At 68.4% G+C, this 56,353-nt stretch carries 52 protein-coding genes; 14 read left to right on the forward strand and 38 right to left on the reverse strand.

All coding sequences use genetic code 11. The annotated features are described in order from the left end of the window. The first annotated feature begins 35 nt into the window (after nt 1–35). Nucleotides 36–344: an H-NS histone family protein gene (locus tag AB1I47_RS18715; RefSeq protein WP_354685299.1), complete on the forward strand. Its 309-nt coding sequence runs from the start codon at nt 36–38 to the stop codon at nt 342–344. A 160-nt stretch (nt 345–504) separates the two neighbouring features. On the opposite strand, the gene galE is transcribed toward AB1I47_RS18715, so the two are convergent. Together galE and AB1I47_RS18725 are read right to left on the reverse strand one after the other, a co-directional pair. Next, nucleotides 505–1,524, reverse strand: coding sequence for a UDP-glucose 4-epimerase GalE (galE, locus tag AB1I47_RS18720; protein WP_354685237.1), 1,020 nt, complete (start codon nt 1,522–1,524; stop codon nt 505–507). A gap of 192 nt (nt 1,525–1,716) precedes the next feature. Beyond that, on the reverse strand, nt 1,717–2,760 hold the full coding sequence (locus AB1I47_RS18725; protein WP_354685238.1) for a tyrosine-type recombinase/integrase: 1,044 nt from the start codon (nt 2,758–2,760) through the stop codon (nt 1,717–1,719). Nucleotides 2,761–2,964: 204 nt separating this feature from the next. Between AB1I47_RS18725 and AB1I47_RS18730 the strand changes: the two genes are divergently transcribed. Both AB1I47_RS18730 and AB1I47_RS18735 read left to right on the forward strand, forming a co-directional pair. Next, on the forward strand, nt 2,965–3,399 hold the full coding sequence (locus tag AB1I47_RS18730; protein ID WP_354685239.1) for a nuclear transport factor 2 family protein: 435 nt from the start codon (nt 2,965–2,967) through the stop codon (nt 3,397–3,399). An 83-nt stretch (nt 3,400–3,482) separates the two neighbouring features. Continuing rightward, a complete protein-coding gene (locus AB1I47_RS18735; protein ID WP_354685240.1) occupies nt 3,483–4,478 on the forward strand; it encodes an NAD(P)H-dependent flavin oxidoreductase in 996 nt (331 codons plus the stop codon). Between the two features lie 46 nt (nt 4,479–4,524). Here the strand turns inward: AB1I47_RS18735 and AB1I47_RS18740 are convergent, their stop codons facing one another. After that, nucleotides 4,525–5,106 (reverse strand): PadR family transcriptional regulator, encoded by a 582-nt coding sequence (locus AB1I47_RS18740; RefSeq protein ID WP_354685241.1) that lies wholly within the window; start codon nt 5,104–5,106, stop codon nt 4,525–4,527. 344 nt (nt 5,107–5,450) lie between these two features. Between AB1I47_RS18740 and AB1I47_RS18745 the strand changes: the two genes are divergently transcribed. After that, nucleotides 5,451–5,681: a hypothetical protein gene (locus AB1I47_RS18745; RefSeq protein ID WP_354685242.1), complete on the forward strand. Its 231-nt coding sequence runs from the start codon at nt 5,451–5,453 to the stop codon at nt 5,679–5,681. A 599-nt stretch (nt 5,682–6,280) separates the two neighbouring features. On the opposite strand, the gene AB1I47_RS18750 is transcribed toward AB1I47_RS18745, so the two are convergent. Continuing rightward, nucleotides 6,281–6,589 (reverse strand): cupin domain-containing protein, encoded by a 309-nt coding sequence (locus AB1I47_RS18750; RefSeq protein WP_354685243.1) that lies wholly within the window; start codon nt 6,587–6,589, stop codon nt 6,281–6,283. 74 nt (nt 6,590–6,663) lie between these two features. Continuing rightward, the gene (locus AB1I47_RS18755) at nt 6,664–7,794 is read right to left on the reverse strand and encodes an alpha/beta fold hydrolase (protein WP_354685244.1); all 1,131 of its coding nucleotides are present in this window, start codon (nt 7,792–7,794) and stop codon (nt 6,664–6,666) included. Between the two features lie 213 nt (nt 7,795–8,007). On the opposite strand from AB1I47_RS18755, the gene AB1I47_RS18760 reads away from it, so the two are divergent. After that, the gene (locus AB1I47_RS18760) at nt 8,008–8,244 is read left to right on the forward strand and encodes a hypothetical protein (protein WP_354685245.1); all 237 of its coding nucleotides are present in this window, start codon (nt 8,008–8,010) and stop codon (nt 8,242–8,244) included. 30 nt (nt 8,245–8,274) lie between these two features. On the opposite strand, the gene AB1I47_RS18765 is transcribed toward AB1I47_RS18760, so the two are convergent. After that, nucleotides 8,275–9,624 carry an MFS transporter gene (locus AB1I47_RS18765; RefSeq protein WP_354685246.1) on the reverse strand — a complete coding sequence of 450 codons (1,350 nt, stop codon included), beginning with the start codon at nt 9,622–9,624 and terminating at the stop codon, nt 8,275–8,277. Nucleotides 9,625–9,701: 77 nt separating this feature from the next. Beyond that, the gene (locus tag AB1I47_RS18770) at nt 9,702–11,456 is read right to left on the reverse strand and encodes an IlvD/Edd family dehydratase (protein ID WP_354685247.1); all 1,755 of its coding nucleotides are present in this window, start codon (nt 11,454–11,456) and stop codon (nt 9,702–9,704) included. A gap of 211 nt (nt 11,457–11,667) precedes the next feature. On the opposite strand from AB1I47_RS18770, the gene AB1I47_RS18775 reads away from it, so the two are divergent. After that, a complete protein-coding gene (locus AB1I47_RS18775) occupies nt 11,668–12,654 on the forward strand; it encodes a LysR family transcriptional regulator (RefSeq protein WP_354685248.1) in 987 nt (328 codons plus the stop codon). 20 nt (nt 12,655–12,674) lie between these two features. On the opposite strand, the gene AB1I47_RS18780 is transcribed toward AB1I47_RS18775, so the two are convergent. The 4 genes from AB1I47_RS18780 to AB1I47_RS18795 form a co-directional block, all read right to left on the reverse strand. Continuing rightward, on the reverse strand, nt 12,675–13,850 hold the full coding sequence (locus AB1I47_RS18780) for an L-rhamnonate dehydratase (protein ID WP_354685249.1): 1,176 nt from the start codon (nt 13,848–13,850) through the stop codon (nt 12,675–12,677). A 117-nt stretch (nt 13,851–13,967) separates the two neighbouring features. Further along, the gene (locus tag AB1I47_RS18785) at nt 13,968–14,990 is read right to left on the reverse strand and encodes a 4-hydroxythreonine-4-phosphate dehydrogenase PdxA (protein ID WP_354685250.1); all 1,023 of its coding nucleotides are present in this window, start codon (nt 14,988–14,990) and stop codon (nt 13,968–13,970) included. Nucleotides 14,991–15,011: 21 nt separating this feature from the next. After that, nucleotides 15,012–15,980 (reverse strand): Bug family tripartite tricarboxylate transporter substrate binding protein, encoded by a 969-nt coding sequence (locus AB1I47_RS18790; RefSeq protein WP_354685251.1) that lies wholly within the window; start codon nt 15,978–15,980, stop codon nt 15,012–15,014. A gap of 111 nt (nt 15,981–16,091) precedes the next feature. Continuing rightward, nucleotides 16,092–17,048 carry a LysR substrate-binding domain-containing protein gene (locus AB1I47_RS18795; RefSeq protein ID WP_354685252.1) on the reverse strand — a complete coding sequence of 319 codons (957 nt, stop codon included), beginning with the start codon at nt 17,046–17,048 and terminating at the stop codon, nt 16,092–16,094. A gap of 135 nt (nt 17,049–17,183) precedes the next feature. On the opposite strand from AB1I47_RS18795, the gene AB1I47_RS18800 reads away from it, so the two are divergent. Beyond that, nucleotides 17,184–18,116 carry a dihydrodipicolinate synthase family protein gene (locus AB1I47_RS18800; RefSeq protein ID WP_354685253.1) on the forward strand — a complete coding sequence of 311 codons (933 nt, stop codon included), beginning with the start codon at nt 17,184–17,186 and terminating at the stop codon, nt 18,114–18,116. Nucleotides 18,117–18,229: 113 nt separating this feature from the next. Beyond that, entirely contained in the window at nt 18,230–19,813 is a 1,584-nt protein-coding gene (locus tag AB1I47_RS18805; RefSeq protein WP_354685254.1) for an aldehyde dehydrogenase (NADP(+)), read from the forward strand. A 3-nt stretch (nt 19,814–19,816) separates the two neighbouring features. Here AB1I47_RS18805 and AB1I47_RS18810 read toward each other — a convergent pair whose 3' ends face one another. Together AB1I47_RS18810 and AB1I47_RS18815 are read right to left on the reverse strand one after the other, a co-directional pair. Next, on the reverse strand, nt 19,817–20,743 hold the full coding sequence (locus tag AB1I47_RS18810; RefSeq protein ID WP_354685255.1) for a LysR family transcriptional regulator: 927 nt from the start codon (nt 20,741–20,743) through the stop codon (nt 19,817–19,819). A gap of 107 nt (nt 20,744–20,850) precedes the next feature. After that, entirely contained in the window at nt 20,851–21,336 is a 486-nt protein-coding gene (locus AB1I47_RS18815; RefSeq protein WP_354685256.1) for a SixA phosphatase family protein, read from the reverse strand. A gap of 159 nt (nt 21,337–21,495) precedes the next feature. Between AB1I47_RS18815 and AB1I47_RS18820 the strand changes: the two genes are divergently transcribed. Together AB1I47_RS18820 and AB1I47_RS18825 are read left to right on the forward strand one after the other, a co-directional pair. Then, a complete protein-coding gene (locus AB1I47_RS18820) occupies nt 21,496–22,152 on the forward strand; it encodes a dienelactone hydrolase family protein (RefSeq protein ID WP_354685300.1) in 657 nt (218 codons plus the stop codon). Nucleotides 22,153–22,262: 110 nt separating this feature from the next. After that, nucleotides 22,263–23,312 (forward strand): phytoene/squalene synthase family protein, encoded by a 1,050-nt coding sequence (locus tag AB1I47_RS18825; protein WP_354685257.1) that lies wholly within the window; start codon nt 22,263–22,265, stop codon nt 23,310–23,312. On the opposite strand, the gene AB1I47_RS18830 is transcribed toward AB1I47_RS18825, so the two are convergent. The 23 genes from AB1I47_RS18830 to AB1I47_RS18940 form a co-directional block, all read right to left on the reverse strand. Then, complete coding sequence (locus tag AB1I47_RS18830; protein WP_354685258.1) at nt 23,302–24,342, reverse strand: ribonuclease Z; 1,041 nt, start codon at nt 24,340–24,342, stop codon at nt 23,302–23,304. The genes AB1I47_RS18825 and AB1I47_RS18830 overlap by 11 nt on opposite strands. Before the next feature lie 6 nt (nt 24,343–24,348). Beyond that, a complete protein-coding gene (locus AB1I47_RS18835) occupies nt 24,349–25,539 on the reverse strand; it encodes an FIST signal transduction protein (RefSeq protein WP_354685259.1) in 1,191 nt (396 codons plus the stop codon). Nucleotides 25,540–25,709: 170 nt separating this feature from the next. Beyond that, the gene (locus AB1I47_RS18840) at nt 25,710–26,717 is read right to left on the reverse strand and encodes a Bug family tripartite tricarboxylate transporter substrate binding protein (RefSeq protein WP_354685260.1); all 1,008 of its coding nucleotides are present in this window, start codon (nt 26,715–26,717) and stop codon (nt 25,710–25,712) included. Nucleotides 26,718–26,931: 214 nt separating this feature from the next. Beyond that, nucleotides 26,932–27,663: an SDR family NAD(P)-dependent oxidoreductase gene (locus tag AB1I47_RS18845; protein ID WP_354685261.1), complete on the reverse strand. Its 732-nt coding sequence runs from the start codon at nt 27,661–27,663 to the stop codon at nt 26,932–26,934. Nucleotides 27,664–27,832: 169 nt separating this feature from the next. Continuing rightward, on the reverse strand, nt 27,833–29,035 hold the full coding sequence (gene pcaF, locus AB1I47_RS18850) for a 3-oxoadipyl-CoA thiolase (RefSeq protein ID WP_114134931.1): 1,203 nt from the start codon (nt 29,033–29,035) through the stop codon (nt 27,833–27,835). 52 nt (nt 29,036–29,087) lie between these two features. After that, nucleotides 29,088–29,729, reverse strand: a complete 642-nt coding sequence (locus AB1I47_RS18855) for a 3-oxoacid CoA-transferase subunit B (protein ID WP_354685262.1) — start codon at nt 29,727–29,729, stop codon at nt 29,088–29,090. Between the two features lie 26 nt (nt 29,730–29,755). Further along, the gene (locus AB1I47_RS18860; RefSeq protein WP_354685263.1) at nt 29,756–30,427 is read right to left on the reverse strand and encodes a 3-oxoacid CoA-transferase subunit A; all 672 of its coding nucleotides are present in this window, start codon (nt 30,425–30,427) and stop codon (nt 29,756–29,758) included. A gap of 401 nt (nt 30,428–30,828) precedes the next feature. Then, nucleotides 30,829–33,906: an SMC family ATPase gene (locus AB1I47_RS18865; protein WP_354685264.1), complete on the reverse strand. Its 3,078-nt coding sequence runs from the start codon at nt 33,904–33,906 to the stop codon at nt 30,829–30,831. Then, a complete protein-coding gene (locus tag AB1I47_RS18870) occupies nt 33,903–35,051 on the reverse strand; it encodes an exonuclease SbcCD subunit D (protein WP_354685265.1) in 1,149 nt (382 codons plus the stop codon). The genes AB1I47_RS18865 and AB1I47_RS18870 overlap by 4 nt, the downstream gene beginning before the upstream one ends. Nucleotides 35,052–35,205: 154 nt before the next feature. Then, nucleotides 35,206–36,570, reverse strand: a complete 1,365-nt coding sequence (locus AB1I47_RS18875; protein WP_354685266.1) for a sigma-54 dependent transcriptional regulator — start codon at nt 36,568–36,570, stop codon at nt 35,206–35,208. Between the two features lie 37 nt (nt 36,571–36,607). Continuing rightward, nucleotides 36,608–38,275: a TadG family pilus assembly protein gene (locus tag AB1I47_RS18880; protein WP_354685267.1), complete on the reverse strand. Its 1,668-nt coding sequence runs from the start codon at nt 38,273–38,275 to the stop codon at nt 36,608–36,610. Continuing rightward, nucleotides 38,272–38,637: a DUF3613 domain-containing protein gene (locus tag AB1I47_RS18885; RefSeq protein WP_354685268.1), complete on the reverse strand. Its 366-nt coding sequence runs from the start codon at nt 38,635–38,637 to the stop codon at nt 38,272–38,274. Before AB1I47_RS18885 ends, AB1I47_RS18880 begins: the two co-directional genes overlap by 4 nt. Next, nucleotides 38,634–39,491: a tetratricopeptide repeat protein gene (locus tag AB1I47_RS18890; protein ID WP_354685269.1), complete on the reverse strand. Its 858-nt coding sequence runs from the start codon at nt 39,489–39,491 to the stop codon at nt 38,634–38,636. Before AB1I47_RS18890 ends, AB1I47_RS18885 begins: the two co-directional genes overlap by 4 nt. Further along, the gene (locus AB1I47_RS18895; RefSeq protein WP_354685270.1) at nt 39,488–40,561 is read right to left on the reverse strand and encodes a type II secretion system F family protein; all 1,074 of its coding nucleotides are present in this window, start codon (nt 40,559–40,561) and stop codon (nt 39,488–39,490) included. Before AB1I47_RS18895 ends, AB1I47_RS18890 begins: the two co-directional genes overlap by 4 nt. A 19-nt stretch (nt 40,562–40,580) precedes the next feature. Continuing rightward, nucleotides 40,581–41,501, reverse strand: coding sequence for a type II secretion system F family protein (locus AB1I47_RS18900; RefSeq protein ID WP_354685271.1), 921 nt, complete (start codon nt 41,499–41,501; stop codon nt 40,581–40,583). Beyond that, nucleotides 41,494–42,810 carry a TadA family conjugal transfer-associated ATPase gene (locus tag AB1I47_RS18905; protein ID WP_354685272.1) on the reverse strand — a complete coding sequence of 439 codons (1,317 nt, stop codon included), beginning with the start codon at nt 42,808–42,810 and terminating at the stop codon, nt 41,494–41,496. Before AB1I47_RS18905 ends, AB1I47_RS18900 begins: the two co-directional genes overlap by 8 nt. Before the next feature lie 3 nt (nt 42,811–42,813). Beyond that, nucleotides 42,814–44,055 carry a CpaE/TadZ family protein gene (locus AB1I47_RS18910; protein ID WP_354685273.1) on the reverse strand — a complete coding sequence of 414 codons (1,242 nt, stop codon included), beginning with the start codon at nt 44,053–44,055 and terminating at the stop codon, nt 42,814–42,816. A gap of 46 nt (nt 44,056–44,101) precedes the next feature. Then, nucleotides 44,102–45,511 (reverse strand): type II and III secretion system protein family protein, encoded by a 1,410-nt coding sequence (locus AB1I47_RS18915; RefSeq protein WP_354685274.1) that lies wholly within the window; start codon nt 45,509–45,511, stop codon nt 44,102–44,104. Between the two features lie 19 nt (nt 45,512–45,530). After that, nucleotides 45,531–46,496: a Flp pilus assembly protein CpaB gene (gene cpaB, locus AB1I47_RS18920; protein ID WP_354685275.1), complete on the reverse strand. Its 966-nt coding sequence runs from the start codon at nt 46,494–46,496 to the stop codon at nt 45,531–45,533. Nucleotides 46,497–46,548: 52 nt separating this feature from the next. Then, entirely contained in the window at nt 46,549–47,025 is a 477-nt protein-coding gene (locus tag AB1I47_RS18925; protein ID WP_354685276.1) for a TadE/TadG family type IV pilus assembly protein, read from the reverse strand. Nucleotides 47,026–47,080: 55 nt separating this feature from the next. After that, complete coding sequence (locus AB1I47_RS18930) at nt 47,081–47,647, reverse strand: A24 family peptidase (protein ID WP_354685277.1); 567 nt, start codon at nt 47,645–47,647, stop codon at nt 47,081–47,083. Between the two features lie 7 nt (nt 47,648–47,654). Then, nucleotides 47,655–47,852, reverse strand: coding sequence for a Flp family type IVb pilin (locus tag AB1I47_RS18935; protein ID WP_354685278.1), 198 nt, complete (start codon nt 47,850–47,852; stop codon nt 47,655–47,657). A 371-nt stretch (nt 47,853–48,223) separates the two neighbouring features. Beyond that, nucleotides 48,224–49,318: a collagen-like triple helix repeat-containing protein gene (locus AB1I47_RS18940; protein WP_354685301.1), complete on the reverse strand. Its 1,095-nt coding sequence runs from the start codon at nt 49,316–49,318 to the stop codon at nt 48,224–48,226. Nucleotides 49,319–50,047: 729 nt separating this feature from the next. On the opposite strand from AB1I47_RS18940, the gene AB1I47_RS18945 reads away from it, so the two are divergent. Both AB1I47_RS18945 and AB1I47_RS18950 read left to right on the forward strand, forming a co-directional pair. Further along, complete coding sequence (locus AB1I47_RS18945; protein WP_354685279.1) at nt 50,048–51,478, forward strand: collagen-like triple helix repeat-containing protein; 1,431 nt, start codon at nt 50,048–50,050, stop codon at nt 51,476–51,478. 201 nt (nt 51,479–51,679) lie between these two features. Further along, the gene (locus AB1I47_RS18950; RefSeq protein ID WP_354685280.1) at nt 51,680–53,347 is read left to right on the forward strand and encodes a ShlB/FhaC/HecB family hemolysin secretion/activation protein; all 1,668 of its coding nucleotides are present in this window, start codon (nt 51,680–51,682) and stop codon (nt 53,345–53,347) included. Between the two features lie 211 nt (nt 53,348–53,558). Here AB1I47_RS18950 and AB1I47_RS18955 read toward each other — a convergent pair whose 3' ends face one another. Further along, nucleotides 53,559–53,765 carry a dodecin gene (locus tag AB1I47_RS18955; RefSeq protein WP_354685281.1) on the reverse strand — a complete coding sequence of 69 codons (207 nt, stop codon included), beginning with the start codon at nt 53,763–53,765 and terminating at the stop codon, nt 53,559–53,561. Nucleotides 53,766–53,986: 221 nt separating this feature from the next. On the opposite strand from AB1I47_RS18955, the gene AB1I47_RS18960 reads away from it, so the two are divergent. Both AB1I47_RS18960 and AB1I47_RS18965 read left to right on the forward strand, forming a co-directional pair. After that, entirely contained in the window at nt 53,987–54,703 is a 717-nt protein-coding gene (locus AB1I47_RS18960) for a phospholipase D family nuclease (RefSeq protein ID WP_354685282.1), read from the forward strand. Nucleotides 54,704–54,818: 115 nt separating this feature from the next. Next, on the forward strand, nt 54,819–55,538 hold the full coding sequence (locus AB1I47_RS18965; RefSeq protein ID WP_354685283.1) for a dienelactone hydrolase family protein: 720 nt from the start codon (nt 54,819–54,821) through the stop codon (nt 55,536–55,538). Between the two features lie 70 nt (nt 55,539–55,608). Here AB1I47_RS18965 and AB1I47_RS18970 read toward each other — a convergent pair whose 3' ends face one another. Continuing rightward, nucleotides 55,609–56,301, reverse strand: coding sequence for a glycine zipper 2TM domain-containing protein (locus AB1I47_RS18970; RefSeq protein WP_354685284.1), 693 nt, complete (start codon nt 56,299–56,301; stop codon nt 55,609–55,611). Nucleotides 56,302–56,353 lie beyond the last annotated feature (52 nt).

Genomic DNA, 56,353 nt, shown 5'->3' on the forward strand with positions numbered 1-56,353 from the left:
CCCGCATTCCACCCCACCCGGAAACCGAGGACGCAATGTCGACTTATCAGGAAATCGTTCAGAAAATCAATGAACTGCAGAAGCAAGCCGAGGAAATCAAGGCGCGCGAACAAGCCGCAGTGATCGCGGATATTCGCGAGAAAATCGAGCAATATGGCCTGACCGCGGACGACCTCGGTTTTGGCGCCAAGGCCCCTGCCGGCAAGAAGGCCGCCAACCGCAAGGTGCCGGTACGCTACCGCGACAGCGCCGGCAATACCTGGACCGGCCGTGGCAAGCGCCCGGGCTGGCTGACCCAGGCCCTGGCCCAGGGCAAATCGGTCGAGGACTTCCTGATCCGCTGATCGCTCGATCCGGCTCACGGCAAAACGCCACGGAAATAATCCGTGGCGTTTTTGTTTTGGGACAGGGGAAACGCCGTCGCCCAGTCCCTGGAACGTAGCGAAACGGCGCCGCAGAAACGGGTACGCGCTGCCTTTTCCCCTTGCCTTCTTCCCTCGCCCGTCAGGCGCCAAACCCCTGGGGGTTCATCGACTGCCAGCGCCATGAGTCCTGGCACATCCGGTCGATGTCGTGGCGTGCACGCCAGCCCAGCAACTGGTTGGCCAGCGCCGGATCGGCATAGCACGAGGCGATATCGCCCGGGCGCCGGGCCACGATTTCGTACGGCACCGGCTTGCCGCTGGCGCGCTGGTAGGCCTCGACCACCTCCAGCACGCTGTAGCCGCGGCCCGTGCCCAGGTTGACCGTCATGCCCTTGCCTTGCTCGCGCAGATAGACCAGCGCGGCCAGGTGGCCGTCGGCCAGGTCGCAGACGTGGATATAGTCGCGCACCCCCGTACCATCCGGGGTGGCGTAGTCGCCGCCGAATACCATCAGTTTCTCGCGGCGCCCGCCGGCCACCTGCGCCACATATGGCATCAGGTTATTCGGAATCCCGCGCGGATCTTCGCCGATCCGCCCGCTTTCATGCGCGCCGACCGGATTGAAATAGCGCAGGTAGGCAATGCGCCATGTCGGATCCGATTTTTCCAGGTCACGCAGGATTTGTTCGCCCATCAGCTTGGTCTGGCCATACGGATTGGTCGCCGACAGCGGGAAATCCTCCAGGATCGGCACCGTATGCGGATTGCCATAAACCGTGGCCGAGGAACTGAACACGAGCTGTTTCACCCCGGCCGCGCGCATCGCCGCGCAAACCGTCAGCAGGCCGTCGAGGTTGTTGCTGTAATACTCCAGCGGCTGGCTCACCGATTCGCCCACCGCCTTGAGTGCGGCAAAATGAATCACCGCGCCGATGCGGTGTTCGGCAAAGAGGCGGTCGAGCAGCGCGCGGTCGCGCACATCGCCCTGCACAAAATGCGGGGCCTGCCCGGTAATGGTGGCAAGCCGCTCCACCACCACCGGGCTGCTGTTGCAAAGATTATCCAGGCCGATCACGTTGTAGCCGGCATTGAGCAGCGCGACCCAGGTATGCGAGGCGATATACCCGGTGGCGCCGGTAAGGAGCAATGTTTCGGACATGGAAATGGGTGTCGGATTCGGTTCTGGGCCGGCAGCAGCTGTCCGGCCGGTTCAGGATATGGCGTAAGCGCCGCTTGGTGCCGCGGCGCCCGGCCACGCGAAGTCACCTATTATCCACGATGTGCCACGGGGGCAGGTCAGCCAAGGGCACCCAGGCCGCGCGCCCGGATCAGGACCGGGATCGGAGAAGGGTCAGGACCCGGACAGGAGTTCGGCAGGATTGGACGGATTTACCACCAGCCCGGCGCGTGCCTGCCAGGCTTCATAGGCAGCGTGCAGACGCCATCCCGACTCCAGGTCGCGCATGCCCAGGCATTGCGCCACCTCAGCCGGCGCGGTGCCGGCATCGAAATGCATTGCCGCGCAGGTATTGCGCAGCGTCTGCGGCGACGCGCGCTCACTGCGGCCGGCCAGCACGCCCGCCTCGTCCAGCAGGATCTCCACGCGCCGGTAGACCGACGCCGCATGCATCGGCCGCCCCGCCGGCATCGCCGGAAACACCAGGCTGCCCAGCGTGCCCGACGCCTCCCGCAGCGCCAGCCACGCCCGCAGCGGCGCATGGGCCAGCGGGAACAGCGGCACGGTATAAGCGCGGCCGTTGTCGGGGCGCACCATGCGCAGCGCCATCCGGCCCGGCGCGCCGTCGTCGCCGAGCGCCTCGACTCGCAGCGCGCGGGCTTCCGCCACCTTCAGTCCACCGCCCAGCAGCACCGCCAGCAGCGCCGCGTCGCGGGCGCGCTTCCATTGCGTGGGCGAGGCCGCGCCACGCTCGTCGCCTGGCGGCGGCAGACCGGCCGGGCCCAGGATGCGCGCGACCAGCAGGTCGCGCTCGCCGGGCAGCAGAAAGGCGGTGGGATCGTTCTCGCCCTCGGCCAGGTGCGCGCGCACCGCCTGGCTGCCGGGGTTGTGCATGCCTTCGCGCAGCCGCGCCAGGTGGTGGAACACCCGTTCGATCAGCCGCGTATAGCGATAGCGGTGCGACTTGTGGAGCTGCTGCGCGTCCAGGAATTCGCCGATCTGCTCAGCGGACCAGCTCAGCGGCGGCAGCCCGCGCTCGGCAGACCAGCGCAGCAGCTTGCCCCACATCGCGCGGTACACCACGCTGGTGCCGTGGCGGAAGCCGTGGCGCGCCAGCCAGCCGTCAAAGGCGCGCTCCGGATGGTCGCGCCACGCGGCCAGGTCGGCATCGAACAAGGCCGCCTGTTCGGGGTGGGCGGCGTTGGGCTTAGTGATCACTGACTCTCCTGCTTGGCTACGGCCGGCGGTAGCTGGGGTGGCGATGGGGATTGCGCTTATTGTAGACAACGCGTCACTGCGCCGCGGTGCTCACTGGGATGGCTTGCACAGTGCCACGGGCCGTGCTACCTTTCGATTCACTATGCAACTGGTTGCATAGCGGCGCATAAAAACAGCAGGCGCCCCTGAGTCCAAGGAGACCCCGTGACCAACACCAACCTGATTCCCGCCGCGCAGGCCTCGCTCGAGGCCTGGCACCAGATGATCGCTTCCAACTCCATGGCCGGGCTGGACGCCATCGTCGCCGACGACGTCGTGTTCCGCTCGCCGGTCGCGCATACACCGTATCCCGGCCGCGCCGCCATCGTGCTGGTGCTGACCACGGTGAACCAGGTGTTCCAGGACTTCCGCTACTACCGCAGCTTTGTCAGCGACGACGGCCACAGCGTCGTGCTCGAATTCAGCGCCACCGTCGACGGCAAGGCGCTCAAGGGCATCGACATGATCCGCTTCGACGACACCGGCCGCATCGCCGAATTCGAAGTCATGGTCCGGCCGCGCTCGGGCCTGGAGGCGCTGGCCGCCGCCATGGGTGCGCGCCTGGCCAGCCAGAAGGACGTGCTGACCGGCGCGGCCTGACACGGCGACACCTGACACGCCGACACCTTTACGCAAACCCAGCCAGATTTCCGCATCACCGTACTACCCAGGAGACTTCACCCATGGCCCTTCCCGCCCTGCTGCAGAACCGGCTGTCGCTGCCGGTGGTCTGCTCGCCGCTGTTCATCATTTCCAACCCCGACCTGGTGATCGCCCAGTGCAAGGCCGGCGTGGTGGGCTCGTTTCCCGCGCTGAACGCGCGCCCCGCGCCCAAGCTGGAAGAATGGCTGGACCGCATCACCACCGAACTGGCCGAACATGACGCGAAGCACCCGGACCGTCCGTCGGCACCGTTCGCGGTCAACCAGATCGTCCACAAGTCGAACGACCGGCTCGAACATGATCTCGAGATGTGCGTGCGCTACAAGGTGCCGATCGTGATCACGTCGCTGGGCGCTCGCACGGAGGTCAACGAAGCGGTGCATTCGTACGGCGGCATCGTGCTGCACGACGTGATCAACAACACGTTCGCGCGCAAGGCCATCGAGAAGGGCGCCGACGGGCTGGTGGCGGTGGCCGCCGGCGCCGGCGGCCATGCCGGCACGCTGTCGCCCTTTGCGCTGCTGCACGAGATCCGCGAATGGTTCGACGGCCCGCTGCTGCTGTCGGGGGCGATCTCCAGCGGCGACGCCATCCTTGCCGCGCAGGCCGCGGGCGCCGACCTGGCCTATATCGGCTCGGCCTTTATCGCCACGCAGGAAGCCAATGCGCAGGACGGCTACAAGCAGATGATCGTCGACAGCAGCGCCAACGACATCGTCTACTCGAACCTGTTCACCGGCGTGCACGGCAACTACCTGCGCGGCAGCATCGAGCGCGCGGGGCTGGACCCGGCCGCGCTGCCGCAGTCCGATCCGTCGAAGATGAATTTCGGCTCGGCCAGCGCCAAGGCGTGGAAGGATATCTGGGGCGCCGGCCAGGGCGTGGGCGCGATCAAGCGCGTGGTGCCGGCGGCTGAGCTGGTGCGCCGCTTTGCCGAGGAATATGCGCTGGCGCGCCGCCGGCTGGGCCTGGGCGAAGCCAGTGCGGCGGGTGCGCGCGCGGTCGATTTGGCCTGAGGCGCTTCGGTTTTCGCTGCGAACGCCGGCTGCAAGGCCGGCGTTTTTATTTTGCCGCGGCGGCCTGCCTGGCGTGCTTCTCCAGCAACGGTAACAGCTCTTCGCCCCAGGACACCCAGTCCTGCTCGAAGCGGATGCCCCGCCGCAGCAAGGCATAGCGCAGCTGCTGCGCGCGATCCATGTCCGGCGCCGAGAAATCGCGCCGCTCGATCGCGAGATAGGTTTCGAGCCGCGCCTGGTGCAGCGCGATCAGCCGCCGCATTTCGTCGCCCAGCCCCAGCGGCCCGATCACCGCATCGGCGCGCAGCTTGACCAGGATCTCCTCGCGCTGGTCCAGCCCGGCACCGGGCGACAGCACCCACCGCACCAGTTCGTCGCGTCCGGCGGGCAACACCCGGTAGACCTTCTTGCGGTTCTTGCGATCGGCGGCAGCGCCCTCGCCTTCCGCTACCTCGGTCTCGTCGGCAACGATCCAGCCGCTGTCCGCCATCCGCCCCAGCTCGCGATAGATCTGCTGGTGCGTGGCATGCCAGAAATATCCGATGGAACGGTCAAAGCGCCGCGCCAGGTCGTAACCGGACGACGGCTTCTCGATCAGGGAAATCAACAACGCGTGCTGGGTCGACATGCGGCTTGGCAATGGCCCGTCGGGGGGACGGTTTCATGATTTTTGGAAGGCGGATGCGGCACCGGGACGCACGCGTCGGCAGCCGCACTCCGCCAGGCTGGACGTTATGGTATCGCAACAGCAGACCCGTCCCGCAATGGCCGTCACTGCACCTGCTGTTATGCGGAAATCACAATTCGATCGAAACATTTTGTCACATTTATCATTTTAGAAATTTATCCGCAAACAGACTTAAAAAACGCTGAATAGCATTTTCCGCGCGACTGCCATACATTCCATACATTGATCTCGTGCGAGCGAAAACCGCCCCCGGCCGCACCATGCACTAATTCAGGAGTATGTCCATGAGCGGAAGACCCATGTTTGCCACTGAGCGCGACGTCGCCCGCGACGCCGACGCCTATGACCGTCGCGCCTTTGGCCTGATGCCCCAACTGGGCGACAAGGCACCCATTTATTACCGACTGCCGGACACGCCCGAAGGCCACCATATCAAGGAATACGCCAGCGGCTTGCGCCAGCTGGTGCGCTTTGTCGGCGTCGAGGAACAGGTCGTCAAAATCAGCCTGAAATAACAGGCACGCAACGCTTTCCTGTGGTTGTTGTCTCCTCCGAGCCCGATCCTGCGGGCAGGGACCTTGGACCCGCGATCTTCGCGGGTTTTTTCTTGGTACCTCGGCGATTTCCGAGGAGCACGCCGTAGAAAACGAGGTCCGTGACGGTTCGCCGCTATCCCCGCCGGGCGCGCATCTGCCCGCGGGGGCAAACTATATCGACCTGGCCGATGGCCGCGATTTCGTCAACGGGATTACGTGCCTCGACCAGGCCGCCCGGGATCGCGGCGTATTTGTGACGAGCGGCGCAAGCTCATTGCCCGCTCTCTCGTCCGCCGTGGTCGACCGCTACCTGCGGCGGTTCGGCCGGCTGGAAGCGATTCGCCATGGCATCGGCTCCGGCGCACGATCGCCCGGCGTCGCCACGATGCGCGGTGTGTTCGGCTACTGTGGCAAGGCATCTTCCCGGCTGGAAGACGGCCGGTGGTGTACAGCCTCTCTGCTTGCATCTGGTCGTTGCTTGACGGCTCGTGGTGTTGGTGTCGATGCTCGGGCGGCTTCGCTGTTGGTGTCGATGCTCGACGGGTATCCGCAGCGAACACGGTACCAAGTGCACGGCATCACCCCCTAGCCCCGCGATACGGCTCCCTGCGATCGTGAGCGCGCCCGCCCCGCTCCATCGGCCGCACCACCACCAGACACAACATCGCCGCCAGCACACATCCGATCCCACCAACCTGCGTGATGATGTCGCCGCACACCGCCTCCACCATGCCGCGGCCGCTGCAGGAGCGGTGGCCGCCGCGCACGATGACCCCGATGCCGTACTGGTCGTGCGTATGCCGCCCGAAGGTACGGCGCGAGCTGGCCTCGACGGCCTGCACGCCGGCGACGGCGCAGCGCTGCACGCGGAAACGTCCTTCTGGCATGGGCACGGCATCGGTTGGTCGGGGAATACCGTGCATCCTAGCGGCACGCGGGCGCCGCGTACAGGCGGCTGGCTTCAGAGCTGCGGCGCCCGGCAGGCCGCACCGTCCTTGCTGGACGCTTCGGCCGGGCCGAACACGGCCTGCGCGCCGCACTGCGAGCCGAACATGCGCGCCTGGTCATGGCCCACGCCCACCACTTCATAGGCCTGATGGCGGATCACCAGCCCCGGGCTGGCAAGGTAGCGCTCATAGCGCAGGTAACCGCGCGCACGCTGCAGCCGCGTGGGGCCTTCGGCCTCGGCACCGCAGGTCTTGTCGAGCACGCGGTGATTGGGGTCGTTGTCTTCCGTACCGGCGAGGTAGGTCACCTGGCGCCCCGCGTAGCGCTGGTACAGCGACAGGCCGTTGGCGCCCTTCGCGTACGGCACGATGTCCTGCATGCCATAGCGGTACTTGTCGTAGTCGGGGCAGACGGCCTTGTCATACGGCGCGAACGACTTGCCGTCCGGCCCCGCAGGGCGCTCCGGCGTGAAATAGAGATAGGACGACGGGTTCGCCACCACGTAGCGCAGGTCAATCCCGCGCGCGCGGATGCGTTCGTCGACATTGTTCAGCACCGCATAGCGATGCACGATCTGCGCGCCGCCGGAGTGGCCCGCCACGGTCACCCTGTTCACCCGCGGCAGCCGCGCTTTGTCAGTGACAAAGGCGACAAGATCGTCCAGCACCTGCAGCGAGCTGACCGAAAACGGCGCGTTGACCGCGTTCTCGCCGCTCAGCCAGCCTTGCACCGACCAGTGCAGCATGCCGTCGAAGCCCTTGCCCTGGTCGGGCGTGCCGGGGAAGTTCGGCGCAATCAGCAGCACCTCGTCGGGATTGCGGGCGCTGGCCTTGAGCAGCGCGGCGCCGGCGGCGTAGTAGTCGTCGCCATTGCGCTGCAGGCCGTGCTGCACGAACACCACCTCACGGATGCGCGACAGGTCGTCGTAGAGCCGGTGGTTGGCATAGACCGGGAAGTCATAGCCTGTGCCAAGATGCACCCGCTGCCAGTGCGGCTTGGCGGCGGCAGCCTCGGCTACTTGGGCGGCCGGGGGCGGGACTTCGGGCGCGCTGGCACAGCCACCCAGCGCGGCCATGACGATGGCGGCACAGGCCAGGCGCCGGCAAGGGCTGCTTTGCAGCATGAGAGCAATGGCTGGATGCATGGGATGGCGTCTCCGGTTTGGCAATCCGCCAATGGTAGGCCAGTAGCCAGGGCGTTGAAAAATATATCGCCCCATGGATCCATGCCATGCAAATCCGCGCAGCGGGACTGGCAGGGATTGCAAACGGCGGCCCCAGCAAGCCGCCGCGCCGGCAGGAACGAAGGTTGCAGCAAAGCTGCAGGTCACTACCCAGCGCAAGCAAGAGGCAGTTCTATGTACATGGTCTACTGGTCCGAAGCCAACGCCGCCGGGCTGACGCCCCACGCGCAGTCATTTCCCAGCGATTCGATGCGCGAAGCGCTGCACTTCACCGAAGCGCTGCGCCAGCGCCAGCATGCGGGCGAGCCGGTGAGCTTTGTCACGCTGTGCTCGGAGAACCCCAACTCGGTAGGACGGGCCGGCGCGGCCGATCCGCCGCCGGATTATGAGTGGAAGAAAAGGCGACCTTGACACCAGCGCCGCCTTTCATGCCACGGGTGGTCAGACGCCTGCCGGAGCCGCCGCTGGCCGCAGCGCCGCGCGCACCACGAACGCCATCAGGACCGCGAACAGCAGCATGGCCGCCAGGAAGTACAGACCGGCCGCCAGGCTGCCCGTGGCGTCCTTGATCACGCCGATGCCGTACGGGCCGAAGTAGCCACCGAGGTTGGCCAGCGAATTGATGGTGGCGATGCCCACCGCCGCGCTGGCGCCGGTCAGGAACTCGCCCGGCAACGCCCACACCACCGCCTGGATCGAATAGATCGAGAACGCAGTCAGGCAGATAAACAGGAACTGCAGCACCGGCGACTGCACCCATGCGCTCAGCGCCATCGTGACCGCGGCCATGCCCGACACCACCACGATATGGCCATACCGTTCGCGCTTGCGGTCCGAGTGGCGCGGCACCAGGTACAGGCCCACTACGGCAAACAGGTACGGCACCGCCGACAGCATCCCCGTCATCGCATCGGTGACGCCGAACTGCTTGATGATGGTCGGCAGCCACAGCGACAGCCCGTAGATGCTCAGCGGAAACGGCAGGAACAGCAGCGACAGCAGCAGCACGCGCTTGTCCTTGAGCGCATGCAGCGGATTGCCGTGCGGCTTGAGCGCATAGGCCGCCTGGTCAGCGGCCAGTTCGCGCTCGATCCACGCGCGGTCGGCCGGGGCCAGCCATGCGGCATGGGACGGCGATTCGGGCAGCAACCTCAGCGTCGGCAGGCACAGCAGCACGGCGGGCAGTCCGCTCAGCACGAACAGCGTCTGCCAGCTCGACATGCCGAACAGCCCCGGCGTGGACAGCACCAGTCCCGCCAGCGGCCCCGTGATGATCAGCGCGATCGGCTGCGCCAGCACCAGCAGACCGATGATCCGTGCGCGATGCCGCATCGGGAACCACTTCGTGAGGAAGTAGAGAATGCCCGGATACAGGCCGGCTTCGGCCGCGCCCAGCAGGAAGCGCAGCACGTAGAAGCTGTGCGCACCGCTGGTCAGCGCCATCGCCATGGTGATCACGCCCCAGGTCAGCAGGATGCGCGCAAACCAGCGGCGCGCGCCGAAGCGCTCCAGCGCCAGGTTGCTCGGCACTTCGCACAGGAAGTAGCCGACGAAGAACAACCCCGCGCCAAGGCCGTACGCGGCATCGCTGATGCCGATCGCCGCGTTCATATGCAGCTTGGCGAAACCGACCACCGAGCGGTCGATATACGCGACCACATAGATCAGCGCGAGGAACGGAATCAGCCGGCGCACCAGCATGCCGATGATGCGGTTTTCTTCGAGTGCTTGCGTACTTGCATCGTGCGTCGGGGCGGCGCGCTCCAGGGGCGCGGTCTGGGTGCCTTGCATGGCGGGTCTCCTGTTCTTGTCGTATGTGAAATCGCGCCGGCTGCGCGTTGGCAGCCGGCGGTGTGGCGCAAAGGCGCTCAGTGCGAATGGCGCGGCACTTCGCGCCCGCGGCAGCCCACCAGGAAATCGAGGTCGCAGCCTTCATCGGCCTGCAGCACGTGATTGACGTAAAGCTTGCGATAACCGCCATCGGCGGGTGCCTCCAGCGGCTGCACATCGGCCATGCGGCGCGCGAACTCGGCTGCGTCGATATCGAGATGCAGGCGCCCGGCCTCGCAATCGAGCTCGATCCAGTCGCCGTCGCGCACGATCGCCAGCGGCCCGCCGGCGGCGGCCTCGGGCGCCACGTGCAGCACCACGGTGCCGTAGGCAGTACCGCTCATGCGCGCGTCGGAGATGCGCACCATGTCCTTGACGCCCTGGCGCAGCAGCTTGGGCGGCAGGCCCATATTGCCGACCTCGGCCATGCCCGGATAGCCGCGCGGGCCGCAGCGCTTGAGCACCAGCACCGAGTTCTCGTCGACATCGAGCGATTCGTCGACGATGCGCTCCTTGTAATGCTCCAGGTTCTCGAACACCACCGCGCGGCCGCGATGGCGCAGCAGTTTGGGCGTCGCCGCCGACGGCTTGAGCACCGCGCCGCGCGGCGACAGGTTGCCGCGCAGGATACGGATGCTGCCGTCGCGGATCAGCGGCTGGTCGAGCGGTCGGATCACTTCGTCGTTGGTGATGGGCGCATCCCTGACGTTGTCCCAGAGCGCCTTGCCGTTGACGGTCAGCGCACCGGGGTGCGGCAGCAAGCCCGCCTCGCCCATGCGGCGCAGCACGGCCGGCAGTCCGCCAGCGTAATAGAACTCTTCCATCAGGAAACGGCCCGACGGCATCAGGTCGACGATGGTTGGCGTGTCGCGCCCCACCTTGCTCCAGTCTTCCAGCTCCAGCGGCACGCCGATACGTCCGGCGATCGCCTTCAGGTGGATCACGGCATTGGTCGAGCCGCCCATCGCGGCATTGGTGCGGATCGCGTTCTCGAACGCCTGGCGCGTCAGGATCTTCGACAGCGTCAGGTCTTCGCGTGCCATCTCGACGATGCGGATGCCGGACATATGCGCCAGCACGTAGCGGCGCGCATCGACCGCGGGAATCGCCGCATTGTGCGGCAGCGAAGTGCCGAGCGCCTCGGCCATGCACGCCATGGTGGAAGCCGTGCCCATGGTATTGCAGGTGCCCGCCGAGCGCGACATGCCCGCCTCTGCCGACAGGAACTGGTGCAGGTTGATCTCGCCCGCCTTCAGCGATTCATGCAGCTGCCACACCGCGGTGCCCGAGCCGATGTCCTTGCCGTCGAGCTTGCCGTTGAGCATCGGCCCGCCCGTGACGACGATGGCCGGCACATCGCAGCTCGCCGCGCCCATCAGCAGCGCCGGCGTGGTCTTGTCGCAGCCGGTCAGCAGCACCACCGCATCGATCGGGTTGCCGCGGATCGCTTCCTCGACATCCATCGCGGCCAGGTTGCGCGTCAGCATCGCGGTCGGGCGCAGGTTGGATTCGCCGTTGGAGAACACCGGGAACTCGACCGGGAAGCCACCGGCCTCGTACACGCCGCGCTTGACGTGCTCGGCCAGCTTGCGGAAGTGCGCATTGCACGGCGTCAGTTCCGACCACGTATTGCAGATGCCGATCACCGGGCGGCCGTCGAAGGCGTGGTCCGGGATGCCCTGGTTCTTCATCCAGCTCCGGTACATGAAGCCGTTCTTGTCCGCGGTGCCGAACCACGCCGTCGAGCGCAGCGGCTTGCGTTGCTTGTCCTGCTTGTCCTTGGGATCCGACATGCTGTTCCTGGTGCGATGGCCGCCATGGCTGGCGGCGGGAATGGCAGGGACGACGGATCCAGCGGCATTGCGTCACGGTGGCGCGGCGCCCCGCTGTCTCCGGTCGTTCTTGTTTGGTCGGACGGAGTGTATGCAGCTTGCCGATATGCTACTAATGAAGAGTTCGCCGTTTGCCATATCGATTCCGGCATTGGTAATAACCCTTACCCCGATGCAAGCCTCCGCCATTTCTTCCGCCCCCGACGCCGCCGTGCCCGCCTGGCATAGCCATACCCGCCTCAAGACCCGCCAGCTATTGCTGCTGCTGGCCGTAGCCGACGAAGGCAGCATTCACCGCGCCGCCGAGCGGCTGGCGCTGACGCAGCCTGCGGCGTCCAAGCTGCTGCGCGAACTGGAAGAGATGCTGTCGGTGCCACTGTTCGAGCGCCTGCCGCGCGGCATGGCGCCGACCGACTACGGCCGCGCGATGATCCGCCATGCGCGCGCGGTGATCGGCAGCCTGAACCAGGCGCGCGACGAAGTGCTGGCGCTGAAGGCGGGGCGGCTCGGCCACGTGGCGATCGGCGCGATCACCTCGCCCGGCGTGCGGCTGCTGCCGCCGGCGATCGCGCGGATCAAGGCGCGCTACCCGGGGCTGCGCGTGTCAGTGGAGATCGACAACAGCAACGTGCTGCTCGACCGCCTCGGGCAGGAAAAGCTGGATATGGTGGTGGCGCGCCTGTTTCCCGAGCATGACAAGGGCAGGCTGCGCTATGAGCCGTTTGCCGAAGAGCCGGTCTGCGCGGTAGTCCGGCCCGGCCATCCGATGCTGTCGGCGCGGGACCTCACGCTGGCCGACGCCACCGACGCCGCATGGCTGATCCCGCCGGCGGGCACGGTGCTGCGCCACCGCTTCGAGCTGATGTTCCAGCGCGCCAGCCTGGCGCCGCCGACCAATGTGGTGGAGACCGCGGCACTGCTGTTCCTGACGCGCATGGTGACGCAATCGGACATGATCGCGGTGCTGACGGCAGACGTGGCGCAGTACTACGCCGCATTCGGCATGGTGGAGATCCTGCCGATGGCAATGCCCTGCCATATGGATGACTTCGGCCTGATCACGCCGACCGACCGGCTGATGTCGCCCGGCGCGCTGCTGGTGGCCGATGCGCTGCGCGAGACGGGGCAGCAGATCTATGGCGGGCAGGCGCCGGCCTGAACCGGCGCGTGCCGCTTTCTTCAGCCGATGATGTCGAACTGGCTGAAGTACTCCTCGTTCAGCTCCAGCCCCAGCCCCGGCAGGTTGTCGTCGAGCTGCAGGTAGCCGTTGTCCGGCGCGGGATCGCCCTTGAAGATGTAGTAGAACAGCTCGTTGCCGACCTCGACGTCGTGCACCGGGAAATACTCCGCCATCGGCGATGCGGTCGACGCCATGGTCAGGTGGTAGTTGTGCATCTGCCCGGCGTGCGGGATCACCGGCACCGACCACGCCTCCGCCAGCGCATTGATCTTCTGCGCCGCGGTGATGCCGCCGACGCGGTTGGTGTCGTACTGGATCACGTCCACCGCGCGGCGCTCCAGCAGGTCCTTGAAGCCGTACGAGGTGAACTCATGCTCGCCGCCGGAGATCGGGAACGGGCTTGCCTTTTTCAGTTCGACATAGCCTTCGATATCGTCGGCGATCACCGGCTCTTCCAGCCAGCGCGGGTTGAATTCGGCCAGTCGCGGCAGCATGCGGCGCGCGTATTCGAGCGTCCAGCCCATGTAGCACTCCAGCATGATGTCGACGCCGTCGCCCACCAGCTCGCGCAGCAGGCGCACCTGCTCGATATTCTTCAGCATGCCGGCGGGGCCGTCCTTGGGGCCGTAGCCGAAGCGCATCTTCACCGCGGTGAAGCCCTGGTCCAGGTAGCGCTGCGCTTCGGCCAGGAAGGCGTCCCGGTCATCGTTGTTGTAGAGCTTGGAGGCGTAGCACCAGATCTTTTCCTTGGTGCGCCCGCCCAGCAGCTTGAACACCGGCTTGCCGACGGCCTTGCCCATCAGGTCCCACAGCGCGATATCCACCGCCGAGATCGCCGCCATGCCGATGCCCTTGCGGCCCCAGGCATGGGTGCGGCGGTACATCTTCTGCCACAGGTATTCGTTGTCGAACGGGTCCTGGCCGATCACCACCGGCGCCAGGTACTGGTCGACGATTTCCTTGGCCACGCGCGGGGCCAGCGCGCAGTTTCCGATGCCGACCAGGCCGGTGTCGGTCTCTACCTCGACCACCATCCAGCCGTGGAAGCGGAACGAGCCCATGGCGTCGCCGCGCTCGAACAGGATGTCGGTGGCATTGGTGCAGAAATGCGCCTGCGGCGGCACGGTCTTGCCCTTCCATTCGAAGACGCGGGCACGGACGTTGGTGATCTTCATGTTCAGCTCCTGTTGGCTTTTCTTTGGCGCGAACGCTCCCCGGCCGCGCCGGGAGCGGTCATGCTGGTTTCGGTGTTGGGCAGGCCGCGCCGGCACTCACCGGCGCGAGCGGGATCGTCAGGCTTTGGCGGCGGCGCGTCGTTGCGCACCCATGCGGCAGGCAATCTGGAAGGCCTGCTGCGTCGCGCCCGGATCGGCGCGGCCCTGCTGCGTGATATCGAACGCAGTGCCGTGCGCCGGCGTGGTGATCGGCACCGGCAGTCCGCCCTGCACCGTCACGCCGCGCGAGAAGCCCATCAGCTTGATGCCGATCTGGCCCTGGTCGTGGTACATGGTGACGATGGCATCGAACTGCCGTTGCGACGGGCCGCCCTGCACCTTCAGGAAGATGGTGTCGGCGGGGAACGGCCCTTGTGCTTCCACGCCGCGCTCGCGGGCGGCAGCCACCGCCGGGGCAATCACGTCGATCTCCTCGCGGCCGAAGGCGCCGTTGTCGCCGTTGTGCGGATTGAGGCCGCACACGGCGATACGCGGGCGCGCCATGCCGGCGCGGCGCAGCGCCTGGTCGATCAGGTCGATGGCGGCGCCGACGCCTGGCTGCGTGATCATTGCCGGCACGTCCTTGAGCGCCACATGCGAGGTCACCCGCGACGTCCATAGTCCGTCCAGCACGTTGAACTCGCAGAAGTCGCCGTGGTAGCCGAGCTGCTCGGCAAACCAGTGCAGCTCATCGCTGTGCGCCATGCCGGCGGCATGCAGCGAGCTTTTGTTCAGGGGCCCGAACAGGATCGCGTCGGCCTGGCCCGCCTGCGCCAGTTCCAGCGCCAGTGCCAGCGTGCCGAGGCTGTAGCGGCCGCCTTCCGCGCTGGCCGCGCGACGTGGATACACGGGCTTGTCAGCCAGCGCCCAGTGGTACAGCCGCGGCGCGCTGCCATCGGCAAAGACCGGCGCATCGGTCTCGGCCAGTGCCACCTCGACGCCGGCCACCTGCATGCCGCGGCGCCATTCGTCGCGGTCGGCGATCAGCAGGATGTCGGCCTGCGCGCTGGTGGCCGGATCGGCCAGCAGCCTTGCGATCAGTTCGGGGCCGATGCCGGCGGGGTCGCCCAGCACCATGGCGATTCTTGGACGGGAATTCATGGAGCTTCCAGGAAATAAACCTTAATCGAGCTTGACGCCGAGTTCGGCGATCAGCTTGCCATAGCGCGCGTACTCAGCGCGCGAAAACGCATCGAACTGCGACGCGGTCAGTGCGCCCGGCACCGCGCCTACATCGGCCAGCCGGCGCACGGTATCGGGATCCTTGATCACGGCGTTCAGCGCGGTACCCAGCTTCTGCAGCGTGGCGGGCGGCGTGCCGGCCGGCGCATAGACGCCGTACCAGGCGCTCATCTGGATGCCGGCCACACCGGCTTCGGCCAGCGTGGGCACATTGGGCAGTTGCGCCGAGCGCTTGTCGGCGGTGACCGCCAGCGCGCGCAGCTTGCCGGCCTTGATATGGCCGATCACGGACGGCATGGTCTCGAAGCTCATGTCCACCTGCCCGCCCATCAGGTCCACCAGTGCGCTGCTGCTGCTCTTGTACGGCACGTGCAGCAGCTTGCCGTGGATCTGGCGGGCAAACGCGGCGCCGGCCAGATGCTGCGTGCTGCCGACGCCCGACGAGCTGTAGCGGAACTTGTCCGGGCTGGCCTGGATCTGCGCGACCAGCGCCTTGACGTCGCGCGCCGTCACCTGATTGTTGACGACCAGCACATTGGGCACCGTCGACACCAGCGCCACCGGCGCCAGGTCCTTCAGCGGATCGAACTGCAGCTTGAGCAGGTGCGGCGCGATCGCCTGCGAGGTCACCACGCCCATCAGCAGCGTGTTGCCATCCGCCGCGGCCTTGGCGGTGATGTCGGCGGCGATGGTGTTGGAGGCGCCGGGGCGGTTGTCCACGACGACGGGCTGCTTCAGCTGCGCGGCGAGTTTGTCGGAGACGATGCGTGCCATCACGTCGGTGCCGCCGCCGGGTGCCGCACCCACCATCAGCCGCACCGGCCGCGTGTCCTGTGCCGAGGCACCGGTCGTGACTGCCGCGGCTACCGTTGCCATGCCGGCGAGTGCGCCGGCGATCCATGTCTTCATTGCTGTCTCCGTGGTTATGCTGATCCGGCTCTTGCGGCGCGGATGGGCAGACTATAGGAGCATCAGCGATTCGCTACTACTGATCATTTTTGAACTGGCGATCACCTGGTGTTATACCTCGTGCGCTGACTTGCCTGCTGCGCGCGGCATGGCTTTCAGGATAGCGACGAGCTGCCGCGCCGCCGCGGACAAGCCACCGCCACGCCGTGTGACGATGCCGAACGTTTGCTGCCGCGACTGCATGCGCACAGGCAGGATGCGCAGCATTTTCTGGCGCGCGAACAGTGCGGCGACGCCGGCCGGCAACAGTGATACCAGTTCCGGGTCACGCTGCAGCATGGTCACGGTGACGAACGCCGACGAGGTCGAGATCGCATTGGCGGGGAAGCTGACGCCGGCCAGGTCCAGCTCGCGTTGCAGCAGGGCATGCATCGGCATATGGCCGGCATAGGTGATCCAGCGATAACCCGCGAGGTCAACAAACCCCAACGAGCGCGCACGCGGCGCCGGATGCGAATGGCCGACCACGACCGCGACCTGCTCATCGCCGAGCGGGTGGTAGTGATACTTCGCCGGTTCGTCGCTGACCAGCGAGCGGCCGATGACGAGGTCGAGATGACCGTCATCGAGCAGCCCCAGCAGGCGCAGGCTGGTGTCCTCGATGATCTCCAGCGACAGGTCCGGCTGCGCCTGCCGCAGCTGTTCCAGCGCCGGCACCAGCACATCCGGCACCGCACCCATGATCGTCCCAACGGCCACGCGCCCGCCGCTGCCGGCGCGGATGCCGGCCACTTCCTCGCACATTGCGCCCAGGTCGGCCACCAGTTGCCGTGCATGGCGGATCACGCAATGGCCGAAGGCGTTGGACCGCATGCCGCGCTTCGAACGCTCGAACAGCGGCGCTTCCAGCATGCCCTCCAGCTCCTGCAACGACTTGCTCGCCGCCGACTGGGTCATGGCCATGGCCGCGGCGGCCTGGTGCAGCGACTGGTGCTCGTCCAGCGCGATCAGCAACTGGAGCTGTTTCATGCGCAGCCGGCCGGTCAGGGTGTCGAGGGTGGATTTCATCGGCAGGATGGTGATTCCTGAAAGCGATCACCAGATGGAAAGGTTTCAATATACAGCGCCCGCCCCGGCTCGTATATTGGCCCGCACCATATCAACGGGCCGTCGCGCTGCCGCGCCGGCCAGCCGGAGAAGACCATGCCCCAAGCCCGATCCACCCCCGTCTACCGCGGCGTATTCCCGGTGGCACCGACCATCTTCGACGAACAAGGCGGACTCGACCTTGACGGCCAGCGCCGCTGCATCGACTTCATGATCGATGCCGGCTCGCACGGCATCTGCATCCTGGCCAACTTCTCCGAGCAGTTCGTGCTGACCGACGACGAACGCAACGTGCTGATGAAGACGGTGCTGGAGCATGTGGACGGCCGCGTGCCGGTGATCGTCACCACCACGCATTTCAGCTCGCGCATCTGCGCCGAACGCAGCCGCGCGGCGCAGGACGCCGGTGCCGCGATGGTGATGGTGATGCCGCCCTATCACGGCGCCACCATCCGCGTGCCCGAGCGCGGCATCTACGATTTCTTCGCCACGGTCTCTGGTGCCATCGATATCCCGATCATGATCCAGGACGCGCCGGTCAGCGGCACCACGCTGTCCGCGCCTTTCCTCGCGCGCATGGCGCGCGAGCTGGCCAATGTCTCGTACTTCAAGATCGAAGTGCCGCAGGCCGCGGCCAAGCTGCGCGAGCTGATCGAACTGGGCGGCGACGCCATCGTCGGCCCGTGGGACGGCGAAGAGGCGATCACGCTGATGGCGGACCTGGAGGCGGGTGCTACGGGTGCGATGACTGGTGCGGGCTTTCCGGATGGTATCCGCAAGGTCCTGGATGCGTGGCAGGCCGGCGATGCCGAACAGGCCGCGCTGCACTATCAGCAATGGCTGCCGCTGATCAACTATGAGAACCGGCAGGGGTGGCTCGCGACCAGCAAGGCGCTGATGAAGGAAGGCGGCGTGATTGCATCGGACGCGGTGCGCCATCCGCTGCAGCCGATGCATCCGGCTACGCGCGAAGGGCTGATGAGGATTGCGCGCAGGCTGGATCCGTTGGTGTTGCGCTGGGGGCGTTGAGGGCGTTGAGGGAGTCTCCACGAAGTCACGGCACTCGCTATGCCACCGCCCAAGGTAGCAAACACCCCCACACCAGGCACCAGGCCCGTTCCATCTCTCTCACAGGACAAGACATGACCATCACAGGCGAACTCCTGATCGGCCGCCAGTCGGTACGCGGCACCAACGGCACCATCCACGGCATCGACGCAGCCACCGGCGCCTCCCTGGACCCCGCCTTCGGCGGCGCCACGCGCGAACAACTCGACCAAGCCTGCGCCCTCGCCTGGCAAGCCTTCGACCCCTATCGCGAAACCACCCCCGAACGCCGCGCCGATTTCCTCGAAGCCATCGCCATCAACATCCTCGCACTGGGCGACACGCTGATCGAACGCTGCACCACCGAATCCGGCCTGCCGCGCGCCCGCATTGAAGGCGAGCGCGGCCGCACCGTGGGGCAGCTACGCATGTTTGCCGCCATGCTGCGGCAAGGCGATTTCCTCGAACTGCGCGTCGATCCCGCCCAACCGGAGCGCAAGCCGCTGCCGCGCGCCGACCTGCGCCTGCGCCATATCCCGCTGGGACCAGTGGCCGTATTCGGCGCCAGCAACTTCCCGCTGGCGTTCTCGGTCGCAGGCGGCGACACCGCTTCGGCACTGGCCGCAGGCTGCCCCGTCATCGTCAAGGCGCATCCGGCACACCCAGGCACCTCGGAACTGGTCGGCCGCGCCATCCAGCAAGCGGTGCGCGACATGGACCTGCCCGAAGGCACCTTCTCGCTGCTGTGCGATGCCGGACTGGAAATCGCCCAGGGCCTGGTAGCTGACCCGCGCATCAAGGCGGTCGGCTTCACCGGCTCGCGCGCCGGCGGCATGGCACTGATGGCCATCGCGGCCGCGCGCTCCGAACCGATCCCGGTTTTTGCCGAGATGAGCAGCGTCAACCCGGTGCTGCTGTTCCCGCATGCGCTGGCCAACCGCGCCGAAGCCATCGGCACGGCCTTCGCCGATTCGCTGACGCTGGGCGCCGGGCAGTTCTGCACCAACCCCGGCCTGGTGCTGGCTGTGACGGGCGGCGACCTGAGCCGCTTCACGCACGCTGCAGCGGCGCGCCTGGCGAGCCTGCCGGCAGCGACGATGCTGACGCCTGGCATCCATCGCGCCTATTGCGCGGGCATCGACACCCTTGCCGCGCATCCGCAGGTGCAGACCATTGCGCGCGGGCAGTCGGGCGCCGGCTCGCAGGGACAGGCGGCGCTGTTCGCCACCGATGCCGACGCCTTCCTGGCGCACGAGCCGCTGCGCCATGAGGTCTTTGGCGCGGCCTCGCTGGTGGTGCGCTGCCGCGATCTCGCCGAGATGCGGCGCGTGATCGATGCGCTGGAAGGCCAGCTCACCGCGGCCCTCCATCTCGACGAGGCCGATCACGACGCGGCACGCAGTTTCCTGCCCGCGCTGGAGCGGCTGGCAGGACGCATCCTGGTCAACGGGTTCGGCACGGGCGTGGAAGTGGGACATGCGATGGTGCACGGCGGCCCGTGGCCGGCCACATCCGATGGCCGCAGCACCTCGGTCGGCAGCCTGGCAATCGCGCGCTTCCTGCGTCCGGTCTGCTACCAGGACATGCCGGCGGCGCTGCTGCCACCGTCACTGCGCCCGGACAGCCCGCAGCGCCAGGCATGGCGTCTCGACGGCAAGCTGCAAGGCGCTCGGGGCTGACGCTTATTTCGCCAGCGCCCGCAACGTATCGATCAGCAGGCTCATCGATGCGGTCGGCGGGCGCCCGCGCCGCGTGACGATGCCATAGGGGCCGAGCTTGCGCGGCAGGGGCAGCGGCAGCACCGCCAGCGCGCCGAGCCGCCCGTAGAAGGCGGCCACCGATTCCGGCAACACCGCAATCAGCTCGCTGTCGGCCAGCAGCGACGTGGTCATCAGCACCGCCGCGGTCTCGATGGTCGACGGCGGCGCCGGCACCCCCGCATCCTCGAACGAGCGGTCGATCAGCGCGCGCATCGGGCTCGGGCGCGGCTGCATGATCCACGGGTAGCCGGTCAGTTCCTCGAACGACAGCTTGCGGCGCCGCGCCAGCGGATGCTGTGGTCCCACCACAATGGCCAGGCCCTCGTCGCCGAGCTGCTCGAACTCCAGTCCGCTGCTGTCCCAGCCATCCGGCACGCGGCCGAGCACGATATCGAGCTGGTCGCGCTCCAGCAGCGGCACCAGCAGGTCGCTGGTCTCCACCTGCACCGCCACTTCCAGCCGCGGATGGTCGCGGTTGAGCTGGCGGATTACATCGGCCAGCAGCCCCGGCGCCGGCGCCATCACCGCGCCCACGCGCACGCGGCCGATCTTGCCCGATTCCAGCGCCACCAGCTCGTCGCGCAGGCCGCCCATGTCGGCAAACACCAGCCGCGCGTAGCGTGTGGCCGCCAGCCCGAAGCGCGTGGCCCGCAGCCCGCGCGCATGGCGCTCGAACAGCGGCACGCCAAGCAGCTCCTCCATGTCCTGCAGCATCTTGCTGACGGCAGGCTGCGTCAGCGTCAGCGCCTCGGCGGCCTGGCGCAGCGAGCCGCGTTCCTCCACCGCCAGCAGCAGGCGCAGGTGCTGCATCTTCAGGCGGCCGTGGAGGGTACTGACGGGTGGGATCATGGGCGCGGAGCAAAAGAATCGTGAGGGCAGGCACTTGCCTGCGATCAGAAATTCTTATCGCTCCGCCCCGGATGGTCAAGCGGGAGATATCACTGCCCCAGCCTGGATTACGTCTTCGGCGAGTCCAGCGTGACGTTCGACGGGGTGATGTCCCCGACATCCGCCCACGCCTTCGTGTCGAAGCGGAATCTGGCGACGGCGCAGGTAGGCATGTCGGTGATTTCGTCCGACAAGCGACGCGCGAAGTCAGTGAACTCGGGGTTGTGACCGAATAGCATCACGCAATCGAGCTTTTTGTCGAGCTCGCGCACGACCGCCAGCAACTCCTCCGCGCTGGTGGCGTACAGCCGGTCATCGAGCGCGATGTCCTTGCGTGCATAGCCGAGCTCGTCGGCGATCAGTTGCGCTGTCGTCAGCGCACGCAGGGCCGGACTCGACAGGAGCAGGTCGGGCTTCACCTTCGATTCGGCCAGGCGCTTGCCCATTTCCGGGGCGTCGTGCCGGCCCCGGTCATTCAGGGGCCGCTCACGGTCGGGCAAGGAGGGATCATCTTTACTTGACTTGGCATGCCGCACGAGAAACAGCGTCTTCATGGTCCCTCCTGATCCATCGGGATTGTTGTCGATTTCGCGCATCGGCAGACCGGCGGACTTCGGCTGGCCGCGCCGCTACGTCCGCCCTATAGTGGACTTGGGTAGGGCCAATTGCAACGCGATACACGGCAAAGCGCCCATCTCTCGGAGGGCAGCGCCATGCGGAGCCATTCAGATGCCATCGAGGTTGTGATCCGCGCCGGCGGCGTGGACCTGCAAGGCATTCTCACCATGCCCCCGGGCGCCACCACCTTGGTAGTGTTTGCGCACGGCACGGGCAGTTCCCGGCATAGCCCGCGCAATCGCTATGTGGCCGCCGAACTCAATCGCTGCGGCATGGGAACGCTGCTGATGGATCTGCTCCTGCCGGAAGAAGACCAGGTGCAGGCTATCCGCTTCGACGTCGAGCTCCTCGCCGCACGGCTCGCACAAGCGACAGACTGGGTGGCGCAGCAGCAAGCCATGCCACTGCGGTATGGCTACTTCGGCGCCAGCGTGGGTGGCGCCGCGTCGATCCGTGCCGCGTGCCAGTCGCCCATCCCGATACACGCCATCGTTTCGCGCGGGGGCAGGGTCGACCTGGCGGGCCCCGACGCCCTGGCGAAACTGCTTGCGCCTACCATGCTGATCGTCGGCGGGCTGGATGTGAGCGTCCTTGAACGCAACGAGGCGGCCTTTGCCCTGATGCGGTGCGAGAAGGAACTGGTGACCGTGCCCGGCGCGTCGCATTTGTTCGAAGAGCCCGGCACACTGGAATCGGTTGCCCGCCTCGCGGCGCGGTGGTTTGCGCGCCATCTCGGCGGCGCTGCACCCTGACCGGTCCCCGGCGCTCCTTCCCTCGCGCCGAAGGTACAATGCCCGGGCCCGGGCTGACGGCCGGCCCGGCGTGCCACCTTCACCAACCCCTCAGGGAACAGGACACCACCATGCGCGAGCCCAGCCGGGCGTTCCTCCTCGGTCCGCTGCTCAAAGGCGTCTCGCGTTCGTTCTACCTCACGCTGCGCGTGCTGCCCGCCCGGATGCGCGATCCGGTCGGCCTGGCCTACCTGCTCGCGCGTGCCGCCGACACCATTGCCGATACAGCGCTGATTCCGCCGCCAAGGCGGCTGGCGTTGCTGCTGGCGTTGCGCGACGAGGTCAACGGCGCGACCGAAGGCACGGCACTGGCCACGACCATCGCAGCGGAGGTGGCGGGCCGGCAGGAACAGTCGGATGAGCGAATCCTGCTCGAGTCGCTCGGTCCTGCGCTGGCGGTGCTGGCGCAGCTCGATCCCGCCGACCGGCAGGCGGTACGGCAGATCGTGTCGACCCTGACCGAAGGCATGGAGTTCGACCTGCGCACCTTCCCCGACGAACGCGCGGGCCGCATCGTCGCGCTGCGCGAACCGGAAGAACTTGACCGTTACACGTACCTGGTCGCCGGCTGCGTGGGCGAATTCTGGACCAGCATGACCGCGGCCCATATGCCCGGCGCGATCCGCGATGAGCCCGGCACCATGCAGCGCCGCGGCGTTCGCTTTGGCAAGGCACTGCAGATGACCAATGTCCTGCGCGACTGTGGCAAGGACCTGCGCATCGGCCGCTGCTACCTGCCGGCCACGATGCTGCACCGGCACGGCATGAGCCCGCAGGACCTGCTGCTGCCCGACGCCTCGCTGCGCGCGCGGGCCATGATGCGCGAGCTGGTGCGCAAGACGCTGGACCACTTTCGCGAAGCCATGGCGTACACGCTTGCCATTCCCCCGCGCTTTGTCCGGCTGCGGCTGGCTTGCCTGTGGCCGGTCCTGATCGGCATGGAAACCCTGTTGCTGCTGGTGCGCAACGATGACTGGCTGGATCCGGCCAAGGCGTCGCGGGTGCGGCGCAGCAAGGTCTATCGGATCATTGCCTGTTCGCTGCCGATGGTCCTGTCGAACGGCCTGTTGCGCCTCTGGTTCGCGCGCCAGCTGCGCGATATCGATGCCGTCATTCGCTGATGCCGTTCGCTGAGGAGCGCCTGCAGTCAAAGGCATTCGCCATGACCTCCTCGACCAGCAAGCCCGAGCGCCCCTGATACCGCGGCGAAAAATGAAACGGCGTCACCGCCCGGGCGCCGACCGCGTGCGCAATCCGGCCTGCCTGCGCGGCCGTCAGGTGGTTCTTGCGCAGGCCGTGCGCCTTGTCTTCATCCAGGAAGACGCTTTCAATGAACAACTGGTCGACGCCCTGCATCAGCCCGGCCAGAACCTGCACGTTCGATTCGGTATAGCGCAAGTCCGTGACATAGCCGATGCGCTGCCCGGGCATGACGTCCAGCATCAGCCGGCTAAGCTCCGACACCTGCCGCGTCACCGCGTGGTCGCCCTGGCGGTCGCGCCATGCCACGCGGATCGGCGTGTCCGCGGGCGCGCCGGTCAGGATGGCGTGCTTCAGCTCGCGCAGCCAGGCACCGGTGGTCAGGCCCAGCGCCGCCAGCCGGTCCTTGTTGACGCCAACGCGGGCCTTTTCTTCCACCACATAAGCCAGGCACGGAATGCCGTGGTCGACAAAGCGGGCGCGCACGCGGAAAGTGGGCTCGTCGTGCACGATGTCGTGCGTTCGCGGCAGCGGTGCAAGTGGCTCACGGGCGAAACCGTGGACGCTGGCAAAGCTGGCGCGCAATGTCGGGCCGTCCGCTTGCAGTTCGCGCGCTTCGAGCTCGAGCTGGATCGCATAGCGCTGCACGATGTTCCACGTATAGGCGCGCAGCTTGTGCTCCACCTGCGACACGAAGCCGGGCCCGCCGTACAGCACGATCGCCGGTTTGCGGCCCAGCAGCACGCGCAGCAGGTGATCGAAGCCCGCGAAATGGTCCATGTGCGTGTGCGTGACAAACACATGCGACACGCGCAAGAGCTGGCCGGGCATCAGCGCGGTGATGTCGCCGAGGTCGAACAGCAGCGCGCGCCGCTCGTCGCGGAAATTCACGTACAAGCCCGGGTCGCCGAAGGCTTCGTTGACGAGCCGGGCTTCGAGCAGGTTGTGCATGCCGGTTCAGTGGCTGGTGAAGACCGTCAGCACCCCCGTATAGCCATAGAGGTGATCCCTGGCGATCTCGCCGCCGGCGAAGAAGCCGGCCAGCGGCAGGTCGCCCAGCGCACGGCGTACGGTCTGCAGTTCTGCATTCGGCGCGCCAAAATGCGGTCCGCCCCTGCCGGAGCAACTGATGTAGAGGGCGCCACATGCGTGGCCGCGGCCGCTGTGCTCGATCTCTGTGCGGATCTCCGTGGCGATGCGCACCAGATCCGCACGCGCCGCGGCGGGATTGCGCTTGCAGAATGCCAGCCGCATGCCGGGCTCGATCATGTCGGCCAGCGCCAGCACGCGATGCTGCACGTCCAGGCCGATCAGGTGGCGCACCACCGTATCGGCGCCGAACCTGCCCGGCAGCACCGGGGCATCGTCGGTGGCCGAGTTCAGGCCGGCAAGCGTTCCGGCAAGTGCCTCCGCCATGGTCTGCAGCGGGGCGTCGCGTTCGACGCCCACGTCTTGCAGGATGCAATCCAGCGCCGGCTTGCCGTCCAGCTCGAACAGCAGGTTGTGATCGCTGCGCGTCACCGCGCGCACCGGTCCGATCGGCTGGCAGCCCTGCGTGACGCGCGAGACCAGTTCGACTTCGGGGCCGAACAGCACGCCCGACAGCCCGCCGGAGAACACACTGTCGGCAATGTGCAGGGTGCGGTTGCGGGCCGAAGACAAGCCGCCGAACAGGTAGCCCGTGGCGGTACGCGCGCTCAGCTCGTGCAGCAGGTCCTGGACATCCGGTGTACTGCCCTCGGCATGCACCAGCGCGGTATGGGGAACGAAGCCGGAAGATGCGGACGACGCAGGCGGCAAGGGCTGGCGCCCCGAAAACAGCTGGAAGGCATGGCGCGGAAACGGGGCCGCCATCAGCACCATGGCCGGCTCGTCGATGTACTCCACACCGCTGGCGGAGACGCCAAGTCCGGTCGTACCGACCCACGACACGCCGGGCCAGTTCTGCTGCAGCGCGGCGAGGATGGCTTCGGCCGCCAGCGCGTAGTAGTCGCTCAGGTAGCACCAGCCCAGCGTGAGCGGCCGCGCACCTTCGGCCTTCGCCTGGCGCAGAAAATCCTGGGTGTCGAGCTGGCGCTGGCAATCGGCCAGCGCGACCTGCCAGTCGACGTGGGCCGCGTCAGCGTGAACGAAGGCAAGGTCATGCATGGCGAGGTCCTCCGTGTGCAGGCTGACGATATCGGTTGGACTCCCGCGGACGAGGGGTGTTCAGGTCGTGTTCCGGGCACAAAAAAACCCTCGACGCAATGCCGAGGGTTTTCTTTCCAGACCGGCATATCGCGCTGGCGCGACATGCCGTGTCATCGGCCAACCGGTAATCAGTCCACCGTAGCGCCCGACGCCTTCACCACCTTCGCCCACTTGGCCGTTTCCGACTTCATGAACGCAGCCAGCTGCGCCGGCTTTTCGGGGTTGGGTTCGGCGCCCTGGTCGGCCATCTGCTTCTTCACTTCCGGCATGGCGAGGATCTTCACCACTTCGGCGTTCAGGCGGTCGACGACCGGTTGCGGCGTGCCGCCGGTGGCGTACAGCGCGAACCACGAGGTGGCCTCGTAGCCCGGCACACCCGATTCCGCCACGGTCGGCACGTTAGGCAGTGCCGGCGAGCGCTTGGCCGAGGTCACGGCGATGGCGCGCAGCTTGCCCGCCTTCACGTGCGGGTACGACGACGGCATGTTGTCGAACATCAGGCCGATCTGGTTGCCCAGCAGGTCGTTCACCGCAGGCGCGCTGCCCTTGTACGGGATGTGCTGGATATGCAGGCTGGTCATCGAGTTGAACAGCTCGCCCGACAGGTGCATCGACGAGCCGCTGCCCGACGAGCCGTACGAGAGCTTGTCCGGGTTGGCCTTGACGTAGGCGATCAGTTCCTTGACGTTGTTGACCGGCACCTTGGGATTCACGACCACGAGGTTCGGCACCATCGCCACGCGAGTGATCGGCGCGAAATCCTTGACGGGATCGTACGGCAGCCTGGAGTACAGCGACTGGTTGATCGCATGCGTGCCGATGGTGCCCATGAACAGCGTGTAGCCGTCGGCAGGCGCCTTGGCCGCCAGCGAGGCGCCGATATTGCCGCCCGCGCCCGGACGGTTGTCGATCACGACCGGCTGGCCGAGCGCCTTGCCGAGCTGCAGGCCGACGATGCGGGCCAGGATGTCGGTGGTGCCACCGGCCGAGAACGGCACGATCATGGTGATCGGCTTGGTCGGGTAGCCGCCCTGTGCGTGGGCTGCGCCGGCAAAGCCGATGATGGTGGTGGCCAGCGCCACGCCTGCGGCGAGCAGGCGGCGACGGGTAGTGGAGGTCTGGGAATCGAGTCTCATCGGTATTACTCCGGTGTATGGCTGTCCCGGCGGCGATTGGGAGCGCGCGGGACGTTGTGCTGAATGGCGTGATTGCCGTTCCCGAACGGATGCCGCGCACACGCGCGCACCCGGTGTGCGGCCCGGCCACGGGCCGCCATGCGTGACGCTTGGTTAACGTCTCTTCTTGTTGAATGCTTGAGTGGCGATGGCTGGGGTCGGGGCGCGCCGGCGCTTACACCGGCGCAACACCCAGCGTGGTGCCGCCGCATACGTACAGCACCTGGCCGGTGACGAAGCCGTTGTCGGGCGACAGGAAGAACAGCGCGGCGTGCGCGACATCTTCCGGCGTGCCCATGCGCTTGACGGTGATGCTGGCGAGGATGCGCCTGGTCTGTTCGGCGCCTTCGGGATTGCTCTTGCGGAACAGCTCGGTGGCGATCGGGCCCGGCGCCACGGCGTTGACGGTCACGCCGTCGCCGCCCAGCTCCATCGCCAGCGTGCGCGTCATGCCGATCAGGCCGGCCTTGGTGACCGAGTACACCACGCGCTCGGGCTTGCCCAGTGCGGCGCGCGAAGCCATGTTGACGATGCGGCCGAAGCCGGCCGCGCGCATCGCGGGCAGGCAGGCTTGCGCGAGCAGCAGCGGGGCCTGCAGGTGCAGGCCGGTCACGTAGTCCAGGTCGGCGACGGTGGCGCTGTCGGCGGTGCCGGGGCGGGTGGCGCCGGCATTGTTCACCAGGCGCGTGACCGCGAAGCGCGAGGTCACCTGTTCCGCCACGGCGCGGGTCGCGTCGGCGTCGGTCAGGTCGGCCTGGAAAAAGGTCATGTTCGGGTGCGACCAGGCCGGTTCAGCGTAGTCGACATTGACCACCTGGGTCACGCCGTCGGCCAGCAGCATTTCGCAGATGGCACGGCCGATACCGGAACTGCCGCCGGTGACGAGCGTGGCTACGGGAAGGGACATCTTTTGACTCCACACCGGCACGCGATGCGCGGCCGGGACATGCAAATGCGAAAAACGATGGTCGTACGGATTCATAGATCAGGGCGTGGCCCTGACAACTACCGCTAACCGGCTCCCTCTCCCGCACGCGGGAGAGGGGAGCAAACAAGCGGGGATCCACCGACCGCGCTCATACGCGCTCAATCACCATCGCAATACCCTGCCCCACGCCAATGCACATCGTGCACAGCGCGAAGCGCCCACCGGTGCGATGCAGCTGGTACATCGCGGTGGTCACCAGGCGCGCACCGCTCATGCCCAGCGGGTGGCCCAGCGCAATCGCGCCGCCGTTCGGGTTGACGCGCTTGTCGTCATCCGCCACGCCCAGTTCACGCAGCACGGCCAGGCCTTGCGCGGCGAACGCTTCGTTCAGTTCGATCACGTCGATCTGGTCCATGGTCATGCCGAGCTGCTTGAGCAGCTTCTGCGACGCCGGTGCCGGGCCGATGCCCATCACGCGCGGCGCCACGCCGGCGGTCGCCATGCCGACGATGCGCGCGCGCGGGGTCAGGCCGTGTTGCTTGATGCCGGCTTCGCTGGCCAGCAGCAGCGCGCAGGCGCCATCGTTCACGCCCGAGGCATTGCCGGCGGTCACGGTGCCGTCAGGACGGACCACGCCGCGCAGCTTGGCCAGCGCTTCCATGCTGGTGGCGCGCGGGTGCTCGTCGCGCTCGACCACGATCGGGTCGCCCTTCTTCTGGGCGATGGTGACCGGGGTGATTTCCTGGGCCAGGGTGCCGTCGGCCTGCGCGCGCGAGGCCTTTTCCTGGCTGCGCAGCGCCATCAGGTCCTGGTCTTCGCGGCTGATCTTGTAGTCGGTGGCGACGTTCTCGGCGGTCTCGGGCATCGAATCGACGCCGTATGCCGCGCGCATCGCCGGGTTGATAAAGCGCCAGCCGATGGTGGTGTCGAAGATCTGCGCATCGCGCGAGAACGCGCTGGTGGCCTTGCCCATCACGAACGGGGCGCGGCTCATGCTTTCCACGCCGCCGGCGATCATCAGGTTGGCTTCGCCCGACTTGATGGCGCGCGCGGCGGTGCCGGTGGCGTCCATGCCCGAGCCGCACAGGCGGTTGATGGTGGCGCCCGGCACGCTTTGCGGCAGGCCCGCCAGCAGCAGCGACATGCGCGCCACGTTGCGGTTGTCTTCGCCGGCCTGGTTGGCGTTGCCGTAGATCACGTCCTCGACGGCCGACCAGTCCAGGTTCGGGTTGCGGGCCATCAGCGCCTTCAGCGGCACCGCACCGAGGTCGTCCGGGCGCACCGCGGACAGGCTGCCGCCGTAGCGGCCGATGGGCGTGCGGATGGCGTCGCAGATAAAGGCTTCGGTCATGGTGTGTCTCTCTCGTCTTGGTGTGTGTATCGGTGCGGGCACTGATGCGTGCTCAGGTGGCCTGCTTCAGCGGAACGCCCGTCAGGCGCTGCAGCTCGTCAAAGCTCAGCCCTTCGACCAGGTCGCGTGCAACCAGCCCGTCGGCGGTCACGTCGAGCGTAGCAAGATCAGTGTAGATGCGCGTCACGCAGCCGATGCCGGTGAGCGGATACGTGCACTGCGGCACGATCTTGCTCTCGCCCTGCTTGGTCTGGTGTTCCATCATCACGAACACCTGCTTGGCGCCGATCGCCAGGTCCATCGCGCCGCCCACGGCCGGGATGGAGCCGGGTGCGCCGGTGTGCCAGTTGGCCAGGTCGCCCTTCTCCGACACCTGGAACGCGCCCAGCACGCAGAAGTCGAGGTGGCCGCCGCGCATCATCGCGAACGAATCGGCGTGGTGGAAGTAGGAGCCGCCGGCCCTGATCGTCACGGGCTGCTTGCCGGCGTTGATCAGGTCGCCGTCTTCCTGGCCCGGCGCGGGCGCGGGGCCCATGCCGAGCAGGCCGTTCTCGCTGTGCAGCAGGATTTCCTTGTCGGCGGGCAGGTGGTTGCCGACCAGCGTCGGCAGGCCGATGCCGAGGTTGACCACGGCACCTTCGGGAATGTCTTTGGCCACGCGGGCGGCCATCTGATCGCGGGTCAGGCGTTGCATGCTAGTTCTCCTATTGCCTGTCGCGTTTATGCGGACTTGGCGACCTTGACGACGCGCTTGACGAACAGGCCCGGCGTCACGATGTGTTCGGGATCCATCTCGCCCAGCTCGACCACACGGCTGACCTGCACGATGGCGCATTTGGCGGCCATCGCCATGATCGGGCCGAAATTGCGCGCGGTCTTGCGATAGGTGAGGTTGCCCCAGCGGTCGGCGGTGTCGGCCTTGATCAGCGCGAAGTCGGCGTGGATCGGCGTTTCAAAGACATAGCCCTGGCCGTCGATGATGCGCGTTTCCTTGCCTTCGGCCAGCGGCGTGCCGTAGGCGGTGCGGGTAAAGAAGCCGCCGATGCCGGCGCCGGCGGCGCGGATGCGCTCGGCCAGGTTGCCCTGCGGCACCAGTTCCAGCTCGATCTCGCCCGCGTGGTAGAGCGAATCGAATACGTAGGAATCCGCCTGGCGCGGGAACGAGCACACGATCTTGCGTACGCGCTTGGTCTTGAGCAGCGCCGCCAGCCCGGTGTCGCCGTTGCCGGCATTGTTGTTGACGATGGTCAGGTCGCGCGCGCCCTGTTCGATCAGTGCGTCGATCAGTTCCGCGGGCATGCCTGCGAGACCGAAGCCGCCGATCAGGATGGTGGCGCCGTCGTGGATGCCGGCGACCGCCGCTTCCACCGAGTCGTATAGCTTGTTGATCACTTGCGTTCCAGGTCGGAAGATCCGCCAGGCTATCGGAGCGGGCCGCAAGGCGCGGCGCATGAAGGGCTGTCTCCGGTAGACCTGCCGGAAGGATGTTCGTCTCGGCGGGCGGCATCTGACCACCCTTGCCGCCCGTTGAACGGTCCAGCAGCCTGCGTGCTTGTTGGTGCGGCGTGGCACGCCACTTGTCCGAGGCAGCAGTTGTTCGCTACTCGAACTTGAATTCGCAGAATGAACAGGTTACACCTGCGTCGTGACAAGGGTCAAGCCAGGGCAGGTTCGCAATCTCACGCTGCGGGCGATAATCGCGCATCAGGTTACGCAGCAGGCGTGGGGACTGGGGCAGCAGAAGGCCCCCGCCCTTCTCCCGCAAGCGGGAGAGGGAGCAAACACGCGATCGACTAAGGCATCAGCTCCATCGCCGTGGCTGCCACACCGGTCAGCACCGCCCTGCTTCCCTCCACCCCCGGCCTCACCTCCAGCCTCACATCCATCCGCTCGCGCAGCTCCGTCACGTGCGAGATGATCCCCACCAGCCGTCCCGCCTGCTGCAAATCCAGCAGCGTCCGGATCGCGAAGTCCAGGCTTTCCGGATCGAGCGTGCCGAAGCCCTCATCGACAAACAACGTATCGAGCTGGATCCCGCCCGCGCGCGACTGCACCACGTCAGCGAGCCCCAGCGCCAGCGACAGCGACGCGAGAAACCCTTCGCCGCCCGACAGCGTATTCGCCGGCCGCGCCGCGCCGGTGTCGTAGTCGAACACCTCGATATCGAGCCCGCCCGCGCTGCGCTGGTCGGCCTGTTCGCGCACGCGCTGCAGCATATAGCGGCCGCGGCTCATGGCCAGCAGCCGTGCCGATGCGGCTTCCAGCACCTCGTCGAGCAGCGTGGCCAGCACGAAACGCTGGAACGTCATGCGGCGCGGGTTGTTGCCATTGGCGACCTCGGCCAGGCGGCCGAGCACCGCGAAGCGGGCCTCGATGTCGCGGCCCTGCGCATCGAGCTGCTGCAGGCGCTGGTGGCACTGCTGCAACGCGTCGCGCGAACGGCCGCGCTCGGCCTGCTGGCGCACCAGCGTTTCCACCGCGGCGGCAGCCACCTCCCTCGCGCCACGCAGGCCATCGAGGTCCGGCGCATCGAGCGCTTGCGCGGCGGACTCGGCGCGCGCGCGGCGGTCGGCCGCGGCGGCGAGTTGCGCATCGAAGGCGCGCAGCGTGGCGTCGATCTCCTGCATCGCCCCGTCCGCCAGGCAAGCCGCGGCATGCGCCTGCATGTCGGCGAAGCCTTCCTGCGCCAGCGATTGCGCCAGCGCGGCGCGCGCATCGGCCAGACGGGCGTCGGCCTGCGTTTGCGCCTGCTGAGCCGAAACCAGCGCTGCCTGCGCTCCGGCGGTATCGGCGGCGGCCTGCCGCTCGGCTGCCTGTGCGTCGGCCAGCGCCCGTTCCAGCGCGGCGAGCGTGGCTTGCGCCTGGCGCAAGGCTTCGCCGAGCGCTGCCGGATCGCGCGAATCTTCGGGGACTTGCGCGCTCGCGGCCTGCCATTCGCCCTGGCAGCGGGCCAGCGCCTGCGCGGCGGCGTCGGCTGCCGCGACGGCGTCGCGGCTGGCGGTCTGCGCGGCGTCGCGTGCGCTACGGCTGGCGGCGACGGCGGCCTCGCGTTGCGCCAGGCTGGCCGCAGCCTGCCGGCCGTCGCTCAACGCCGCTTTCAGCGTCGTGATTTCCGTCCTCAGCGTGTGCGCGGCCTCCTCTGACACATCGCCCAATTGCAGCGCGATCTCCTCCAGCCGCTCGCGCGCCTGCGCAATGGCGGCCTGCGCGGACTGGTGCTGGCCGGCGCAGCGCACGGCGTGCGATTCGGCCTCGAGCGCGGCGTTGCGCGCCTGCTCCAGCGCCTCGTCCGACAGCGGCGCCGCCACATGCCGGGCCGGCTCCGGATGCGCGGTGCTGCCGCACACCGGACAGGCATCGCCCGCATCCAGGCTGGCGGCCAGCCGCGCGGCCTGTCCGGCGCGCCATGCGGCTTCGGCTTCGGCGAGCGCGGTACGGCAGCGTTCGCGCGCGCGCAGCGCATGCTGCGCCGCGGCTTCGCCTTCAGCCGCCTGCGCCACCGTGTTGGCGAGCGCCTGCGCGGCCTGCGCGTGGCGGCTGAACTGGCGCGCGCGTTCTTGCAGCGCGGCGAGCTGCAGCTGCGTCGTCTGCGCCTGCGCGGCGGCAAGCTGCGCCTGTGCCAGCGCGGACTCAGCGGCAACGGCATCGGCCTGGCGCGTGGCCAGTTGCGCGGCGGTGCGTTCGCGTGCCGTGGCGGTATTCGCCTGTGTGGCTTGTGCAGACTGCAGCGCGGCACGCACGGCGCCCAGTTGCTGCGCCTGCGGCAGCATGGCTTCAAGCTGCGACACGCGCCGTTGCGCGGCCTGGCGCGCGTCGGCGCGTCCGGTTTCCGCCTGCAACGCGGCGACAGCCTTGGCCGCCTGCTGCGCGGTGCGGCCCGCGAGCTCGACCGCCTGCGCATGCGCGGCGTTCGCCGACACCTGGTCGCGCTGCGCGCCCTGCCATTGCTGCAGCACAGGGTTGACGCGGACGGCGCGCTGCGCGGCATGCAGGCGCGCCCGTTCCTGCTCGATCGATGGCTGCCTTGCCAGCAGCGCCGCGTGCGCGGCCTGCGCCTGCTGGCGCTCCTGCAAGCGCGCGGCAACCTGTTCGGCCGCACCCAGCGCGGCCTGCGCGGCGGCCAGCGTGGTGCGTGCGCCCTGCTCCTGACCGTGCAACGCCAGCAATTCCGCCTGCACGGCAGCGATGCCGTCGGCCAGCGCCTGCGCCGATTCGACGCCTGCCTGCCGCAGCGCTTCATCGCGCTGGATGCCGATGCGCTCGGCATCGCGCCGGATACCGGCGGCTTCAGCCTTCAGCAGCTCTTCCACGCGGCGATACAGCTCGGTGCGGAACAGCCGCTCCAGGATCGCCTGCCGCGCCTGCGAGCTGGCCGTCAGCAATTCACGGAAACGCCCCTGCGGCAGCACGATCACCTGGCGGAACTGCGCGCTGTCGAAACCCAGCAGGTCGCGGATCGCGTCACTGACCTTGCCCGGCTGGCTGGCCTTGCTGACCCAGCCGTTGCCGTCATGCTGGTCGAGCTGCGCCTTGGGCGCCTCGGTGACCCAGCCTTCGCCGCGCTGCTTTGGCCGCTCCTGCGCCGGCGAGCGCACCACGCGCCAGCGCTGCGCGCCCAGGCTGAACTCCAGCGCGACCTCGGTACGCAAACCAGGTGCCGCATTGGCGCTGCGCATCGCCTGCGCGCTGCGCTCGCCGCCGGAGGTATCGCCATAGAGCGCAAAGCAGATCGCATCGAGCAGCGTGGTCTTGCCGGCGCCGGTGGGACCGTGGATCAGGAAGAAGGCCTGTTCGCCCAGTCGGGTGAAATCGACCTGCTCGATCGCGGCAAAGGGCCCGAATGCCTGCAGCGTCAGTTGCAGCGGTCTCATGCCGACTCCCGGTCCGCGGCGGCCATGCCGGCCAGCACCTGGTCCAGCACCTCGCGCTGGCCTGCATCGAGCTCGGCATCGGCCACCTCGCGGAAGAAGCTGGCGAACAGCTCGCCGGTGCCGAGCTGGCGCAGCTTGCGCCCCGCCTCCGAAGCCGTGCCGCTGCGCGCCAGCACCGTGCGCTCGATCGCCAGCGCATTGGGATAGACCTGGCGCAGCTTGGCCATGGGGTCCAGCAGCGCGCCGGTATCGGTCAGCCGCGCATGGATGTAGTCGTCGCGGCGCGGATCTGCGGCACCCGCTGCCAGCAGCGCGGCCAGTTCGCCTTCGACCACGCGCACGTCGCGCAGCGGCTGCAGCGGCACCGGCGTGATCGTCACGGCGCCGCCGGCATCCAGCTCGATGCGCGACACCGACTTGTCGTGCGCGCATTCCGACAGCGAATACTTCAGCAATGAGCCCGAGTAGTGGATGCGCCCGCCGCCCAGTGTCTGCGGCCGGTGCAGGTGGCCCAGCGCCACCAGGTCGAAACCCGCGAACAGGTCCGCCGCCACGGCACCGCTGCCGCCGACCGACAACGGCCGCTCCGATTCGCTGGCGGCACCGCCGACCACGAAGGCATGGCCCACCACCACCGCGCGCACGCCCGGCGGATGCACCGCACGGATGGCATCGAGCTGCGCGCGCAGCGCCGCTTCGTGCGACGGCAGTTCGGTGCCCATCGCGTCGCGCACCACCGCCGGCTCGGCATACGGCAGCGCGTACAGGCGCACTTCGCCATGCGCGTCATGCAGCGTCACGCAGGCCGCCTCGGCCAGCGTGCGGCCGGCCACGTGCAGGCCCTGCGCGCGCATCAGCCGCGCGCCGAATTCCAGCCGCTGCGCGCTGTCGTGGTTGCCGGCGATCATCACCACCGGCACGCCGGCATCGACGACGATGCGGCCCAGCACGTCGTCGAGCAGCGCCACCGCCTCGGGCGGCGGCACGGCGCGGTCATAGACGTCGCCGGCGATCAGCACGGCATCGGGACGTTCGGCACGGACCAGTTCGACAAACTGGTCGAGGAGATGGGCCTGGTCTTCCAGCAGGCTGCGGGCATGGAAGAGGCGGCCGAGATGCCAGTCGGCGGTGTGAAGGAAACGCAATCTGGATCCGGGAAAGTGAAGGCGCGAAGCCCGCATCATAAAGCGTTGCGCGATGCCCTCGGCGTTTGAGCGCGTTCAGCAACGGTTCAGCCGTGCGCGCGCATCATGGCTGCCATCGCCCCCCCTTGATCACTGACACGCGCCGCGCGCGGCATCAGACCGGCTCCGCCTCGCTGTCGGCGATCTGGTATTTGCGCATCTTTTCCCACAGCACCTTGCGGCTGATGCCCAGGCTCGCCGCCGTGTCCTGCCGCCGCCAGCCATTGGCATCGAGCGCGGCCAGGATGCGGCGGCGTTCATCGATATCGGCGCGCAGGTCGTTGCGCTCGCCGCCATCGAACGCGCCCGGATGCAGCGCGCGGAACAGCGGCCGGATACGCTCCTCGTCCCAGTGCCCGGTCTGCTGCACGGTGATGCCCACGCGCTCGGCCAGGTTGCGCAGCTCGCGCACGTTGCCGGCAAAGTAGGCGGTGCCCACCGCGCCCTTGAGCCAGTCCGGCATCGGCGGCAACGCGTCGAAGCCGGAGGGGCCCAGCATATGGCGCAGGAAGGACTGCAGCAGCGCGGCCTTGTCGGCCGCGCCGCGCTCTTCCAGGCTGGGGATGCGCATCTCGATCACCGCCAGCCGGAAGTACAGGTCGGCGCGGAAGCGCCCCTGCCGCACGGCATCGCGCAGGTCCTTGTTGGTCGCCGCCACCAGCCGGAAATCGAGCCTGACCGTCATGGTCGAGCCCAGCCGCGTGATCGCGTTCTCTTCCAGCACGCGCAGCAGCTTGACCTGCTGGAACAGCGGCAGGTCGCCGATTTCATCGAGAAACAGCGTGCCGCCATTGGCCTGCTCGAAGTAGCCGCGGTGCGCGAACGACGCGCCGGTGAACGCGCCCTTGGCGTGGCCAAAGAACTGCGACTCGAACAGCCCGTCGGGAATCGCGCCGCAGTTGACCGCGACGAACGGTCCCTTGCCGTAGGTGGTGTTGCGATCGTGAAAGAGGCGCGCGATCCGTTCCTTGCCCGCGCCGGTCTCGCCGTACAGCATCACATTGCTGCCGAAGTCGGCGAAGGTCTCCACATGCTGCAATAGCTGGCGCATCGCCGCGGAGCCGGCCACCAGATCGGCCTCGCGCGCGTCGGGCGCGTCGGCAGCCAGCAATTGCGGCAACAGCTTGCCGATCTGGTTGCGCAGGTCGGCACCGGTAAAGTCGGCGGCGAGGATATGCGCGTATTCCGGCGGAAAGCGGCCGGGCTCGGTTTCGCGCCCGGGTGCGGCGACCCAGATCACCGGCATCCCGTGCGCCGCTTCCCAGTCGAGCGTAAAGCGGGCGGCGCCGATCACCGACACGCTGATCACCGCGATGCAGGGCTTGGTGCGCGGCTCGGCGGGCAGCACTTCGAGCGCGCCGGCGCGGATCACGTCCACGCCTAGCGGCGACAGGAAGCGCGTGACGCGGTCGGCGATCTCGTACTTGCCTTCCCACACATAGACTTCAAGGTTTTCGTAGGCCCAGCGGTCTGTCTTCATGCTTGATCTGCCATCAGGCGGTTTGGCGCTTCCATGCTCAGTACACCAGTTCAGAGTTGTTGCAGTCGATGCTGTGGAGCCAGAGGTCGGCGTGGCCGAGCTGGATGCCCAGGTTGTTCAGCAGCGGCGGTACCAGTGCATCGAGCGCCGCGCCCAGCGGCGCAAGTACGGGGCCCAGGTCGATCGGCAGGCTCACGATGCCGAGAACCTTCGTCCGGACCTTCAGCGCAAGCACTTGTGAGAACAGTCCGCCGAACGGGTCGGCTGTTCCGACTTGCGCGCTTTCGCCGGGCGCCAGCGTGACGTCTTTCCCCACGGTGTTGCCGTAGCGCGGGCTATCGGTCGCGGTCACTTCGACCAGGTCGAGCAAGACCTTCGCCTTGGCCAGCTCGACGTCGCCATTGCAGGCTTGCGTCAGGCACGCCGTGACCAGGCCGCTCTTCAAGTGCATGGTGGCGCGGCGATTGGCGGGGCTGGCTGCGCACTGCAGGCTGGTCAGCTCTGCCGTGGCATCGGCAACATGCAGATACAGCGGAACGTTGATGCCGAGATCGAGCACGGGCTTGAGCGCATCAGCCTTGATCTGCAGCATCAGGTTCAGCTTGACCTGAGAGGATTGCGCCTTTGTCTGCCAGGTATCGGGACTGCCTGAAAGCTTGCGCACTGGGCCCACTGCCATCACCGGCGGCTCGGTCACGCGCAGGCTCGCGCTGAGTCCGCCCAGCTCGGACGGCAACGGCACGTTGACCGGCAATGCCACCGCGGCATCGCCTCGCGCAAGCTGCGCGCCAGCCATCAGAAGCTGCGCCACATTGATCCCTGCCTCGGCGGCCGACGATGCCGCCGGCGCCAGCACGCCAAGCTCGATCAACTGCGCCAGCGACACCGCCGCCCCCCCACCACCCACCCCCAGCGTCGTCGGCGTACTGCCCAGCATCGTGGTCAGAAGCGCATCCTGCTCGACCGCGCCCAGCACCAACGCATAGAAATCGCGCAGGCTCAGCGACGCCCTCAAGAGTTCATCGACCGTACCGGCATGCGCCTGCACCCGAAGCTGGTCCAGCGTCACCGTCGCATTGACCAGCCCCTGCCAGTCCACCGCGGACAGCTGCACCGCGCTACCGAGCAGCGCGCTCAGCAGCCCGTTGGCCGAGTTGACATCGAGCAACCCGGTACCGAGCGAGAACGCCGCCACCGGCGGGCTGCCGCTGGCAATCGCCTCGGCGCGCAGCTGCCGCCCATTGCCGCCATCGATCACGAACAGGATCGGCACGGTCTGCGTGGCCTGCACCCGCACGGCGTTGGGCGACACCGTGGTCGGGTCGTACGCGGCGCTGAAGTGGCGCGGTCCGCCCGAAGCCGGATCCCATACGCCCACGCAGGCCGTCATGGCGTCCGCATTGCCTTCGGCAGCGTCCTGGCAACCCATGCCGATCGCCGACGGATACCCGTTCTTCGCGCCGATATTGCTGACGGTGCCAAGCACGGCTTCGTTGAGCTGCGCGGGGCTGGCCGCGCGCTTGAGCTGCTGCGCCGCGGACATCGCCGCCAGGTCCACCATGTTCTGCAACTGGCGCTGGCGCATGAAGACATGACCGACGTCGATCGACACCAGCGCCGCGATCGCCACCGTGGCGATCAGCAGCGCCGCCATCACGCTGATGGCGCCGCGTTGGTCGCGAAGCCGCGGCTTGCGCAGGCTCATTTGCCGCCCGGCATCTGCCCGGCCGAACCGGAACGGGTGGTGCTGGCGTTGGCCTGGCCCGTGTAGAACTCCGGCAGCGCGAAGCGGAAGCTGTTCAGGTAGCGCTCATAGCCCAGCGCCGCCTGCTCGCCATGCATCAGCAGCAGCGGGCCGGCCTGCGTGCCTTCGCGCTGGATCGCGAGGATGGCGCGCGTGTCGGCGCCGATCTCGCGCTGCGCGGGCTGTCCTGCCGGCATGCCGGGCGTGGCAGGAGCCCCGGCAGGCGCCGTGGCGGTCTGCGCCTGCGCGGCTGGCGTCAGCAGCAAGCATAGCGCCGCACGGATGGCGGGCTTGCGGATGGCGGTGTGGAACATGGCTGTCATGGTGTGGCGCCCTCTCTTGCAATGACGGTCAGTGGCCTGGCAAGCGCCGCCACGGCGGCTGTCGGCGTTGTGGGTTTTGCCGCGGCACGGCCGGTGACGCGGTCGCGCGTGGCGGCGGCGCGCGCGATGCGGTCGGCTTCCTTGCGGATGGCGCTGCGCGTCGCTTCGGGCAGCGCGGCTTTGTGCATCATCGCGTTGGCCTGCGCGCGTTTGCCGTCCGCCATCAGCCACACCACCGCATTGCTGATCATGCGCGGGTTGCGCGCGTCCAGTTCCAGCGCCTGCATCACCGGCACGCGCGCCTCCTGCAGCTCACCGGTGCGCATCAGCGCATAACCCAGGTCACTGGCAATGCGAGGGTTGACGGGATCGAGCGCCAGCGCGGCGCGCAGTTCCGTGATGGCGGCCGTGAAATCTTCCTGCCGGCCCGCCAGCAAGCCCAGCCCGTGGTGCGCATGCGCGGCCTGCACGCCCTGCGAGGTGGCGGCCAGTTGCTGGTAGGCCGCTACCGCGGCCTTGTCCTGGCCGGTCTCGCGCAACGCATCGGCGCGCATGACCTGGATCTCGGGGCCGGCGCCGTAACGCTTCACGTAGACCTCGATATGCGCGAGCGAGGCAAAGTACAGCCCGTCCTGCTGCATCTTGCGGATCAGGCCCAGGTAGACCGCCTGCTCGCTGTACTCGGCGCGCGCCGTCTTGTCGCGCAGCCTGGCCAGCTCTACCTGTGCCTCGGCCTGCTGCTGCATGACCGCGGCGCCGTTGTTGCCGGCGGCGCAGCCTGCCAGTGCCGACAGCAGCAGGCATGCCGCAAGCGTTGCTGCCCGGCGCCAGGCCGGGCCGTCAGAGCACGTCATCGCGTTCCTCCCATCTGTGCCAGCATGCGGATCACCCCCAGGAAGCCCGGGCCCGCCGTGATAATCAGCAGCACCGGCAGCAGGCTCACCACCATTACGGCGGTCATCTTCACCGTCAGCCGGCCGATCTCGTCCTTCATGCGCGACTTGCGCGCTTCCTGCATGCGCAGCCCGAACTGGCGCAGCGGCTCCTGCACCGCGCCGCCATGCCGGTCCACCTGCGTCAGCAGCGTGATCAGGCTTTTGAGGTCTTCGCTTTCAAAAAGCCGGCCGATGCGCAGCAGCGTCTGTTCGCGCGAGCGGCCCGAGGCGAACTGCTGATTGGCGCGCGCCAGCTCCGGTCCCAGCACGTGCAGCATGCTGCCGAACTCGGCCACGATCACCTGCAGGCTCTGGTCGATCGACAGGCCCACGCCTTGCAGCAGCCGCAGCATGTCGATCAGCACCGGCAACTCGTCATCGACCATGCGCAGCCGCGCGCCGGCAAGGCGGCGCAGCCAGAGCTTGGGCGCGAGGTAGGCCAGCGCGAAGGTGCCGAAGCCCCAGGCCAGCATGGCCAGGCCGCCGCCGCGCAGATGCCACAGCATTGCCGCCGCCGCAAGGGCGAGCGGCAGCGCCAGCCGCAGTACGCCGAACAGCACGCGTGCCTGCAGCCCGTACCAGCCGCACTGCTCCAGCAGCTGCTGGTCCTCGGGCGTGACCACCGCGCGGCCCAGCCGCGATTCCAGCCAGTGCGCATCGAAGCGCTCGCCCATGCGCGCGCCGAGCTGGGCGCCGAGGGTGTTGGCGCTGCCGGTGCGGCCCGGCGCTGTGCCTGCCGCGGTCTTTGCCGCGGTCTTTGCCGCGGGTTGCGCTGCGGCAGCGGCAGTGGCGGCGGACGATGTGGCCCCCGCCGCCGCGGCGCCAGCAGCCTGTGCCGTTTCGGCAGCGCGCTGCCGAGCCAGCGCGTTGTCGATGGTGCGCGCCGCCAGCCGGCGCTGGCGCCAGTCGCGCAGCAGCGGCAGCGTCAGCACGGCCACGCCGCCAGCGGCGGCGAACAGGCTCAGCGAGATCAGCGTCAGGCGGTCCATGTCTGTTCCTCCATGCCGCTCAGATCGACTTGGCGAGCCGGTACAGCAGGAAGGCACCGGCGACTTCCAGCGCGAACGCCGTCAGCAGCATCGTCTTGCCGGTGGGGTCCTTCCACATCATCATGATGTAGCCCGCATTCAGCATGAAGAGGCCGCCCGCCACCACCAGCGGCAGCAGGCCCAGCACCCAGGCGGACAGCCGGGTCTCGGCCGACAGCGCCATCAGCTCGCGCTGCGCCTGCTCGCGGTCGCGCATGAACGTTGCGGTGCGCTCCATCACCACGTCGGCACGTCCGCCGTAGCGCACCGACAGCCGCAGCACCGAGGCCACCAGCACCAGTTCCTCCACCTTGTAGGCGCGCCCCACCTGCAGCACCGCCTGGTCCAGCTCCTTGCCGGCGCGCTGCAGGTGCACGGCCTGCACCAGGCATTGCCGCAGCGGCGCCTCGGTATTGGCGATCGAGTTCTGGAACGCGGCGGGCACGCTGCTGCCGATGGTCATCAGCCGCACCACGCCATCGAGAAAACCCGGCAGCTGCGACAGCAGCTTCTTGTGCAGCCGGCGCACGCGGTTCCACAACAGGAAGCCCGTGATCGTCAGCGACACGATACCCGCCGCCGCCGCGCCCAGCCATTGCCCCGCCAGCGCGCCGATCAGCGTGCACAGCACCGCCGGCGCGCCCCATACGATGGCGGTGCGGCGCGTCGGCACCAGGTCGGCGCGGCGCAGGAAGTCGTGCCAGCGGCGGCGCAGGTCGGGCAACTGCAGCGACGGCTCCGGCGTCTGCGCGTAGCGCAGCCGCACCTGCTCGGTCTGCGCCTGCAGGAAGGCCTGTGCCTGTTCGCGGCGCGCGCGGGCCTGCGCGCTGGCGAGCAGCAGCAGGCCCAGCCCCGTCACCACCAGGGCCAGTGCGGCGAGCAGCAGCGTGGCGCTAGACATCGAAGCGGTCATCCAGCATGAAACCCGGCGGGCGCATGCGCGCCAGCTTGGGCGAATGCGGCAGGATGCCGAGCGAAAGCCAGCGGTCGGTCTCGGTGCCGTCCGGCGCGGTGAAGGGCTCGTGGCGGTACAGCTCCTGCGTGGAGATGATGTTGTCGCCCAGCCCGGTGACCTCGGTGATCGACACGATGCGGCGCTTGCCGTTGGAGAGCCGCGCGATCTGCACGATAAAGTCGATGGCGTTGGCGATCTGCCGGCGCAGGCTCAGCTCGCTGCCCTGGAAGCCGGCAAAGCCCGCCAGCATCTCCAGCCGGTACAGGCATTCGCGCGGGCTGCTGGCGTGGATGGTGCCCATCGAGCCGTCATGGCCGGTGCTCATCGCCTGCAGCATTTCCAGCACTTCGCCGCCGCGCACTTCGCCGACGATGATGCGGTCCGGGCGCATGCGCAGGCTGTTGCGCAGCAGGTCGCGGATCGACACCACGCCGGTGCCTTCAAACCCGCCAGGACGGCTTTCCAGCCGCACCACGTGGGGGTGGTTCAGCGCCAGTTCGGCCGTGTCTTCGATGGTGATGACGCGCTCGCTGGCCGACACGAAGGTGGCCAGCGCATTGAGCAGCGAAGTCTTGCCCGAGCTGGTGCCGCCGCTCACCAGGATATTGCAGCGCGCCTGCACCGCGGCCTGCAGCAGCTCGCAGAGCTCGGGGCTCATGGTGCCGAGCGACTGCAGGTCCGCCGGCGTCATCGGGTCCTTGCGGAACTTGCGGATCGACACCACCGGACCTTCCAGCGCCAGCGGCGGGATCACCACGTTGATGCGGCCGCCGTCGGGCAGGCGCGCATCGACCATGGGATTCGATTCATCCAGCCGCCGGCCGATCGGCGCCAGGATGCGGCGCACGATGCGCAGCAGGTGGCCGCTGTCGGCAAAGCGCACCGGGATGCGTTCGAGCACGCCGTGGCGCGACACGTAGACGTCGAGGTGTCCGTTGACCAGGATGTCTTCCACGGCCGGATCGTTGAGCAAGTCTTCGATCGGCCCGAAGCCGGCCAGCTCCTTGGTCAGGGCCTCGGCAATCTGGCGCAGCTCGGCCTCGTTGATCGGGATGCGGCGCAATCGTGTAAAGCTTTCCAGCTCCAGGTCGACGAAGCGGTGGATCGCGGTACGCGACCAGCGGCCGAACTCCGCGCCCAGTTCTTCGATGCGCGTCAGCAGGTGTTCGTGCGCGGCTTCCTTGATGGTGTGGAATTCCTGCGAGACCGGGAACGGGGCCGGGGCGTTGTCGGAGAATTCGATCGGTTGCGTCATCAGTCAGCTTCCAGTCCGTGCCACGCGCACCACGCGCAGCGCTTCGGGCAGTTTGTCCTTCATCCGCGTGAGCAGGCTGGTTTCCCTGGCCACGGCCGGGCGGTAACCCAGGCGCGCCAGCAGCTCGGCCAGCGCGCGCACATAGGGGTCGTGCGGATCATCGTCGGCCAGCACCGCGCCGCGGTTCATCGCCAGCACCAGCGCCTCGCGGCTGTCGGGCAGCGTGGCCACCGACTGCACGCCGATGCGGCGCGCGACCTGCGCGGCATCGACGCCCAGGCGCGGGTCGAAGCGCGACACCAGCAGGTGCAGGTCGTCGCGCTCCACGTCGCGTGCGCGCAGCTCGTGTACGAGTTCCGCCGCCGAGACGATGGCGCCCACGCTCTGCTCGGCCACCAGCACCACGCTGTCGGCGGCCTTGACGATCTGCGCGGTGAACTCGGCATTGCCGAAGCCGCCCAGGTCGATGACCTGCATGTCGAAGAACGCGCGCAGCCGCTCCAGCAGGCTGATGGCTTCGGAGTAGGAGATATCGCGCAGCTCGCCCAGCGTCGCCGGCAGCGGCAGCACGCAGACGCCGTTGCCGTGGCGCGTCAGCGCGGTCTGCACGAAGACCTGGTCGAAGCGGCGCAGGTTGCGCACCGCCTCGACAAAATGGAAGCCGGGGCTCAGGTTCAGGTACAGCGCACCGTCGCGCGCCGGCAGCCCCAGGTCGACCAGCAGCACTTCGGCGCGCGCATCGGTGTGCTCGCGCAGCGGCAGGTGGCGGCGCGCGGCCGCGGCCAGGTTCACGGCCAGGCTGGTCACGCCCACGCCAGGGCGCGCGCCCAGCAGCGCGACGATCTTGCCCTGGCGCACCGCTTCGGCGGGGCGCACCTGTTCGCGCGGCACGGCCAGGCGCTTGACCACGGCCTCGGCGTCGGCGTGCGCGTCGTCGATATCGATAAAGTCCTTCACGCCCGCGCGCAGCGCGGCCAGCATGATGCCGGGTTCATGGCCGCGGCCCACCGCCACCAGCGGCAGGCCCGGGAACAGGCGCTGGAGCTGTTCGCCCAGCCGCGCCGACGCCCCGGCCAGATCGGCCGAGAAATGCAGGAACACCAGGCCAGGGCGCAGCTCGCCCACGCGCTCGATAAACGTCTCCTGGGCGCCGCCTTCAGTGACCAGCGTGCCCAGTCCGCCCAGGACGCCGGACAGCCAGTCCTTCACGTCGCCCTGCGTTGCGTGCAACAGGAAATAGTCCATCTCTGCGCCTCAAGGTGTTGGCCATGCCAGCCGGCATGGCCGGCGGCTACTTTGAGAAACCCGGCAAGGTCGGGTCCGCGTATTCACCCAGCACGTACCAGCCCCACACATTGGGACTGGCGTCCGTGCGCCCGTCTGCGCCGATGGCCTGCGCGGCCGGCGCGTTCCTGGCCATCGGCTTCACCAGGCGCGGCGTGACGACGATCATCAGCTCGCGGTCTTCCTGGTGGAAGTTCAGGTTCTTGAAGAAGGTGCCGATCACCGGCAGGTCGCCCAGCAGCGGCACCTTGCTCACGTTGCTGACCGTGTTGCGGCTGACCAGCCCCCCGATCACGAAGCTCTCGCCATCGCCCAGTTCCACCGTAGTGTCGGCGCGCCGCGTGACGATGGCGGGCACCACCGCACCGTTGATGGTGATACCGCGCGACGGGTCGAGATCGCTGGCCTCGGGCGCCACCTTCAGCGCGATGCGGTCGGCCGACAGCACCGTGGGCGACACCGTCAGGCCGATGCCGAACGGCTTGAACTGGATCGTGGTGGTGCCCAGCGCCTGCGGCACCGGGATCGGGATCTCGCCGCCGGCAAGGAAGCTGGCGCTCTGGCCCGACAGCGCCACCAGGCTGGGCTCGGCCAGCACGCGCGCCAGGCCGTTGGCTTCCAGCAGGCTGATATTGGCGAAGATGCCGTGCGACAGCGACGCCGCCACCAGGTTGAAGGCATTGCTCATCGGCGACGCAATATCGGCGCTGAAACTGCCCGGGGTGCCGTTGCTGCCCGGCGTGAAGGTGAACTTGTTCAGCGTGGATGGCGAGAACGTGCCGAAGGCAAAGCCCGAGTTGTTGCGGAAGAAGTTCATGCCGGCTTCCTTGAGCACGGTCTTGCTGATCTCCACCACCTTGACGTCGACCTGCACCGTGCCGCTCACCGGCACGGTGGAGCGATCCACCACCAGCCCGGGCTTGCCGTCCTTGCCGCCGGTGGCGGCGCGGGCCGCGGCCTGCGCGCGCGCGGCGGCATAGGCGTTGGGCGACTGGCCGCTGATGGTGGCGCCGGCGGCGGAGTAGCCGAGCTTCGCGCCATCCGCATCGGGCGCGATCGCATCGACCTGCACGCTGTAGGTGATCGGCTCGGCGCCGCGGGTCCACACCAGCACGTCGGTGATACCGGGCTGCTTTGCCACCACCAGCACGCTGGGGGCGCCGCCGCGCTGGCGCAGCACCAGGGCATCGGCCACTGACGGGTTGCCCACCGCGACGCGCTCGACCGGCTGCGCGGTGCGGATCTCTTTCTGCGCGCCGGCCATCAGGCGCAACTGGCGCACGCTGGCGGCTTCCTGCGCCTGCGCGCGCGGCACCAGCGCACACCATGCAGTGGTGGCCAGCATCGCGGCCAGCGCGGTCTGCATCAGCACGCGGCGCAGCGCCGGGGTATGAGATGGTTTCTTCTGGATTTGCATGCGGTTGCCGCTCACGTTCTTATTCGATGCCGCGCTTGCCCGCGCGGATCACTTCCACGCCAGCGCTTTCCCGCGCCTGCTGTCTTGGCACGGACAGCGCGGGCGGCGCGGCAACCTGCAGCGGACGCGGCGCCGGCGCTGCCACCGGCGCGCGCGGGGCACTGCCGCCCGCGGTTGCGGCCAGGCCTGACAGCAGCACGCCGGCCACGGCCTTGTCCGGCGCGCCACGCTGCGCATCGGCGGGGGCGCCGGCGCGTGCCACGAGCGCCGCGGGCGGTTCGGCAAACATGCCGTCACTGGGCATGGCTTCGTCGTGCGGATTGCGCAGCGCCAGCAGCAGGCGCCCGGACTGCTGCGCCATCGCCAGCTGGCTGACCTGCTCCAGCGGCACTGACAGCACCGCGGTCTTGGCGCCCTCCTGCCGCGCCATCATCTGTTCCGGCTTCGCCTTCTGCGGCTGGTTGACCGCGGCGACGCCGTAGGCGAGCACACGCAGCCGCGACAGCAGCATGCGCGCCTGGCTTTGCGGGATCTCCTGCTGGTCGCGCCGCAGCACCAGGAACACATCGACGTAATCGCCGGGCTGCACCTGGTTGCCGACGCCGATCACTTCATCGACAGACACCGCGACGGCGCGCTCGCCTTCGGGCACCTGCATGGCCAGGCCCGCCAACAGCTGGCCCTCCAGCACCGGCACGTTGGCGCCCAGCGCCACCAGCGGCACCTGGCCGCTGACGCGCGCCACCTCGGTGTAGGCGCCGGCGGGATCGATCGGCAGCATCTCGACCTTGAGCGCATCGGCGGCAAGCGGCTTGCCCGCTTCCACCGCGCGCGTGGTCACCACCACCGGATGCAGCGTCGCGGCGGACTTGTCGGCCGCGCGCGGCGGCGCGGGCTGGCGGCCGACCTGCCACGCCAGCAGCGCGAGCAGCAGCGCCAGGCCGAGCAGCGCGATCGCCAGGAGTCGGATCTGCTTGCTGGTCATGCGGGAATCCTTTTTGCGGACAAGGGAGCGGGATGATTCATGCGCCGCACGCTCAGATATCGGGCGAAAGCTGGACCATGGCCGAGCCCGACAGCGTGGCCGGTACGGGCACCAACGGTACGGCGGGGAGGATGCTGGCGGTGGGCAGGTTCAGCGTGACCTGCACGCATATGTCGGTGGCGGCTTCGGCGCAGGGCACTGCCTGCGCGACGGTGCTGCTGCCGAGCAGTGCGCTGATTGAGCCGGGGAGCGTGTTGCGCGCGGTGGCGGCGGCCGCGTTGACGCGCGCCGCCTGCGTGGCGACAGCGCCGGTGCCGGCAACGCCGGAGGGATAGCGCAGCGCGGCGCGCGCGCCTTCCTCGGCGGCCAGCGTCAACACCTGCTGCAACGCCAGCACCATGCCGTAATAGACGATGCCGATGACGATGGCGAGCAGCACCGGCACCACGATCGCAAACTCGACCGCGGCGCTGCCGGCGTGGTGGCTGCGCCGGTTGCCCTGCATCCTGACCCGTGCGTGCTGCAACATCTGACCCGGTCCTTTTTCTGCTGTCGCTGCGCCGGCCGGCGGCGCCGTGCCGCGCCTATTGGCCCGCGGCCATCCAGGCCAGCACGCCCACGGCCAGGTACGCGGCATACGGGATGCCGCGTGCCCTGGCAAACTGCGCCGGGGCTGCCAGTCCGTTGTGCTGTGCAGGCATTGCCTGACCCATCGTTTGAGCCATCGTTTGACCCCTCGCTTCACCCATCGATTGCGCGCGCATCGATACGCGCACGCGTGCCGCCGCGCGCTGCCAGCGCGCCGCGAGCGCACTGCCGTCCAGTGCCAGCGCCAGCAGCGCGTGCACCAGCCCGAGCAGGCTGCCGACGACCCATGCCACCACCAGTCCCTGCGGGCCGGTGAACAGCCCCGCCACCGCCAGGAACTTGACGTCGCCCGCCGCCATGCGCCCGAGGGCGTATACCGGCAGCGTGACGGCAAGACCCAGCCCCGCGCCCAGCAGGCGCGCGGCCAGCGGCGGCTCCGCGGCGTGCCCGGTCAGCAGCGCAAGCCCGAGGGCCAGCACGGCAGCCGCCAGCACGGCGTTGGGAACGCGCCGGTGAGCGAGGTCTGTGTAGAGGGTCGCCGCGCACAGGAGCGCGGCAATCACGTGGGTGTTATGGGTTCGAACCGCCAGCGGCGGGAAGCCACGCCAGGACCCGGGTGGCCAGGTTGGTGAAGCCAGTGTTGAGGTTTGTGCCGAGTGTGCTGGCCCCGACGGCCACGGCCAAGGCAACCAAACCGGCGATCAGGCCATACTCGATAGCCGTGGCGCCGCGCTCGTCCCTGATGAAGCGTGCAATAAGTCGTTTCATGATTTCACTCCCGAGTGATCGAAAAAAACCGCGATCACGCTTCCCCCGTTCGATTATCGCGGGACTCTGTGGCCCGCTCTTTTATCGACATTTCACGCTTGCTGCACTTTTTTATAAGGCACGCAATGTCTCAACCATACCCCTCCTTTAGGTGGTAGTAATGACCCGATGGGGTGAGCATGACCGTTTCAAACGCCGTGCCCACGCTTGGTCCCGCGTTGTTAAAGAACCGGCAGGCCGGCTGGAAACCGGCCTGCAGCCTGGCGCCGCGGTCGATTGCCCGCACGGCGCCAGGCGCAAGAAAAAGATGCGCTGCGACGGGGTGATGAGCATCAGCGCACCGTAAAAACCCCTATCCGGGATGAGACATTTCAGCGCAGCAGACCACCGACCAACGGCAATTGCGGCATTGGTTTGCCATCGCCGCCATCGCTTGCGCTGCCGGCATTCCTGATGCCGCCGACCAGGCCGGTCACCGGCGCCAGCACCGAGGTCAGCGGCGCCCGCGCGCCCCCGGACGCGCTCTCGCCGCCTGCCTGCGCGCCGCCCATCCCGGCCAGGGGGAGGCTATTCAGCAACCCGCCCACCGAATTGCCGGTGCCACCGCCCTGAGCGCCGCTGCCGCCGCCGTTCAGCAGCACGCCCGCGGCCGCGACAGTCTTGCCGGCTTCGGTCACCACGCCGCCCAGCGGCGCGACCACCGGCGCCTGGCTGTTACTGAGCATGCTGCCGCCGGTCGCCAGCGTATTGCCGACCTTGTAGAGCAAACCGTCGCCAGGCTCGCCCACCCGCGTGGCGGCACCCAGCGTCTGGGTGCCGTCGGTGACCTTGCTGGTCAGCGGCACGATGACCTTGCTGACCGCATCGGTGACCTGCGCCACCGGCCCTTCGGACAGCAGGCCGTGCACCTTGGCGCCACCGCCCCACACGCCGACGCCCACCTGCTTGATCGCGGTGCCCAGCGGCGAGGTCACCGGCGCCAGCGGCGAGAGCTTTTCGGTGCCGAGACCGCGCACGAGCTGGCCCGCGCTGATGACCACGTCGCCCACTTCCTGTACCACGTTGCCGGTGCTGGACACCGTCACGCCCACCGGGTTATCCACCGCACCCATCTGCCCGAGCCCGTTGCCCACACCTGCGCCGAGCGCGCCGACCGCTTCGCCGGCATTCACCAGCACCCCGCCGGCGCCGTAGCGCGCTTCGGTCGGCAGCAGCGGCAGCGGCGCGTCCTGGACGGTCTTGCCGATCTCGCTGACGGCGTTGCCGGTGGCGCTCACGGTATTGGTGGTGCCTTGCACCACCTTGCCGGTGGACGTGGGGTCCTTGGCCGCGGGCGGCGCCGGCGTAACCGGGGTATCGGAGTCGCCGCCGCTCGGGCGCGGATTGGCGCCGCTGCCGCCGCCGCTCGACGAGCAGCCGGCCAGCAAGGCGATGGCGGCCACGCAGGCCGCGGCGAATGAGCTCATGGACTTCATTGTTTTTCTCCTGTCAGCAGGCCGCGGCGCCGCCGGGCCGTCCTGTCTTGTTGTGCCGCATGGGAATGCCGGCGGGCCTCCCCGCTGCCCGCTTTGCTCCGCCGGGCAAGCCGCCCGCAAGGGCGCGGCGGCACGGTGGAGCGCGAGGTCGTCGGCGTGTCGGTGACAGGAATGGCAAGCCGCGTGCCAGCGTCCCGGCTGGCCTTGGCGCGCACCGGCCCTGACCGGTACCGCGGCGCTGCAAGCCATGTCCAGCGCGCCTTTTGGGGCGATGCGCGGGCCGCGGCGAGCCGGCAATGGCGATGCCGCGGCATCGGGCAAACGTGTTACGTGCTACGTAACGTGTTCCGTGCCGATGGGAACAAACGCGGGAACAAGTTCGGGACAAGGGCGCTTCGATCCGACGCAGCGCGGCCACGCATCGCGCTCGCATACAGCCGCCATGCGTCCGCTTTCTTGTTCCCTGCGGACGACACACGTTACGTAACGCGTAACACCACGGCACGCCTTCGATCCCGCTCTGCCAGCGTTGCCGCGGTGGCGCGAAACCTGCACTACGCAAGCCTTTGCGGGCGACGCTCCCTGCTTTCGCAGGGCATCCGCGCACGCCTGTCTGTGCGCTGGCATACCGATTGCGCCATGGAAGCGAACCGCAGCACGCAAGCAGTCGAACGCGTTGCGCGGCTGAGCGATTTGAACGACGGGATAAGGGAATCCACCATGCGCAAACAACAACTCGCAGTCACGGCACTCCTTGCAACGCTGCTGGCCCTGGGCGGCTGCGCCAGCGGCAGCGGATCGACCTCCATGGGAACCAGCGGCACGCAGGGCACCAATGGCGGCAGCAAGAACGCCGGCACCGGTGGCACGGGTGGCGTCGGTGGCGGCACCGACGTCGCCGGCGGCACGGGCGGAACTGGTGGAACCGGAGGCACCGGGGGTACCGGCGGCACCGGTGGGGACAACGGCGGCAATGACGGTGGCAACACCGGTGGTGAGACGCCCGCACGCACCCCGACCGCCGCAGTAGTCAACAACACCGGCACGGTGCTGGGCAGCGCGGGCAACGCCGTCGGCGACCTCGGCACGCAGCTTGGCAGCGCCAACCTGCCGCTGGTGCCGGCACAAACCCAGAGCGGGCTGGGGGGCGTGGTCGGCTCCACCGGCGACGCCGTGGGCGCGCTGGCCACCGGCCTGCAAGCGGGCCTGGGCAATATGCCGAATTCCACCAACCCGGTCGGCACCACGGTCGCCAGCACCGGCAACGTGGTGACCCAGGTCGGCAACGCGGTGTCCAGCGCCGGCACGGCCGTCAGCGGCCTGGGCACCGGGCAACTCGCGCCGCTGGCACCGCTGACCAGCCCGCTCGGCAGCGTGGTCGATACGCTGGGCAACACCGTCGGCAGTACCGGCCAGACGCTCACGTCGGTGCTGTCGACCGGCCCGGTCGAGCAGGTCACCACCACGGCCAGCAAGCTGATCGTGCCGCTCACCACGCAACTGACCAACGCCACGCAGACGCTGGGTGCGGCCACCGGCGTGGGCACACCCACCGCCGGCCTGCTCGCGACCGTGGGCGGCGCGCTGGCTACCGCCGGCACCAGGCTGCAGCAGACCAACGCGCCGGTGGTGTCGGGCGTCGGCGGCACCGTCAATGCCACGGGCACCACGGTGGCAGCGCTGGGTGGCGCGGTGAACGGGCCCGCCACCGGCGGTGGCCTGGGCGCGCTGGGCCCGGTGCTGGCACCGGTTACGGCGCTGGCCGGCGGCGTCACTGGCGGCAGCGGCGGTGGCAGCGGCGGAGGTTCGCCGCTGGCCCCCGTCACCAATCTGACGAGTTCCGTCACCGGCGGGCTCACCTCTGCCACCGCCAGCACCCCGCTAGCTCCCGTCACGACCGCGGTCAGCGGCGTAGTCAATGGCGTGGTTGGTGGTGTGGCTGGCGCCGCGGGTGGCGCCACCAGTGGCGGCACCACTGCCAGCCCGCTGGCACCGGTCACCAACGCCGTGGCCGGCCTGACCGGCGGCAGCACCGGCACGACTTCGGGCAGCACCTCCGGCAAGGGCGCCACCACCGGCGCCACCGGCCCCGTCGGCGGGCTGGTCGGCGGCCTGCTGGGCTGCCTCTCCGGCGCGCTCGGGCAGAAGTAAGCCCGCGTCCGGCCGCTGTCCGCGAGAGCGCGCGGACAGCGGTGCCTGCCCGACCTTGCACCCAAACCTTCGAGATTCAACGTAGCGGCCACGCGCCGATCCGGCAGCATCGGACGGCAGGCGCCCCGGGGATAGCGGCAATCCCCCCGCCGGTGGCACGCCACGTCAATAGCCGCAGTATTTCCTTACAGGGGTATTGCCATGCGTGCACGTCATCGCGTTGCCGCGCTGCTGGTCGGCGTCGGCGCGTTCCATCACGGCCTGGTCCTGGCCGATCCGCGCAGCCCGGTCCAGGGCGACCCGACCCAGACGCTGCCGAAAATCGCTCCGGCCCGGCCGGACAGCAGCGTCACCGTGCAGGTGGAGCGGCCGCAAGCGGCGATGCAGGACCTGCTCAACGCGCGCCTGACGCCGCGGCGCTTTCGCATCGAAGGGGCAAAGACCCTGCCGTTCGCCGAGGTCGCCGGGCAGTTCGCGCCGCTGGCCAACCGCGAGATCACCGTGGCCCAGCTGCTCGAAGCCGCCAACGCGGTGACGAAGATGTACAAGGACCGCGGCTACCCGCTGTCATTCGCCTTCGTGCCGGCGCAGGACTTCGCCAACGGCGATGTGCTGGTGACCGTGGTGGAAGGCTACGTCGCCAAGGTTACCGTGACCGGCAAGGCCGGCCCCGCCGAGGGCCGCCTGCGCGCGATTGCCGAAAAACTGCAGCAGGACCGTCCGCTGCGCCAGGATAGCTTCGAGCACTACGTCAACGTGCTGGCGCTGCAACCCGGCCTGCAGGTAGCCGCTACAGTGCAGCCGCCGACCACCACCGACGGCGCCTGCGAGATGGTGCTCGACGTCAAACGCAAGCCCTTCACCTTCGGCACCGGCATCGAATACATGTCGCCGGGGCTGCGCGCCATCGCCACCGCGACCACCAACAGCCTGACGCCGCTGGGCGAACAGATCTCGGTATCCGCGCTGTTCCCCAAGGGCCGTGACAACGAGGAGTACTACGCGGCCAGCTACGCGCAACCGATCGGCACCGAGGGCATGATTGCGCGGCTCAACGCCTCGCACTATCGCGGCGTGCCGCAGAACGCGACGCTCGGGGCGATCGGCTTCAACCCGCGCTATGTCAACGACACCAAGCGCATCGGCGGCGCGCTCAGCTACCCGCTGCTGCTGTCCCACGCGCATGCGCTGACCGTGACCGGCGGCTTCTACGGCGCCGAGCAGTTCGAGCGCTATACCCACACCGCCACCGGCACGCGCGTGACCCTCGGCACCAATGTGCGCGTGGCCACCGCGGAACTGACCTACGTGCAACGCGGCGAAGGCGTGACCCGCAACGCCACGCTGGGCCTGTACAAGGGCTTCGACGCGCTCGGCGCCAGCCGCCAGAACAACACCAACGAGCTGAGCTTCTTCCGCACGCGTCTGCTGCTGTCGCAATCGAAGGACCTGCCGGCGGGCTTCGGCCTGACGCTGGCCGCGGCCGGTCAGTACAGCGGCGACCGCCTGGCCTCCGGCGAGCAGATCAGCTTCGGGGGGCGGTTCTTCGGGCTGGGCTACCCCGCCGGCGAAGTGGCGGGCGACAAGGGCTGGGGGGCGTCGGCGGAAATCAGCCGGCTGTTCCAGCCCGACCTGACCTACCTGCGCACGATCCAGCCCTATGTGGCGGCCGACGTGGCGCGCGTGTACGCCAACGGCATGACGCTGGCGCACCGCAGTCTGTCGTCGGTGGCGCTCGGCGCGCGTTTCTCGGACCGGCGCTACTACACGCTGGACCTGTCGGTGGCGCAGCCGGTGGGGGACAAGCCGACCAATGCCAGCCGCCGCTCGCCCCGGATCAACATGACCTATTCATACCAGTTCGACTGAGCCGCCTGCTTGCCTGGGGCGCATCGCCGCAGACCGGCGCGCGCGGCACAGGCCCGGCAATGGCTCAGGCTGGTGCCGCAGACCGCCAATGCGCCCTTCATGGAGAAGATGCCGGCGCTGCAGCGCCTGCACGCGCATGCGCGGGAAGCCGCGCGCGCGGCGCAAGGCGCGTGCGTGCCGGGAGCAGTGCCGCGGGGTGAGCGCGCCGCGCTCAGGTCACGCGGAAGCCTATCTTCAGCGTGACCTGGAAGTGCGCGATCTTGCCGTTCTGGATATGGCCGCGCGTTTCCACCACTTCGAACCAGTCGATGTTCTTGATGGTTTCGCCGGCCTTGGCAATGGCGCTCTGGATGGCCTGGTCGGTACCATCGGGCGAAGAGCCGACGATCTCGACCAGCTTGTACGTATGGTTGGTCATGTCCCTCTCCTTGCGGGCGGGCCCGCGGGGGTTCCATCCATCATAGGCGCCGCGCACCGATAGCCCCAAGGCCCGCGCCGCGCCATGCAGCGCACGCAGATCCTGTTACACAATCCTCCTTTGCCAGTGGCGTAAGCGGCTGCTACGCTGCGGACCCGCCCCTGACAGCATGCAGCGCGCGGCGCGCGCAATGCTGTCGCTTACTGAAGCAAAGATCCGCCGTGACTGTCAGATTTATTCGCCGGGCCGTGCTGGGCCTGAGCCTGGCTGCCGCCATATCAGCCTTCACCTCGTTCAACCCGTTCAGCCACTTGCTCGCGCAAGCGCACGCCCGTTCGTCTTCGACCTTCGACCAGGTCACCGACACCATCGCCGACAGCATCAGCGATACCTTCAACGAAGCGGTTGCCAAACACTTCCCCGCGCGCCCCGGCACGCCCGCACAGCCGCCGCAGGCGCAGCCGCTGCCGAGCAAGCCGTTTGCGCAGGGCAGCGGCTACACGCTGTGCTTCGTGCCCGATGGCGCAAGCTGCCAGGCGCTGCTGGTCAATGCGATCCGCAGCACGCGCCACCGGCTGCTGATCCAGGCCTATTCGTTCACCAGCGCGCCGATCGCCGAGGCCGTGGCGCAGGCGCACAAGCGCGGCGTGGAGGTGCGCGTGATTCTGGACAAGAGCCAGCAGTCGGAGCGCTATACCAGCGCCACGTACCTGAAGCACGCCGGCGTGCCGGTGGTGATCGACAACAAGCCAGCGATCGCACACAACAAGGTGATGGTGTTCGACGACCAGGCGGTCTTCACCGGATCGTTCAACTTCACCAAGTCCGCGCAGGAGCGCAATGCGGAGAACGGCATGCTGATCCGCGGCGACGCGGCGGTGGTCAAGGCGTACACCGACAACTGGAACAAGCGTTACCGGCAGTCACGGGCATATTGACGCGCGAGAGGTCGCGCCTGCATGAAGCGGCGCCCGGTGGCACACTTGCGGCTGGCGTGCGGCGCGAGCCGCGCATCTTGTCTTCCTGTTCAGAGCCATTCCGGAGAGCCTCCCCATGACAGCCATTCCCGACAGCCAGTGGATCCGCGTTGAAAGCGCCGCAGGCAGTTTCGATGCCTACCTGAGCCTGCCGCCCGCGGGCCTAAAGCCCGGCAAGCCTGGCACGCCCGGCATCGTGCTGCTGCAGGAGATCTTCGGCGTGAACGAGCATATCCGCGCCGTGGCCGACCAGTACGCCGCGGACGGCTACGCCGTGCTGGCACCGGACGTGTTCTGGCGCCAGGCGCCGCGCATCGAGCTCGGCTATGACGGCGACGACATGGCGCGCGCGATGACGCTGCGCAAGGCGGTGGACGTGCCCGCCGCGCTCGACGATATCGCCGCCACCGTGCAGGCGCTGCGCCAGCACACCGGCGCCGGCAAGGTCGCGGCGGTGGGCTACTGCTTCGGCGGCCTGCTGGCGTACCTGAGCGCGGCGCACGGACTGGTGGATGCGGCCGTGCCGTACTACGGCGGCGGCATCCAGAACGAGCTGCAGGAGGCTGCGAATATCCGCGTGCCGGTGCAGTTCCACTACGGCGCGCTCGACGCGCATATCCCGCCCGAGGCCGTGCAAGCCGTGCGCGAGGCATTGGCCGGCAAACCCGGCGCAGAGATCCACGTCTACCCCAACGCCGACCACGGCTTCAACTGCTGGGCGCGCGCTTCCTACCACCAGCCCAGCGCCGCACTGGCGCACGGGCGCGCGCTGGCCTTTCTGGCGCAATCGCTGTAACGCCCTGCGGCGCGCACCGATACGCGCCAGGCGCTGGCACGGTTCAAGGTGCCCAAGCCAGCGCCGGCAATCAGTACGGCACCGCGACGCCGTTCTCGATCCTGACGCGATCGCCAATGCGCATCTGGTAGGCGTCGGACTGCGTCAGCGTCAGGTAGGCGTTGTCGCTGGTGCGCACGCGCACGCGGTAGGCGGGCGCGCTGGAACCGGTGCGTTTCTCGACCTCATTGCCGGCCACCGCGCCAGCAACGGCGCCGCCGATGGTGGCCACGGTATTGCCGCGGCCGCGGCCGACCTGGTGCCCGAGCAGGCCGCCGACGATGCCGCCGACCACGGCGCCCGCGCCACTGGTCGAGGGCGGCTGGCCGGGCACCACTTCAATCGCTTCGACCCAGCCGTAGCGCACGCCGTAGGCTTCGTTGCCGTAGTGGTTGCCATAGCTGCCGTCCGCGGGGTACGGCTGCTGCGGGTAGCCTTGCTGGGGGTAGCTCTGCTGTGGGTAGCCTTGCTGCGGATAACCCTGTTGCGGATAGCCCTGCTGCGCCGGATAGCCGCTGATGGTGGTGCCGTAGCCCGTGCTGCCAGCGGTGCTGTAGCCGGGATTGTTGTAGCCGGCGTTGTTGTAGCCGGCGTTGTAGCCACCGCCATAGCCACCGCCATACCCCCCGCCATAACCGGCGTCATAGCCATACGGCGTGGCACACCCGGCCAGCGCACCGGCGCCAAGCACCGCAAGCACAACCGAACGAACGGGGTAGGACATGTCTGGACTCCTGCGCGCTGCGCGTGTTTTAGGGAATGCGCGCGAGTCTAGG

It is taken from the genome of Cupriavidus necator (assembly GCF_040578825.1).
GTDB lineage: Bacteria > Pseudomonadota > Gammaproteobacteria > Burkholderiales > Burkholderiaceae > Cupriavidus > Cupriavidus necator_E.

Coding starts and splice junctions, on each gene's coding strand:
- AB1I47_RS18715 (WP_354685299.1), top strand. CDS start 36: ATGTCGACTTATCAGGAAATCGTTCAGAAAATCAATGAACTGCAGAAG.
- galE (WP_354685237.1), bottom strand. CDS start 1,524: ATGTCCGAAACATTGCTCCTTACCGGCGCCACCGGGTATATCGCCTCG.
- AB1I47_RS18735 (WP_354685240.1), top strand. CDS start 3,483: ATGGCCCTTCCCGCCCTGCTGCAGAACCGGCTGTCGCTGCCGGTGGTC.
- AB1I47_RS18740 (WP_354685241.1), bottom strand. CDS start 5,106: ATGTCGACCCAGCACGCGTTGTTGATTTCCCTGATCGAGAAGCCGTCG.
- AB1I47_RS18745 (WP_354685242.1), top strand. CDS start 5,451: ATGAGCGGAAGACCCATGTTTGCCACTGAGCGCGACGTCGCCCGCGAC.
- AB1I47_RS18750 (WP_354685243.1), bottom strand. CDS start 6,589: ATGCCAGAAGGACGTTTCCGCGTGCAGCGCTGCGCCGTCGCCGGCGTG.
- AB1I47_RS18755 (WP_354685244.1), bottom strand. CDS start 7,794: ATGCATCCAGCCATTGCTCTCATGCTGCAAAGCAGCCCTTGCCGGCGC.
- AB1I47_RS18760 (WP_354685245.1), top strand. CDS start 8,008: ATGTACATGGTCTACTGGTCCGAAGCCAACGCCGCCGGGCTGACGCCC.
- AB1I47_RS18765 (WP_354685246.1), bottom strand. CDS start 9,624: ATGCAAGGCACCCAGACCGCGCCCCTGGAGCGCGCCGCCCCGACGCAC.
- AB1I47_RS18770 (WP_354685247.1), bottom strand. CDS start 11,456: ATGTCGGATCCCAAGGACAAGCAGGACAAGCAACGCAAGCCGCTGCGC.
- AB1I47_RS18775 (WP_354685248.1), top strand. CDS start 11,668: ATGCAAGCCTCCGCCATTTCTTCCGCCCCCGACGCCGCCGTGCCCGCC.
- AB1I47_RS18780 (WP_354685249.1), bottom strand. CDS start 13,850: ATGAAGATCACCAACGTCCGTGCCCGCGTCTTCGAATGGAAGGGCAAG.
- AB1I47_RS18785 (WP_354685250.1), bottom strand. CDS start 14,990: ATGAATTCCCGTCCAAGAATCGCCATGGTGCTGGGCGACCCCGCCGGC.
- AB1I47_RS18790 (WP_354685251.1), bottom strand. CDS start 15,980: ATGAAGACATGGATCGCCGGCGCACTCGCCGGCATGGCAACGGTAGCC.
- AB1I47_RS18795 (WP_354685252.1), bottom strand. CDS start 17,048: ATGAAATCCACCCTCGACACCCTGACCGGCCGGCTGCGCATGAAACAG.
- AB1I47_RS18800 (WP_354685253.1), top strand. CDS start 17,184: ATGCCCCAAGCCCGATCCACCCCCGTCTACCGCGGCGTATTCCCGGTG.
- AB1I47_RS18805 (WP_354685254.1), top strand. CDS start 18,230: ATGACCATCACAGGCGAACTCCTGATCGGCCGCCAGTCGGTACGCGGC.
- AB1I47_RS18810 (WP_354685255.1), bottom strand. CDS start 20,743: ATGATCCCACCCGTCAGTACCCTCCACGGCCGCCTGAAGATGCAGCAC.
- AB1I47_RS18815 (WP_354685256.1), bottom strand. CDS start 21,336: ATGAAGACGCTGTTTCTCGTGCGGCATGCCAAGTCAAGTAAAGATGAT.
- AB1I47_RS18820 (WP_354685300.1), top strand. CDS start 21,496: ATGCGGAGCCATTCAGATGCCATCGAGGTTGTGATCCGCGCCGGCGGC.
- AB1I47_RS18825 (WP_354685257.1), top strand. CDS start 22,263: ATGCGCGAGCCCAGCCGGGCGTTCCTCCTCGGTCCGCTGCTCAAAGGC.
- AB1I47_RS18830 (WP_354685258.1), bottom strand. CDS start 24,342: ATGCACAACCTGCTCGAAGCCCGGCTCGTCAACGAAGCCTTCGGCGAC.
- AB1I47_RS18835 (WP_354685259.1), bottom strand. CDS start 25,539: ATGCATGACCTTGCCTTCGTTCACGCTGACGCGGCCCACGTCGACTGG.
- AB1I47_RS18840 (WP_354685260.1), bottom strand. CDS start 26,717: ATGAGACTCGATTCCCAGACCTCCACTACCCGTCGCCGCCTGCTCGCC.
- AB1I47_RS18845 (WP_354685261.1), bottom strand. CDS start 27,663: ATGTCCCTTCCCGTAGCCACGCTCGTCACCGGCGGCAGTTCCGGTATC.
- pcaF (WP_114134931.1), bottom strand. CDS start 29,035: ATGACCGAAGCCTTTATCTGCGACGCCATCCGCACGCCCATCGGCCGC.
- AB1I47_RS18855 (WP_354685262.1), bottom strand. CDS start 29,729: ATGCAACGCCTGACCCGCGATCAGATGGCCGCCCGCGTGGCCAAAGAC.
- AB1I47_RS18865 (WP_354685264.1), bottom strand. CDS start 33,906: ATGAGACCGCTGCAACTGACGCTGCAGGCATTCGGGCCCTTTGCCGCG.
- AB1I47_RS18875 (WP_354685266.1), bottom strand. CDS start 36,570: ATGAAGACAGACCGCTGGGCCTACGAAAACCTTGAAGTCTATGTGTGG.
- AB1I47_RS18880 (WP_354685267.1), bottom strand. CDS start 38,275: ATGAGCCTGCGCAAGCCGCGGCTTCGCGACCAACGCGGCGCCATCAGC.
- AB1I47_RS18885 (WP_354685268.1), bottom strand. CDS start 38,637: ATGACAGCCATGTTCCACACCGCCATCCGCAAGCCCGCCATCCGTGCG.
- AB1I47_RS18890 (WP_354685269.1), bottom strand. CDS start 39,491: ATGACGTGCTCTGACGGCCCGGCCTGGCGCCGGGCAGCAACGCTTGCG.
- AB1I47_RS18895 (WP_354685270.1), bottom strand. CDS start 40,561: ATGGACCGCCTGACGCTGATCTCGCTGAGCCTGTTCGCCGCCGCTGGC.
- AB1I47_RS18900 (WP_354685271.1), bottom strand. CDS start 41,501: ATGTCTAGCGCCACGCTGCTGCTCGCCGCACTGGCCCTGGTGGTGACG.
- AB1I47_RS18905 (WP_354685272.1), bottom strand. CDS start 42,810: ATGACGCAACCGATCGAATTCTCCGACAACGCCCCGGCCCCGTTCCCG.
- AB1I47_RS18910 (WP_354685273.1), bottom strand. CDS start 44,055: ATGGACTATTTCCTGTTGCACGCAACGCAGGGCGACGTGAAGGACTGG.
- AB1I47_RS18915 (WP_354685274.1), bottom strand. CDS start 45,511: ATGCAAATCCAGAAGAAACCATCTCATACCCCGGCGCTGCGCCGCGTG.
- cpaB (WP_354685275.1), bottom strand. CDS start 46,496: ATGACCAGCAAGCAGATCCGACTCCTGGCGATCGCGCTGCTCGGCCTG.
- AB1I47_RS18925 (WP_354685276.1), bottom strand. CDS start 47,025: ATGTTGCAGCACGCACGGGTCAGGATGCAGGGCAACCGGCGCAGCCAC.
- AB1I47_RS18935 (WP_354685278.1), bottom strand. CDS start 47,852: ATGAAACGACTTATTGCACGCTTCATCAGGGACGAGCGCGGCGCCACG.
- AB1I47_RS18940 (WP_354685301.1), bottom strand. CDS start 49,318: ATGAGCTCATTCGCCGCGGCCTGCGTGGCCGCCATCGCCTTGCTGGCC.
- AB1I47_RS18945 (WP_354685279.1), top strand. CDS start 50,048: ATGCGCAAACAACAACTCGCAGTCACGGCACTCCTTGCAACGCTGCTG.
- AB1I47_RS18950 (WP_354685280.1), top strand. CDS start 51,680: ATGCGTGCACGTCATCGCGTTGCCGCGCTGCTGGTCGGCGTCGGCGCG.
- AB1I47_RS18955 (WP_354685281.1), bottom strand. CDS start 53,765: ATGACCAACCATACGTACAAGCTGGTCGAGATCGTCGGCTCTTCGCCC.
- AB1I47_RS18965 (WP_354685283.1), top strand. CDS start 54,819: ATGACAGCCATTCCCGACAGCCAGTGGATCCGCGTTGAAAGCGCCGCA.
- AB1I47_RS18970 (WP_354685284.1), bottom strand. CDS start 56,301: ATGTCCTACCCCGTTCGTTCGGTTGTGCTTGCGGTGCTTGGCGCCGGT.